This window comes from Opitutus sp. GAS368 (assembly GCF_900104925.1).
Taxonomy (GTDB): Bacteria; Verrucomicrobiota; Verrucomicrobiia; order Opitutales; family Opitutaceae; genus Lacunisphaera.
Genome location: NZ_LT629735.1, coordinates 1,991,429 through 2,047,845, shown reverse-complemented (window position 1 = coordinate 2,047,845; position 56,417 = coordinate 1,991,429). Strand labels below are relative to the sequence as shown.

Annotated in this window: 51 protein-coding genes (2 of these 51 running past the window's edge); 30 read left to right on the top strand and 21 right to left on the bottom strand. The window is 65.9% G+C overall.

Annotation, left to right across the window (positions count from 1 at the left end):
* Positions 1 to 695 carry the 5' portion of a 4-hydroxyphenylpyruvate dioxygenase gene (gene hppD / locus BLU29_RS08780; protein WP_091056807.1) on the bottom strand. It extends 421 nt beyond the left edge of the window, so only the first 695 of its 1,116 coding nucleotides appear in the window; it begins with the start codon at positions 693 to 695; its stop codon lies off the left edge, out of view.
* 141 nt (positions 696 to 836) lie between these two features.
* Here hppD and BLU29_RS08775 point away from each other — a divergent pair, with 141 nt between their 5' ends.
* The 3 genes from BLU29_RS08775 (at position 837) to BLU29_RS08765 (ending at position 3,403) form a co-directional block, all read left to right on the top strand.
* Positions 837 to 1,430, top strand: a complete 594-nt coding sequence (locus BLU29_RS08775; RefSeq protein ID WP_157693744.1) for a helix-turn-helix transcriptional regulator — start codon at positions 837 to 839, stop codon at positions 1,428 to 1,430.
* A gap of 114 nt (positions 1,431 to 1,544) precedes the next feature.
* Positions 1,545 to 2,525 carry a hypothetical protein gene (locus BLU29_RS08770; protein WP_091056804.1) on the top strand — a complete coding sequence of 327 codons (981 nt, stop codon included), beginning with the start codon at positions 1,545 to 1,547 and terminating at the stop codon, positions 2,523 to 2,525.
* 77 nt (positions 2,526 to 2,602) lie between these two features.
* Positions 2,603 to 3,403 carry a phenylalanine 4-monooxygenase gene (locus BLU29_RS08765; protein WP_091056803.1) on the top strand — a complete coding sequence of 267 codons (801 nt, stop codon included), beginning with the start codon at positions 2,603 to 2,605 and terminating at the stop codon, positions 3,401 to 3,403.
* 69 nt (positions 3,404 to 3,472) lie between these two features.
* On the opposite strand, the gene uxaC is transcribed toward BLU29_RS08765, so the two are convergent.
* From uxaC to kduI, 8 genes are all read right to left on the bottom strand, one after another.
* On the bottom strand, positions 3,473 to 4,894 hold the full coding sequence (gene uxaC, locus BLU29_RS08760) for a glucuronate isomerase (RefSeq protein ID WP_091056800.1): 1,422 nt from the start codon (positions 4,892 to 4,894) through the stop codon (positions 3,473 to 3,475).
* A 100-nt stretch (positions 4,895 to 4,994) separates the two neighbouring features.
* The gene (locus tag BLU29_RS08755; RefSeq protein ID WP_091056797.1) at positions 4,995 to 6,884 is read right to left on the bottom strand and encodes a tagaturonate epimerase family protein; all 1,890 of its coding nucleotides are present in this window, start codon (positions 6,882 to 6,884) and stop codon (positions 4,995 to 4,997) included.
* A 107-nt stretch (positions 6,885 to 6,991) separates the two neighbouring features.
* Complete coding sequence (locus BLU29_RS08750; protein WP_091056795.1) at positions 6,992 to 7,780, bottom strand: SDR family oxidoreductase; 789 nt, start codon at positions 7,778 to 7,780, stop codon at positions 6,992 to 6,994.
* A gap of 514 nt (positions 7,781 to 8,294) precedes the next feature.
* Entirely contained in the window at positions 8,295 to 9,590 is a 1,296-nt protein-coding gene (locus BLU29_RS08745) for an MFS transporter (RefSeq protein ID WP_091056793.1), read from the bottom strand.
* Positions 9,591 to 9,723: 133 nt separating this feature from the next.
* A complete protein-coding gene (locus tag BLU29_RS08740) occupies positions 9,724 to 10,839 on the bottom strand; it encodes a glycoside hydrolase family 88 protein (RefSeq protein WP_091056790.1) in 1,116 nt (371 codons plus the stop codon).
* Positions 10,836 to 12,047 carry a DUF4861 domain-containing protein gene (locus BLU29_RS08735; RefSeq protein ID WP_091056789.1) on the bottom strand — a complete coding sequence of 404 codons (1,212 nt, stop codon included), beginning with the start codon at positions 12,045 to 12,047 and terminating at the stop codon, positions 10,836 to 10,838. The genes BLU29_RS08740 and BLU29_RS08735 overlap by 4 nt, the downstream gene beginning before the upstream one ends.
* Before the next feature lie 13 nt (positions 12,048 to 12,060).
* Positions 12,061 to 12,828, bottom strand: a complete 768-nt coding sequence (kduD, locus tag BLU29_RS08730) for a 2-dehydro-3-deoxy-D-gluconate 5-dehydrogenase KduD (RefSeq protein WP_091056786.1) — start codon at positions 12,826 to 12,828, stop codon at positions 12,061 to 12,063.
* Between the two features lie 72 nt (positions 12,829 to 12,900).
* Positions 12,901 to 13,731: a 5-dehydro-4-deoxy-D-glucuronate isomerase gene (gene kduI / locus BLU29_RS08725; protein ID WP_091056784.1), complete on the bottom strand. Its 831-nt coding sequence runs from the start codon at positions 13,729 to 13,731 to the stop codon at positions 12,901 to 12,903.
* Between the two features lie 234 nt (positions 13,732 to 13,965).
* Between kduI and BLU29_RS08720 the strand changes: the two genes are divergently transcribed.
* The 6 genes from BLU29_RS08720 to BLU29_RS08695 all read left to right on the top strand — a co-directional run bounded on the left by BLU29_RS08720 (position 13,966) and on the right by BLU29_RS08695 (position 20,804).
* Entirely contained in the window at positions 13,966 to 14,769 is an 804-nt protein-coding gene (locus tag BLU29_RS08720; RefSeq protein WP_091056782.1) for an IclR family transcriptional regulator, read from the top strand.
* 19 nt (positions 14,770 to 14,788) lie between these two features.
* Positions 14,789 to 16,090, top strand: a complete 1,302-nt coding sequence (locus BLU29_RS08715) for a lactate racemase domain-containing protein (RefSeq protein ID WP_091061039.1) — start codon at positions 14,789 to 14,791, stop codon at positions 16,088 to 16,090.
* An 88-nt stretch (positions 16,091 to 16,178) separates the two neighbouring features.
* The gene (locus BLU29_RS08710) at positions 16,179 to 16,820 is read left to right on the top strand and encodes a bifunctional 4-hydroxy-2-oxoglutarate aldolase/2-dehydro-3-deoxy-phosphogluconate aldolase (RefSeq protein WP_091056780.1); all 642 of its coding nucleotides are present in this window, start codon (positions 16,179 to 16,181) and stop codon (positions 16,818 to 16,820) included.
* Positions 16,821 to 16,915: 95 nt separating this feature from the next.
* A complete protein-coding gene (locus tag BLU29_RS08705) occupies positions 16,916 to 18,010 on the top strand; it encodes a sugar kinase (RefSeq protein ID WP_091056778.1) in 1,095 nt (364 codons plus the stop codon).
* A gap of 323 nt (positions 18,011 to 18,333) precedes the next feature.
* On the top strand, positions 18,334 to 19,335 hold the full coding sequence (locus tag BLU29_RS08700; protein WP_231962229.1) for a DDE-type integrase/transposase/recombinase: 1,002 nt from the start codon (positions 18,334 to 18,336) through the stop codon (positions 19,333 to 19,335).
* Between the two features lie 305 nt (positions 19,336 to 19,640).
* On the top strand, positions 19,641 to 20,804 hold the full coding sequence (locus BLU29_RS08695) for an acyltransferase (RefSeq protein ID WP_157693743.1): 1,164 nt from the start codon (positions 19,641 to 19,643) through the stop codon (positions 20,802 to 20,804).
* Positions 20,805 to 21,032: 228 nt separating this feature from the next.
* Here BLU29_RS08695 and BLU29_RS08690 read toward each other — a convergent pair whose 3' ends face one another.
* Entirely contained in the window at positions 21,033 to 22,211 is a 1,179-nt protein-coding gene (locus tag BLU29_RS08690; RefSeq protein ID WP_091056774.1) for a M50 family metallopeptidase, read from the bottom strand.
* Between the two features lie 268 nt (positions 22,212 to 22,479).
* On the opposite strand from BLU29_RS08690, the gene BLU29_RS08685 reads away from it, so the two are divergent.
* The 3 genes from BLU29_RS08685 (at position 22,480) to BLU29_RS08675 (ending at position 24,066) form a co-directional block, all read left to right on the top strand.
* Positions 22,480 to 23,328: a S1-like domain-containing RNA-binding protein gene (locus tag BLU29_RS08685; protein WP_091056771.1), complete on the top strand. Its 849-nt coding sequence runs from the start codon at positions 22,480 to 22,482 to the stop codon at positions 23,326 to 23,328.
* An 87-nt stretch (positions 23,329 to 23,415) separates the two neighbouring features.
* The gene (locus BLU29_RS08680) at positions 23,416 to 23,649 is read left to right on the top strand and encodes an RNA-binding S4 domain-containing protein (RefSeq protein WP_091056768.1); all 234 of its coding nucleotides are present in this window, start codon (positions 23,416 to 23,418) and stop codon (positions 23,647 to 23,649) included.
* Between the two features lie 84 nt (positions 23,650 to 23,733).
* Positions 23,734 to 24,066: an FKBP-type peptidyl-prolyl cis-trans isomerase gene (locus BLU29_RS08675; protein WP_091056765.1), complete on the top strand. Its 333-nt coding sequence runs from the start codon at positions 23,734 to 23,736 to the stop codon at positions 24,064 to 24,066.
* Positions 24,067 to 24,155: 89 nt separating this feature from the next.
* Here the strand turns inward: BLU29_RS08675 and BLU29_RS08670 are convergent, their stop codons facing one another.
* From BLU29_RS08670 to BLU29_RS08660, 3 genes are all read right to left on the bottom strand, one after another.
* Positions 24,156 to 24,440, bottom strand: a complete 285-nt coding sequence (locus BLU29_RS08670) for a DUF1294 domain-containing protein (protein WP_091056762.1) — start codon at positions 24,438 to 24,440, stop codon at positions 24,156 to 24,158.
* A gap of 182 nt (positions 24,441 to 24,622) precedes the next feature.
* The gene (locus BLU29_RS08665) at positions 24,623 to 25,390 is read right to left on the bottom strand and encodes a tRNA-uridine aminocarboxypropyltransferase (RefSeq protein WP_255401280.1); all 768 of its coding nucleotides are present in this window, start codon (positions 25,388 to 25,390) and stop codon (positions 24,623 to 24,625) included.
* Positions 25,391 to 25,528: 138 nt separating this feature from the next.
* Positions 25,529 to 26,080, bottom strand: a complete 552-nt coding sequence (locus BLU29_RS08660; protein ID WP_091056758.1) for a hypothetical protein — start codon at positions 26,078 to 26,080, stop codon at positions 25,529 to 25,531.
* Between the two features lie 310 nt (positions 26,081 to 26,390).
* On the opposite strand from BLU29_RS08660, the gene BLU29_RS08655 reads away from it, so the two are divergent.
* From BLU29_RS08655 to BLU29_RS08615, 11 genes are all read left to right on the top strand, one after another.
* Positions 26,391 to 26,939 (top strand): type II secretion system protein, encoded by a 549-nt coding sequence (locus BLU29_RS08655; protein WP_157693742.1) that lies wholly within the window; start codon positions 26,391 to 26,393, stop codon positions 26,937 to 26,939.
* Positions 26,939 to 27,748, top strand: coding sequence for a hypothetical protein (locus BLU29_RS08650; protein ID WP_091056753.1), 810 nt, complete (start codon positions 26,939 to 26,941; stop codon positions 27,746 to 27,748). The genes BLU29_RS08655 and BLU29_RS08650 overlap by 1 nt, the downstream gene beginning before the upstream one ends.
* Before the next feature lie 144 nt (positions 27,749 to 27,892).
* Positions 27,893 to 28,387: a gluconokinase gene (locus BLU29_RS08645; RefSeq protein WP_197677785.1), complete on the top strand. Its 495-nt coding sequence runs from the start codon at positions 27,893 to 27,895 to the stop codon at positions 28,385 to 28,387.
* Positions 28,388 to 28,557: 170 nt separating this feature from the next.
* A complete protein-coding gene (locus BLU29_RS08640; RefSeq protein ID WP_091056750.1) occupies positions 28,558 to 29,532 on the top strand; it encodes a hypothetical protein in 975 nt (324 codons plus the stop codon).
* Between the two features lie 215 nt (positions 29,533 to 29,747).
* Positions 29,748 to 29,975 carry a hypothetical protein gene (locus BLU29_RS18005; RefSeq protein WP_157693741.1) on the top strand — a complete coding sequence of 76 codons (228 nt, stop codon included), beginning with the start codon at positions 29,748 to 29,750 and terminating at the stop codon, positions 29,973 to 29,975.
* A 1,029-nt stretch (positions 29,976 to 31,004) separates the two neighbouring features.
* Positions 31,005 to 31,568 (top strand): hypothetical protein, encoded by a 564-nt coding sequence (locus tag BLU29_RS18000; protein ID WP_157693740.1) that lies wholly within the window; start codon positions 31,005 to 31,007, stop codon positions 31,566 to 31,568.
* Positions 31,565 to 32,137, top strand: coding sequence for a prepilin-type N-terminal cleavage/methylation domain-containing protein (locus tag BLU29_RS08635; RefSeq protein ID WP_157693739.1), 573 nt, complete (start codon positions 31,565 to 31,567; stop codon positions 32,135 to 32,137). Before BLU29_RS18000 ends, BLU29_RS08635 begins: the two co-directional genes overlap by 4 nt.
* Complete coding sequence (locus BLU29_RS08630) at positions 32,137 to 33,927, top strand: carbohydrate-binding protein (protein WP_091056746.1); 1,791 nt, start codon at positions 32,137 to 32,139, stop codon at positions 33,925 to 33,927. Before BLU29_RS08635 ends, BLU29_RS08630 begins: the two co-directional genes overlap by 1 nt.
* A 68-nt stretch (positions 33,928 to 33,995) precedes the next feature.
* Positions 33,996 to 35,627, top strand: coding sequence for a hypothetical protein (locus tag BLU29_RS08625; protein ID WP_091056744.1), 1,632 nt, complete (start codon positions 33,996 to 33,998; stop codon positions 35,625 to 35,627).
* Entirely contained in the window at positions 35,624 to 36,205 is a 582-nt protein-coding gene (pilO, locus tag BLU29_RS08620; protein WP_091056742.1) for a type 4a pilus biogenesis protein PilO, read from the top strand. Before BLU29_RS08625 ends, pilO begins: the two co-directional genes overlap by 4 nt.
* The gene (locus BLU29_RS08615) at positions 36,202 to 36,762 is read left to right on the top strand and encodes a hypothetical protein (RefSeq protein ID WP_157693738.1); all 561 of its coding nucleotides are present in this window, start codon (positions 36,202 to 36,204) and stop codon (positions 36,760 to 36,762) included. The genes pilO and BLU29_RS08615 overlap by 4 nt, the downstream gene beginning before the upstream one ends.
* Before the next feature lie 78 nt (positions 36,763 to 36,840).
* Here BLU29_RS08615 and BLU29_RS08610 read toward each other — a convergent pair whose 3' ends face one another.
* Positions 36,841 to 37,515 carry an HD domain-containing protein gene (locus BLU29_RS08610; protein ID WP_172830238.1) on the bottom strand — a complete coding sequence of 225 codons (675 nt, stop codon included), beginning with the start codon at positions 37,513 to 37,515 and terminating at the stop codon, positions 36,841 to 36,843.
* A gap of 769 nt (positions 37,516 to 38,284) precedes the next feature.
* Here BLU29_RS08610 and BLU29_RS08605 point away from each other — a divergent pair.
* From BLU29_RS08605 to BLU29_RS08580, 6 genes are all read left to right on the top strand, one after another.
* Positions 38,285 to 38,818, top strand: a complete 534-nt coding sequence (locus tag BLU29_RS08605) for a prepilin-type N-terminal cleavage/methylation domain-containing protein (protein ID WP_091056737.1) — start codon at positions 38,285 to 38,287, stop codon at positions 38,816 to 38,818.
* A gap of 29 nt (positions 38,819 to 38,847) precedes the next feature.
* The gene (locus BLU29_RS08600) at positions 38,848 to 39,498 is read left to right on the top strand and encodes a prepilin-type N-terminal cleavage/methylation domain-containing protein (RefSeq protein WP_157693737.1); all 651 of its coding nucleotides are present in this window, start codon (positions 38,848 to 38,850) and stop codon (positions 39,496 to 39,498) included.
* A 3-nt stretch (positions 39,499 to 39,501) separates the two neighbouring features.
* Positions 39,502 to 40,899, top strand: coding sequence for a hypothetical protein (locus BLU29_RS08595; protein ID WP_091056733.1), 1,398 nt, complete (start codon positions 39,502 to 39,504; stop codon positions 40,897 to 40,899).
* 78 nt (positions 40,900 to 40,977) lie between these two features.
* Complete coding sequence (locus tag BLU29_RS08590) at positions 40,978 to 42,621, top strand: hypothetical protein (protein WP_157693736.1); 1,644 nt, start codon at positions 40,978 to 40,980, stop codon at positions 42,619 to 42,621.
* Positions 42,618 to 43,169, top strand: coding sequence for a type 4a pilus biogenesis protein PilO (locus BLU29_RS08585; protein ID WP_091056728.1), 552 nt, complete (start codon positions 42,618 to 42,620; stop codon positions 43,167 to 43,169). The genes BLU29_RS08590 and BLU29_RS08585 overlap by 4 nt, the downstream gene beginning before the upstream one ends.
* Entirely contained in the window at positions 43,166 to 43,831 is a 666-nt protein-coding gene (locus BLU29_RS08580; RefSeq protein ID WP_091056727.1) for a hypothetical protein, read from the top strand. The genes BLU29_RS08585 and BLU29_RS08580 overlap by 4 nt, the downstream gene beginning before the upstream one ends.
* Before the next feature lie 163 nt (positions 43,832 to 43,994).
* Here the strand turns inward: BLU29_RS08580 and BLU29_RS08575 are convergent, their stop codons facing one another.
* From BLU29_RS08575 to BLU29_RS08560, 4 genes are all read right to left on the bottom strand, one after another.
* Positions 43,995 to 45,197: an adenylate/guanylate cyclase domain-containing protein gene (locus BLU29_RS08575; RefSeq protein ID WP_157693735.1), complete on the bottom strand. Its 1,203-nt coding sequence runs from the start codon at positions 45,195 to 45,197 to the stop codon at positions 43,995 to 43,997.
* Between the two features lie 326 nt (positions 45,198 to 45,523).
* Positions 45,524 to 48,361, bottom strand: coding sequence for an insulinase family protein (locus BLU29_RS08570; RefSeq protein ID WP_091056721.1), 2,838 nt, complete (start codon positions 48,359 to 48,361; stop codon positions 45,524 to 45,526).
* A 260-nt stretch (positions 48,362 to 48,621) separates the two neighbouring features.
* Positions 48,622 to 48,954: a hypothetical protein gene (locus tag BLU29_RS08565; protein ID WP_091056718.1), complete on the bottom strand. Its 333-nt coding sequence runs from the start codon at positions 48,952 to 48,954 to the stop codon at positions 48,622 to 48,624.
* 966 nt (positions 48,955 to 49,920) lie between these two features.
* The gene (locus tag BLU29_RS08560; protein ID WP_091056715.1) at positions 49,921 to 50,547 is read right to left on the bottom strand and encodes an isochorismatase family protein; all 627 of its coding nucleotides are present in this window, start codon (positions 50,545 to 50,547) and stop codon (positions 49,921 to 49,923) included.
* Positions 50,548 to 50,816: 269 nt separating this feature from the next.
* Here BLU29_RS08560 and BLU29_RS08555 point away from each other — a divergent pair, with 269 nt between their 5' ends.
* On the top strand, positions 50,817 to 51,773 hold the full coding sequence (locus tag BLU29_RS08555; protein ID WP_157693734.1) for a LysR substrate-binding domain-containing protein: 957 nt from the start codon (positions 50,817 to 50,819) through the stop codon (positions 51,771 to 51,773).
* A gap of 39 nt (positions 51,774 to 51,812) precedes the next feature.
* Here BLU29_RS08555 and BLU29_RS18680 read toward each other — a convergent pair whose 3' ends face one another.
* From BLU29_RS18680 to BLU29_RS08540, 3 genes are all read right to left on the bottom strand, one after another.
* Entirely contained in the window at positions 51,813 to 52,061 is a 249-nt protein-coding gene (locus BLU29_RS18680; protein WP_091056711.1) for a LuxR C-terminal-related transcriptional regulator, read from the bottom strand.
* 250 nt (positions 52,062 to 52,311) lie between these two features.
* Positions 52,312 to 55,302, bottom strand: coding sequence for a redoxin domain-containing protein (locus tag BLU29_RS08545; RefSeq protein ID WP_091056708.1), 2,991 nt, complete (start codon positions 55,300 to 55,302; stop codon positions 52,312 to 52,314).
* Positions 55,303 to 55,392: 90 nt separating this feature from the next.
* Positions 55,393 to 56,417: the 3' portion of a TonB-dependent receptor gene (locus BLU29_RS08540; RefSeq protein ID WP_091056707.1), read on the bottom strand. It continues 2,113 nt past the right edge of the window; 1,025 of the gene's 3,138 nt are visible here — the last part of the coding sequence; its start codon lies beyond the right edge, outside the window; its stop codon occupies positions 55,393 to 55,395.

Sequence of the window (56,417 nt, the reverse complement as noted above, 5' to 3'; positions counted from 1 at the left end):
GGCAGCTTCACCCAGCCGTCGGTCGAGCTGACGACCTTGGACATCAGCGCGGACCGGCCGGTGTTGATGTCGAAGTGCATGAACAGGTCGAAGCCGAACACCTGCTCGTAGTAGGTCACCCACTCGTCCATCCGCTCGACGTTGGCCACGACGTGGTCGATCATGGCGAAGTTGATCTCGCGGTCGTCGATGCCGCCGGCGACGTTGACGAAACCCGGCATGAACTCGCCGTGGCCGCGCCGCTCGACGAAGCTGTGGATCGTGTCGCCGTAGGCGGCGATGGCGGCGTGGACGATGTTGGTGTCCGCGTAGAGCGCGCGCACGGCGTTCGCCCCGCGGCGCTGGGCCTCGGTGAAGGCGTGCGAGGCGTCCTTTACCTTGAAGGCCACGTCGCGCACGCCGCAGCCGTGCTTTTCGAGGTGCTGCCGGAGAAAGTCCGCCTCGGGGCCGGCGCCCTGCGGCTCGCTGACGACGAAGTTGACGCGGCCCTGGCCGACGACGTGCGCCCGGCGGCCGGCGAGGCCGGTGGAGCTGTCGCCGTAGGCGCGCGGCGACATGCCGTATTTCTGGACGAAGAAGTCGCGCCACTGGTCGGCGTTGTCGACGTAGAACTCGATATGGTCGAAGCCGCGCAGGCCGAGCGGGTTCACGCCGGTTTTGCGCTCGACGGGTTTTTCAAAAAAGGTGCGGCTCATGCGGGGAGGGTGGGGCCGGCGGAAACGCCTGCGCCCGGCCCCACTCTACCCCCTTGCCCTCCCCGCGGCCATACGCCGGACGGAGTAAACGGCCTTGCGCCCGCGGACCCGACGGCCATTTACTCCGTTCAGCCTATCCCCATGCCGCCACCCCCTGCCCACCTGCCCCTCCTGGACCACGTGCTCGCCATGCTCGAGGACGTGCCGGTCGGCCTGCTCCTGCTCGACGCCGGCGGCCGCCCGCTCTGGTTCAACGGCGAGGCGGCGCGGGCCTGCGCCGTGTGGAACCACGGCGAACGCCACGCCGCCGCGTTGCGCGCCCGCAACGCCTTCCAGGTGCCCGAGGCGCTGACCGAGGCCTGCCGCGAACTCTCGGCCGAGACCAGCCCCGCGCCGACCAAGGTCGTGAGCGACAACACCCGCGGGCTGCACGCCCGCATCAAGCTCCACCCCGCATCGGGCGAGGCCGCCCCGGCGTTTCACATCCAGCTCGACTACCGCCGCCCGCGGGGCGATCGCGACCGCCCGCTCTCCCCGGGCGCCGTGGCCCTGCTCGCCCGGCTGACCGAGCGCGAACGCGAGGTGGCCATGCGCGTGCGCGAGGGCCTGCGCACCGCCGAGATCGCCGCCGAGCTGCACCGCAGCCCCCTCACCATCAAAACCCAGCTCGCCGCCATCTTCGCCAAGCTCAGCGTGCGCGGCCGCACCCGCGTCGCCGCCCTGCTCAACCGGTAAGGTGGAACCTGCGCTCCGCGCAGGTCAAGCCCACGCGGAGCGCGGGCTCCATCCACAGCAACGCCCGGGCGTGACATCCGGCCCCGGGCCTGTCTTGCTCTCCCCCACACCCGCATGCGTTCGATCAAGTCGACAGGCATTTCCAACGAGAAATTCGCCCCCTGGCTCCGCCGGGAGCTGGCGCGGGCGCTCAAGCTCGGCCTCGTCCTGCTGGTCGCCGGCGGGGCCGTGATCTGGGGCCTCACCGCCGCGTCGCCGGCCTTCGAGGCGGGCTGGACCAATTTCAACTACCGGCTGTCCGGCGTGGCGCTCGACCAGCACCCCCTCGCCCTGGCCCGCACCTTCGCCAGCCGGCTGCGCGAGAGCGAATACGGCTGGACTCCGCTCAGCCTCGGCACGCCCTTCAACGTCACCGCCGCGCGGGAGGCCCTGCGCCGCGCCTATCCCGAGGTGACCGGCGTGTTCGACGGCGTGCCGCAGGTGCCGCGCGGCGCCCGGCTCCGGGCCGCCAACCCGGCGCGCTACGAGCTGCGCACGACGGCCTTCCTGCAACGTTACCGGCAGATCGAGGCGGGGCGTTTCTCCAGCCTCTACGACCGCGACGACCTGTTCTCCGCGCCCAACGCCAACGTGAAGCTCGGCCTCTTTGTGACCAAGATCTTCGGCCTGCCCGACGCCTTCCTGTTCACGGCGGGCACCATCCTGGACGGCGGCGGGGCCGGCGTGGTGCTGTTCGGCACCGTGCTGGCGCTCACCGCGATGCCGCTCTGGCGTTCCCGCCGGCCCGCCCGCACCTGGCTGAAGTTGCTCGCCTGGCCCGGCCTCGCCAGCGCGCTCGTCTGGGCCGCCATCCTCGTCATGGCGCTCTCGGCCGCCGCATTCGGCGGGCTGACCCCCAACACCTCCGCGCTCGCGCTGTTCGCGACCCTGCCCCTGCTGTCCGTCATCGCCCGGCTGCCGCTGCACCTGGCCGAGACGCTGGTGGCCACCCCGCCCAAGTGGGACGGCACCGACCGCCGCAAGCCCCGGCCGATCGTCCCGCCCGGGCCGCCGCCGAAGCCCGGCGAGACCATCCCGCCCTGGGGCGGCGCCTAGGTCCCGCCCGCTACTCCTTTCAGCCTAATTGGAGGCTTTGCCGTGGATTCCGCGGCGGAATCGGGCACATTGCCGGCATGCAGAATACTCCCGCCCCAACTCCGGCCGGCACCGGTGCGGACGACCCGCGGTGCATCCCCCACAAGCTGACGGCGCCGCTGCCCGTCGGCCCGGAATGCAAGTATCCGGCCTACACCGCCGACGAGCAGGACGTCTGGCGCACGCTCTACGCCCGCATGGAGACGCTCCTGCCCGGCCGCGCCGCCGACGCGTTCCTCACGGGGCTCGCCGCGCTCAAGCTGGAGCAGGACCGCATCCCGTCTCTCGCCGATGTGTCGCGCAAGCTGCAGGCCGCGACCAACTGGCAGATCGCCCGCACGCCCGGTTTGCTGGACGCGCACGATTTCTTCTCCTACCTCGCGCGCCGCATCTTCCCCTGCACCGATTACATCCGCGCCCGCTCCGAGCTCGATTACACGCCGGCGCCCGATTGCTTCCACGACATCTTCGGCCACACGCCGATGATCATGCACCCGCGCTTCGCCAACTTCTACCAGAAGATCGGCCAGGCCGCGCTGGCGTGCCAGGACCCCGCCGTCGAGGAGGGCCTGACGCGCATCTACTGGTTCACCGTCGAGTTCGGCCTGATCCAGAACGCCGCCGGTCCGCGCATCTACGGCAACGGCATCATCTCCTCCTCCGGCGAGACGCAGCACAGCCTCACCGCCAAGGTGAAGAAGGTGCCCTACCGGCCCGAGACGCTCGCAGCGCAGCCCTACGACATCTGGCACTTCCAGGACACGCTGTTCGTCATCGAGTCCTTCGACCAGCTCGAGGCGGAGTTTGTCCGCTGGGCGAGGGCCCACCGGCTGCTGTAGGGTCGGCGCTTGCGCCGACCTAATGCGCGAGGTCGCCGCAAGCGGCGACCTCTTGGCGCTCGCGACCGCTCAGCTCGCGTAAGCGGGATCGAGCCCGAGGCGGAAGTAGGCGCGGGCGTTGGCGAAGCAGATGTTTTTGACCATGCCGCCGACGTGCTCCCGGTCCGCCGGGAGCTCGCCGCGCTCGATCTGGCCGCCCAGCATGTTGCACAGCACGCGGCGGAAATACTCGTGGCGCGTGTAGCTGAGGAAACTGCGCGAGTCCGTGAGCATGCCGACGAAGCGGCTGAGCAGGCCGAGGTTGGCGAGCGCGTTCATCTGCCATTCCATCGCCTCCTTCTGGTCGAGGAACCACCAACCGGAACCAAACTGCACCTTGCCGGCAACGGAACCGTCCTGGAAGCTGCCGGCCATCGCCGCAAAGACGTAGTTGTCGGCCGGGTTCAGGTTGTAGAGCACGGTGCGCGGCAGCTCGTTGGTCGAGTCGAGCGCATCGAGGTAGCGGCTCAGGCCGTGGGCCTGCGGGTAATCACCGATCGAATCAAACCCGGTGTCGGGACCGAGCTGCTTGAGCAAACGCGTGTTGGCGCTGCGCAGCGCACCGAGGTGGAGCTGCTTGGTCCAACCGCGCCTGGCATCCCATCGGCCAAACTCGAGCATCAGATAAACGACGAATTTCGCCCGTTCTTCGGTCGACGCCGGCCGGCCGGCACGAGCTGCCTCAAAAATCTTCTCCGCCTCTTCCGGTGTGCATGTCGTTGAGGGCAGCGAAATCAAACCATGATCGGATAGCCGGCATCCCGCATCGTGAAAGGTATCATGCCGTCGCTTCAGTGCTGATAAGAAATCGTTGAAATTCACGACGTATACATCCGCAGCGGCCGCCAGCTTCTCCACCCATGATTTGAAAAACTCCGGCTGATCCACTCGCAGCGCATTGTCGGGGCGGAACGTCGGATAGACCTTCGTCTTGATCCCGAGCCGGGCGATACGGGCGTGGTCGGCGAGCCGGTCGGCCGGATCGTCGGTCGTGCAGATGACGGCGACCTTGTTGGCCGCGAGGATGTCGTGGACGCGCATGCCGGCCAGTTTCTCGTTGGCGCGCTGCCAGATGCGGTCGGCCGACTTCGGGCTGATGATGTCGTCGATGCCGAAGTAGCGCTTCAGCTCGAGGTGCGACCAGTGGTAGAGCGGGTTGCCGAGGGTGTTCGGCACGGCCGCGCACCAGGCGTCGAACTTCTCGCGCGGCGAGGCGTCGCCGGTGCAGACGCGTTCCGCCACGCCGTTGGCCCGCATGGCGCGCCACTTGTAATGGTCGCCGCCGAGCCAGATCTCGGACAGGTCGGCGAACCGGTGGTTGTCGGCGATGAGTGCCGGCGGCAGGTGGCAGTGGTAGTCGAAGATCGGCTCGGCCTTGGCGAAGTTGTGATACAAATCGCGGGCGGCGTCGGTCTGCAGCAGGAAGTCGTCGTGAATGAAGGAGCGGTTCATGGGAAAAAGGAATTAACCACGAATGGACACGAAGAGACACGAATGAAAAACAATCCTCCCTGATTCGTGTCCATTGGTGTCCATTCGTGGTTTCAGGTTCTCAACGGCTGATGTCGCCGAGCATGGCGTCGAGCGTGGTGTAGCTGGCCAGCAGCTTGCTGGTGGCGGCGCAGCGTTCCTTGGTCGCGAGGCCGGTGTTCTCGGCGAGGAAGATGAGGTAGGCGGCGATGCGCTGCGCGAACCGCAGGCGCGTCTCGGCGCTGACGGCGTAGAAGCGGGCGCGCTGCCGGTAACCGGCCGGCGTGTGGTCGCCGAGGGCGGACTTCTCCGGCTTGCCGCCGGCGGCGAGCACGTAGAGGAAGTTGTATTCGAAGAAGATCATGTGCTCGGCCGAGGGCGGCAGCGCCTCGAGCGCGGCGCGACAGGCGGCGGGCGACGCGAAAACGTCCTGTCGGGGCGCGCCTTGCGCGCGCCCGCGGGCGCCGTCAAGCGCCGCCCCTGCATGATTTTCAAGCGAGGTCGTGATGAAGATGCGGGCCAGCCTCTGCTCGGTGGCGTCGGTGCTGAACGCGCCGGCGACGGACATGTCGACGGTGAACTTATACCAGTCGCGCCAGAGGGCGGCGTCGGCCGGGTTCTTCGACTGCGAAATCGCGACGCCCATCTCGTAGGTATAGCGGCCGCTGGTCTTGATCTCGAGCGCACTGCCCGTGACCTGGCCCATGACCCGGTAGTTCTCGGCCGACTTGCCGGAACCCGAGTGGAAGCCGATGCTGACGCCGAACTGCTGGCACACGCTCCACTGGGCCTCGATGAGCTGCTGGAGGGCGGCGTTGTCCGGGTAAGGCGTGTTCTTCTGGAACCCGAAAGCCGGGGCCACGAAGTTGACCGGCATGCCGAGCACCTCGCAAAGCGCGAGCATGATGGCGGTCGTCCCGGGGGTGGTCAGGCCGGGCAGCTCGTCGATGGAGAGCTCGCGGAGATACTTGCGGCCCACGTCAGTGGTGAACGCGGCGGCGCGGGCGGCGGCGTATTTCTCATCGCGACGCTTCATCTTCTGCAGTGAAGGCCAGACCGAACAGAGCAGCTTGATGAAATCCGCTTCCGATAGGGGCGTCCCTGGCGGACGCCCGCGGGCGGCGTCAAGCGCCGCCCCTACCCGATCCCTCACCTTCGTGACGACACCGGCCGGGAGGTCGGCGAGCCTCGCCGGCTGGTTGCGCGCGAGCTCGGGCGAAAGATCGAAGGTGATGTAGCTGGCGAGCAGGCAGCCCTTGACCAGCGCGTCCTCGCGGACGTCGAACTTGCCGCCGATCGGCTGGTGGTCGGCGTTGAACGACCAGGCGATTTTCCGGTGGTGGAAGCCGGTCTTGACCTTGGAGAGCACGCAGCCGTGGCTCATGCCCTCGACGCTCTGGCCCTGGTGGCCTTCGGGCACGTTGGTGCCGATGAAGGGGAACGGCACGGTGTCGAGGCGGTGGCCGAGCATGGCGTCCACGTCGTAGACGAGCTCGCGCGGGATGGAGTTCTGGTTCGCCGTCAGGCCGACCTCGAGGGCGCTCATCGCCCACTCGACGGCCGGCCAGTGCAGCGTGGTGAAACGCGCGCCGACGCCGAGGGTGCTGCGGCCGAGCCTGGCCGCGCCGGTCGGGAAGATGGTCGAGGCCGCGTCGTGCTCCTGGATCAGGTTCTTCAGCTTGAGCAGGTTGGCCCACGAGGCCGGGAAGAAGGTCGCGCCCGCATGGGCGACCCCGTCGGCCAGCGGCGAGGCGGCGCCGTGGAGCTTCCAGGCACAGTCGCCCGCGGCGTTCTCGACGAGGGTGAACTCGCCGGCCTGGGTGGCGAAGCGGCTCTTCCTGTACTCGGTGACCTTGCCGGCCTTGACGTCGGCCGACAGCGCCGGCCAGTCGAGGCAGAAGTCGGGGCTGACGCAGGGATTCTCCGCGATGCGCAGACCGTTCTTCAGGAGGAACTGGTTGATGGCGGACACGGGGCGGAGAATAAACGGTTAACCACGAATGGGCACGAATTCACACGAATGGAGAACCGGCCTTTGCCTTAATTCGTGTCTCTTCGTGTCCATTCGTGGTTGAAAATTCAGATCGTCATCGCGTGGTAGCCGCCGTCGACGATCAGCTCCTCGCCGGTGATGAACGAACCCGCGCCGTCGCTCGCGAGCAGCAGGGTGGCCCCGATGAGTTCGCGGGCTTCGCCGAAGCGCTTCATCGGCGTATGGCCCATGATGCTGGCGACGCGGTCGGGCGTGAGGACCTTCTGGTTCTGCTCGGCCGGGAAGAAACCCGGGACGAGGACGTTGACCCGCACCCTGTGCGGCGCCCATTCGCGGGCGAGGTTGAGCGAGAGATTGTGCACGGCGCCCTTGGTCGCCGAGTAGGTGAACACGCGCGACAGCGGCACGACGCCCGACATCGAGCCGAGGTTGATGATGGAGCCGCCCTGTCCCCGCTCGACGAGGTAGCGGCCGAAAACCTGGCAGCCGAGAAACACGCCCTTGAGGTTCACGCGCACGATGCGGTCGAACTCCTCCTCGGTGATGTCGAAGAACGGCGTGGCGGAATTGATGCCCGCGCCGTTGATCACGATGTCGATGCGGCCGCTGCGCCTGAGCACGGCGTCGCGCAAGCCCTCGACCTCCGCCTTGCTGGTGGCCTCGGCGGCATGGAACCAGGCCTTGCCGCCCGCGGCGGCGATCTTCTTGAGGCGCGCCTCGGCCTTCTCGAGGCTGCGGCCGACGAGGACGACCTCGGCGCCGACGCCGGCCAGGCCCTCGGCCATCGCGCCGCAGAGTTCGCCGGTGCCGCCGATGACGACGGCCACCTTGCCAGTTAGTCCGAACAGTTGATTGAGATAATCAGGATTATTCATCGCGGATAAAGGGTTCAGGCGCCGCCGGGGCGGAGCCTTGTTCACTTATGAAACAAGCGGGTGATCATGGAATTATCTTCCCTCCCTCACGGCAAGCCCCGACACCGGCTGGCGCGGGAAAAGTCTCATTTCGTCACGGGGTCGACCTGGAACGCGTCAAAATCCGCCGCGGCCCCGGCCGTGCCGGCGGCGAACCCTTGATCTGCTTCAGGCCGATCCACCCATGGCGGGGGAACATCTCATACCAATCGCCTCAAGCTACTACACTCTACACCAGGGTCGCCAAGACCGCGAAGCAGATCCTGCGAGGGGAAATATCTCTGCGTTCTTTGCGGCCTTCGTGTAAAAGCTTTGGGCGTTTGGTATCAGCCGGACTCATGCAGTTGAAGTTCACTCCATTCGCCAGCGGCCCTGGGCAAGGTGGAGCGCGCTGACCCAGCGCACTTCAGGATGTTCGCTCCCAAACCAGCGTGTTGGGGTCAACCCGCTCCACCACCGATAGCATGATCCCGGCTCAGGCCTTGAGCTCCACCATCTCGAACTTGGGAGCGAGCAGATGCTGCAGGATGAAGGTCGCGATGTAGGCGCCCGCACAAATCGAGAAGAGCAGGGCATAGCCGGCCGAGACGTTGTCCTGCGCCTTGAAAGTGTCGAGCAGCCGGCCCGCGAGCACCGGGAAGAAGATGCCCAGCCCCGAACCCGCCATGCCGCCGAGGCCGACGACCGAGGCGACGGCGCGCTTGGGAAACATGTCGGAGGCCGTCGTGAAGAGGTTGGCCGACCAGGCCTGGTGGGCGGCGCAGGCCAGACCGATGAGCAGCACGGCCGTCCAGTCACCGACGTCCTTCACGAGGATGATCGGCACCACGCAAAGGGCGGAGGTGAACATGGCCGTCTTGCGCGCGCGGGTGACCGTCCAGCCGGATTTCACCAGCCGGCCGACCACGACGCCCGCGCCGATGCTGAGCACCGTCGCCACGCCGTAGATGGTCGCAAGCATCGGGCCGCTCGTCTTGATGTCGAGATGGCGCGTCTGCTTGAAAAAGTCGGGCAGCCACGTGAGGAAGAACCACCACACCGGGTCGGTCAGGCCCTTGGCGAGGACGAACGCCCAGGTCTGCCGGTAGCCGAGCAGGCTGAGCCAGGAGACCTTCTCGCCGTCGCGGCTGGTGTCGTCGCGGTCGCTGGCGATGTGATCGAGTTCGGCGGCGTTGGCCGCCTTGATCTTCTCGGGCACGTTGTAGAACGGGAACCAGAGGAAGAGCCAGAGGAAGCCGGCCAGGCCCGCACAGATGAAGGCCCAGTGCCAGCCCAGCGAGAGGGCGACGGCGGGCACGATGAGCGGGGCGATGATGGCGCCGACATTCGTGCCGGAGTTGAAGATGGCGGTGGCGGTGGCGCGCTCGCGCTTGGGGAACCAGAGGGCGACGGCCTTGATGGCCGAGGGGAAGTTGCCGCCCTCGCCGAGGCCGAGCGCCACCCGGGCGAACAGGAAGCCGCTGATGCTGTAGACCAGCGCATGGCCGATGGCCGCGACACTCCAGGCGGCGATGGAAACGGCATAGCCGATCTTCGTGCCGAAGCGGTCCACGAACCACCCGAAGACCAGCAGGCCCAGCGCATAGGCGCCCTGGAAGGCGCCGTTGACCATGCCGAACTGCTCGTTGGTCCAGTGCAGCTGCTCGTCGAGGATCGGCTTGATCAGCGCGAGGATCTGCCGGTCGATGTAGTTGATGGTCGTGGCGAAGAACAGGAGGGCGCAGACGACCCAGCGGTAATTGGTGGCGGGAGCGGGGGCAGATTGGCTCATGGTTTCACGGGGGGCAGGGGCCCACTCGGGCGGCGTGGCGCCGCCGACCTTGGGCATGAGGGATTGTGCGCGGCGGAGGCCGGCAGCACGCCGGCGACGGCCGTGGCGCGCGCCAGAAACTGGAACGGGGCCTTCATGGCATCAAGGGGTGCGGGAGGCGGCGAACCTCGCTGCCCGCGAGCAGGAAGGCGCCGGTGCCGAAGGGCTCGTTCCACTGGGGATCAAAGGTGACCGGGGTGGCGCCGACCGGCTGCACATGGGTGAGCTTGCCGTCGGCGTTGACGCAGCCGGCCAGAGCCGCCCAGGCGCGGCGCACCGGAGTCTCGAACTTCGCGCGGTCAAGCAGCCCGTGGTTGATGCCCCAGGCGAAGGCGTAGCAGTAGAAACCCGTGCCGCTGGTCTCGGGCGAGGGATAGCTCGCCGGATCCAGCAGGCTGGAGCGCCAGAAGCCGTCGGCCTGCTGCAGGGTCACGACCTTGTCCGCCATCTCGCGGAACTGCCGCTCAAAGCGCGGCCGCGCGGGGTGGTCCGCCGGCAGCAGCTCGAGCATGCGCGCCAGGCCGGCCAGCACCCAGCCGTTGCCGCGGCTCCAGAAGACCTTGCGCCCGTTCTTCTCACGTTTGCCGAAATAGCCGCTGTCGCGGAAATAGAGGTGCTCCTCCTGGTCGTAGAGATAATCCGAGGTGACCCACCACTTGGTCACGGCGAAGTCGAGGTAGGCGGCGTTGCCCGTCGCCTTCCACAGCCGCGCCCACGCGGGCGGCGCCATGAAGAGGGAATCGCACCATGACCAGTGGTCGAGCCGGTCGGGATTCTTCGCCCCGTCGAAGTCGAGATTGTCGTCCTTCGGGTGCGCGAGGATGTAATCAAACCGCTCCCGGGTCGGCGCCAGCATGCGCGGATCGCGGTGCTGCAGGTAAAGATCGAGGTAGGTCTGCGTGACGACCTGGTCGTCGGCGTGATAAACGCGGGCGGCCGGCTTCCATTGGTTGCCCTCGGCCATTTTCATCATCGCGTCGTGGAAACGCGGGCTGGCCGAGTCGCGCGCAAGGGCCATCACGCCGGTGTAGAACGCGCCGTTGATCCAGCCGTCCGCCTTGTCCTCCCCCTTGTCCGGCCGGGGATGGGCGAGCTGCCAGTCGGCGACGCGCTCCATCAGCGCCAGCACGGTGCTGTCGTCCGCCGCCACGGCCCGGGTCCAACCGGCCAACAGGACGAGCGCGGAGAGGAGAAGGCGGCGCAATCTCATGGGATCAGCGTGACCTTGAGGGGGGCCCTGAGCCGGGCGGCGAAGGCGGCGACGTAGGCTTCCCACGCCTCCTTGGTGGTGAACTCGCCGGCCTTGGACCAGCCGGCACCGACGTAATAGCGGAGCGGCTGGCCGGAAACCGCCTTGGCCAGCACCAGCCGGTTGGCGGAATCCTCGGCGAAACCCGCGACGTCCGCGGGCACGATGATGCCTTCGCCGATCGCGCCGTTGGTCTTCTCGACCTCCCACTGGCTGAGCCAGCCTTCGGCCTGGTTCTGGCTGACCGTCGCCACGGTGTCCTGCCCCTTGTCGCCGCTGTCCTTGTTCAGGCCGATGCCGATCGTGAGATTCTTCGGCCCGACCTCCGCGGTGAAAGTGCTGTCGATGCGGTCCAGGTTCTGGCCGGCGTCGATCGTGAACCGCTTTACTTCCGACACGGTGGAGCCGCCGGCGCTCCAGGTCTCGTAACCCAGCTCGAAGATCGCGCGGATGGGGCCGTTGGCGATGACCTTCCAGGTCTTGTAATTGCGGCTGACGTAAAGCTGCCGGCCGTCCCAGATCCCGGTGCCGCCGCAGCCGCGGGAGGCGCCGGTCTGATACATGTCCATGCCCTCGCCCTCGTCGTGGTGGTAGTGGTCGTGGCCCTTGTTATACCAGCGGTCGACGATCAGGTAGTTGACGCGCTTGCACCAGACGTCGAGGCCGCTGCTGACCAGCACCTCCTTGTTGGCGCCGGCGGGGCGGGCCTCGGCCAGCGCCGGGCCGTAGGTGCGATGGGCGATCCTGTCGTTCTCCCACGCGAAGTCATCAAGGCGTTCCGGCACATAACGGGCAAAAACCTTGCTCGGGAAAACCGGCGCGACGGCCTCGGTCTTCTCGATCGTGAAGGTGGCGGATTTCTCGCCGGCGGCGAAGTCGTGCTGGAAGATCAGCTCGCCATAGGCGATGCCCTGCCCCTTCGGGTCCCTGGCCTCGGGCGCGACATTGGTGACCTGGTAGGGCAGCATGCCGCCCTTGGCGTCCCTGACCGCGATATGCTGCAGCATCGCGCCGGGCAGGGCCTGGTTGATGTCGGACCACGGGATCGTGATGGTCTCGGCGGGGCGCGCCCCGGCGTAGTCGTGGGACACGGTGACGGTCACCTTGTCGGCGGCGACGGCGGCGAGCACCGACGCGAGGAACAGCGGAAGCAAACGCAGGGATTTCATGAAGCAGCGGGGTTCAGCGCACGAGCCAGCCACCGTCGACCGCGAGGATGTGGCCGTGCATGTAGTCAGACGCCGGGGCGGCAAGGAAGATTACGGCGCCCGCCAGGTCGGCCGGGGTGCCCCAGCGGCCGGCGGGAATGCGATCGAGGATCGACTGGTTGCGCGCGGCGTCGGCGCGGAGCTGCTCGGTGTTGTCGGTCGCCATGTAGCCCGGCGCGATGGCGTTGACGTTGATGCCCGACGGCGCGAGCTCGTTGGCCATGGCGCGGGTGACACCGGCCAGCGCGCTCTTGGCCGCGGTGTAGGAGACCACGCGGATGCCGCCCTGGAAGGAGAGCATCGACGCGATGTTGATGATCTTGCCCGGCGACTTGCGCGCGACCAGCTCGGCGGCAAAGCGCTGGCTGAGGCGGAAGGCGCCGGTGAGGTTGACGTTGAGCACGTCGGTCCAGTCGGTCTCGGTGAACTCAAGGAGGTTGGCGCGGCGGATGATGCCGGCATTGTTGACGAGGATGTCGGCGCGGCCGAACACCTCGTAGGCCGCGGCCACGATCTTCGCGGCGGCGGCGGGCGTGCCGACATCGGCCGCCACGACCACGCTGCGACGGCCGGTGGCGGCGATGGATTTCTGCAGGGCGGCCATGTCGCCGCGGGCGACGAGCACGAGGTCCGCGCCGGCCTCGGCCAGGGCCCGGGCCATGGCGGCGCCGAGGCCGCGCGAGGCGCCGGTGACGATGGCGACCTTTCCGTCGAGGCGAAAACTGTCGAGGATGCTAGACATAGGGCAGGGGCGCCGCTTGATGGCGCCCGCGGGCGTCCCCGAGGGACGCCCCTACCAATTGGGTGGAAACGTTCATCGCAGCTGCGCGACCGGCGCGGGATCCATGTCGGCGAACTCCTGGTTCTCGCCGCCCATGCCCCAGACGAAGGCGTAGGCCGCGGTGCCGACGCCGCTATGGATGGACCACGGCGGCGAAAGGACGGCCTCGAGATCATGCACCACCAGGTGACGGGTGGCCGCCGGCTCGCCCATGAAGTGGAAGACTGCGGCGGTCGGCGCGACATGGAAGTAGCAGTAAACCTCGGAACGGCGCAGGTGCGTGTGCGGCGGCATGGTGTTCCAGACGCTGCCCGGCTCCATGCGGGTGAAGCCCATCACGAGCTGGCAGGTGGGAAACGCGGCGGGATGGATGAGCTTGAAGAGCGTGCGCTCGTTGGCGGTCTCGCGGGCGCCGAGCCGGTCGCCCTTGGCCTCCTTGATCGGGATGTGCCGCCCCGGGTAGACGGCGTGGGCCGGGTAGGACAGGAAATAGAACCGCGCCGGCGTGTCGGCCGAGTGCGAGGCGAACGTGACGGCCTTGGTCCCGCGGCCGAGGTAGAGCGCGTCGAGCGGCTCCAGGGCATGCACGGTGCCGTCCACGGTGACGGTGCCGGCGCCGCCGAGGTTGATCACGCCGGCTTCGCGGCGCTCGAGAAAGAAGGCGCTGCGCACCTCCGGGGGATTCGGCAGCGGCACGGCGGTGGCGCCGGGCGTGATGCCGCCCATGATCGTGCGGTCCGTCTCCCAGTAGCGGAAGTTCGCCGCGCCGGGAGAAAAAAGGCCGGGCACGAGAAACTCCGCGCGGAGTTGCTCGGTCGTCAGGGTGACGGCGGTGCGCGGGTTGCTGGTTTCGTGAATGTGCATGGAAAGGATTCCGGGGCTGAACGGAGGCAACGCCTCCGGCGAGGGAATCGTTGCTTATCCAGATAAGGCTGCCCGGGGGCAGGTGGGGTTGGCCAAGGGCGGGATATTCACTAATGAACTTGCAATCCATATCTGAACATCCACGTTGGGTGGCAACAATATTTTTCGCCGCCGTTTTTATTTAGCCCGGCCGCTCCCCGCCAAGGCTGGCCCTTCGGCCCCCGCCCGCACCCCATGCCTGCCCCCGTCCTCCCCGCCTCCAGTCAGGAACGCTACGTCATCCCGAATCTGCGCAATGCCTGCCGGATCCTCAAGCTGCTCGGCAGCCGCCCCGACGGCTTCAAGATTGCCGACCTCGGCCGGACGCTGGACATCCCCACGACCACCACCTTGCGCATCATGACCACGCTGCACCTCGAGGGGCTGGTCCGTAAGAACGGCACGCTCTATGAATTGGGGCCGGTGCTCATCCAGCTCGGCAACGCATCCCTCGCCGGCACCGAGATCCGCACCACCGCCATCCCGGTCCTCGAGAAGCTCACGGGCCAGACCGACGAGACCGCCCACCTCGCGATCTCCTGTGACGACCGCGCACTGATCGTGGCCGTGCAGGACAGCCCCCATCCGCTGCGCGCCGCCTCGCGCCCGGGCTTCCTCGCCGAACTGCATTGCTCCTCCACGGGCAAGACCCTGCTGGCCTTCCTTCATTACCCGCGCCTGGCCGAGTTTTATGGCAAAGGCGCCGCGCGCCCTGCCAAACGCACGCCCCACACCCTCACCACCCTCGGGGAAATCAAGCGGGAGATCGAACTCACGCGCAAACGCGGCTACAGCGTCGACGACGAGGAATTCGCTCCGGGCATCCGCTGCCTCGCCGCCCCTGTCTATGCCTCCGACGGCACCCTGGCCGCCGCCATCGGCATCACGGCCTCGACCGTGCGCTTCACCAAGGACCGCATCCCCGAGATGGCGGGCAAGGTGCAAGCCGCCGCGAGCGAGTTGTCCCGTCTCCTCGGCTACAGTGCGCCGCGCGGCTGATCCGGCGCGGGAGTTTCCCATGGCCCAGGCCCCGCACCGGCTGCTCGCCGCCGCCCACCAGTCCCTCGACCCGGCGCAGGTCCGCGCCTTGGTGGCCGCGGCCTGCCCCGCCGCCGATTACCGCGACCGCCGCGTGCTGCTCATCATTCCCGACGGCACGCGCACGGCGCCCGTCGGCCTGATGTTCCAAGCGCTCTTCGCGCAGATCGGCGGGGTCGCAAAGAAATTCGACGTCATGATCGCCCTCGGCACGCATCCCGCGATGCCGGCTGACGCCATCAACCAGCGCGTCGGCATCACGGCGGATGAACGCACCTCCACCTACCAGGCTGTCGAGTTCATCAACCACGAGTGGGACAATCCCGCGGCGCTCCGCGACCTCGGCCAGATCCCGGCCGACGAGATCCGCGCGCTTTCCGGCGGCCGGTTCGCGATGGACGTGCCGGTGCACATCAACAAGCGGCTCTTCGATTACGACCAGCTCATTATCGTCGGCCCGGTCTTCCCGCACGAGGTCGTCGGCTTTTCCGGCGGCAACAAATACCTTTTCCCCGGTGTGGCCGGCCCCGGCATCCTGAATTTCTTCCACTGGCTCGGCGCCGTCGTGACCAATCCGATGATCATCGGCAACAAGTGGACGCCCGTCCGCCAGGTCGTGGACCGCGCCGGCGCGATGGTCACTGTGCCCAAGCTCTGCTTCTGCCTGGTCGTCCACGGCCAGGGCGAGCTCGCCGGCCTTTTCGCGGGCACGCCCGAGGTGGCGTGGGACGACGCCAGCGAACTTTCGCGCGAACTCCACATCACTTACAAGGACCGGCCGTTCCACTCCGTGCTCTCCTGCGCGCCGGCGATGTATGACGAGCTCTGGGTTGGCGGGAAGTGCATGTATAAGCTCGAGCCGATCGTTGCCGACGGCGGCGAGCTCATCATCTACGCCCCGCACCTCCATGAGGTGTCCGTCGTCCATGGTCCGATGATCGAACGCATCGGCTACCACTGCGTGCAGTATTTCCTGAAGCAGTGGGACCGGTTCAAGCACGAGCCCTGGGGCACCCTCGCCCACTCCACCCACGTCCACGGCATCGGCACCTACGACGAAAAGACCGGCATCGAGACGCCCCGCGTCCGCGTGACCCTCGCCACCGGCATCTCCGAGGCCACCTGCCGGAAGATCAACCTCGGCTACCGCGACTGGCGGACCATCCGGAAGGAGGATTTTGCGAACCGCGAGGCCGAGGGCATCTTCCTCGAACCCAAGGCCGGCGAGCGCCTCTACCATCTGCGCGAAAAACCGGCTTGGGCCGGCGGCGGTGCGTCTTAAACCACCCCCGGCTTGCCTCAGCCGCGCTGTTTCCACTTAGATTTAACCCCTGTCTTCTGTTCTCCGTCCTCTGTCCTCCGCTTTTTCCATGTCCAAATCCGACGTCCTGAACCGCATCAAGTCCGAGAAGGTCATCGCGCTCATCCGCGCCGACAGCTCGGCCAGCCTGCTCGACTGCGCCCGCGCCCTGGCCGCCGGCGGCCTCAGCTGCATCGAGCTCACGATGACCACGCCCAATGCCATCGAGTGCTGCGCCCAGGTCGCCAAGGAGCTGCCCAACGTCCTCCTCGGTCTCGGCACCGTCCTCGACGCCGAGACCGCGAAGCGCGGCATCGCCGCCGGCGCGAAGTTCATCGTCACTCCCGCCGTCCGCCCCGAGGTCATCAAGGCCTGCAAGGAGGCCGGCGTGGCGATCCTCTCCGGCGCGCTGACGCCGACCGAGGCCTGCAACGCCTGGGACGCCGGCGCCGATGTCATCAAGATCTTCCCCGCCGAGTTCTTCGGCCCCGCCTACATCAAGTCCCTCAAGGCGCCGTTCCCCAAGATGGAGTTCCTCCCGACCGGTGGCGTCACGCCCGAGACCGTCGGTGACTTCCTCAAGGCCGGCGCCTTCGCCACTGCGGCCGGTTCCGCGCTCGTCGCGCCCGCCGCGCTGAAGTCCGGCGACTGGGCCGCCATCACCGCCCGCGCCAAACAGTTCGTCGCCGCCGCAAACGCCGCCAAAGCCTGACCTTTCTTGTAGGGTCGGCGCTTGCGCCGACCTGATCCGCGAGGTCGCCGCAAGCAGCGACCCTACAAACCAAACAATCCCTCTCCTTCCATTCCATGAGCCTCCAAATCAAACCCGCTTCCGCCTGCACCTACGACCAGATCTCGCTCGGCGAGGTCATGCTCCGCCTCGACCCCGGCGAGGGCCGCATCCGCACCGCCCGCGAGTTCAAGGTCTGGGAGGGCGGCGGCGAATACAACACCTCCCGCGGTCTCCGCAAATGCTTCGGCCTGAAGACCGCCGTCGTCACCGCCTTCGTCGACAACGAGGTCGGCCACCTCGTCGAGGACTTCATCATGCAGGGCGGCGTCGCCACCGACTTCATCAAGTGGCGCGAGGACGATGGCATCGGCCGCACCGTCCGCAACGGCCTCAACTTCACCGAGCGCGGCTTCGGCGTGCGTGGCGCCGTCGGCAACCCCGACCGCGGCAACACCGCCGCCTCGCAGCTCAAGCCCGGCGACATCGACTGGGATCATATCTTCGGCAAGCTCGGCGTCCGCTGGTTCCACACCGGCGGCATCTTCGCCGCCCTCTCCGCCTCCACCGCGGAACTGACCGTCGAGGCCGTCAAGGCCGCCCACAAGCACGGCACCATCGTCTCCTACGACCTCAACTACCGTCCCTCGCTCTGGAAGACCATCGGCGGCCTCAAGAAGGCCCAGGAGGTCAACCGCGAGATCGCCCGGTATGTCGACGTGATGATCGGCAACGAGGAGGACTTCACCGCCTCGCTCGGTTTCGCCGTCCAGGGCGCCGAGGATCTCAAGCACATCGAGACCGGCGCCTTCAAAGCCATGATCGAGACCGCCGTGCAGGAGTTCAAAAACTTCAAGGTCGCCGCGACCACGCTGCGCCACGTCATCACCGCCACGAAGAACGACTGGAGCGCCATCCTCTGGCACGACGGCAGGTTTCACGAAAGCCGCCCGTATCCGGGCCTCGAGATCCTCGATCGCGTCGGCGGCGGCGACTCGTTCGCCTCCGGCGTGCAGTTCGGCTTCATGGAGTTCAACGACCCTCAGAAGGCCGTCGACTACGGCGCCGCTCACGGTGCGCTCGCCTCGACCACCCCCGGTGATACCTCGATGGCCACGCGCAAGGAGGTCGAGAAGCAGATTTCCGGCGGCGGCGCCCGCGTCGTGCGGTGATTGGTGGAGGGCCCGCGTCCGGCTCGGTGACAGACATCGAGGACACTTTGAAGGACAGACATCGGTGACACTCTCGGGGCACTATGCCCTGGAAGACATCGGTCACGGAACAAGCACGGCGTCGGTTTATCGATGAGTGGATCAAGCGGCCGGGTTCCGGCCGCAGTATCACATCATTGTGTCGGTTGCATGGTATCAGCCGGAGTTGCGGATACCGTTGGTGGGAACGGTTTCGGGCCGGGGGAGGCCGGGCGCTCACCGAGCGCGCCCGGACGCCCCAGGCGGCCGTCCGGCTGCGCGAGCGCTGGGAGGCACGTTTGCGCGTGGCCCGCCTGCAGGAGCGGAGCTTCGGGCCGAAGAAGCTGTGGTGGAAGCTGCACCGCGAGTATCCCCGCTCGCAGTTGCCGTGCGTGCGCACGCTGTCGCGTTGGCTGCAGACGCACGGCCTGGTGCGCCGGCAAACCCGGCGCGCCAGACCGGGACCGATCCTGCGCCTGCGCGGACGCCTGGCGGGGCGTTGTGCGAACGATGTCTGGTCGCTCGACTTCAAGGGCCAGTTCCGCACCGCCGACGGCCGGAAGGTTCATGCCCTCACCGTGCGCGATGTGGCGAGTCGCTATGTGCTGTGTGTGCAGCATGTGTCCAAGCCCGGCGAAGCGGAGGTCGCTCGGGTGATGCGCAGGTTGTTCCGCCGTTACGGCCTGCCCAAGGCCCTCCGCACGGACAATGGGGCCCCGTTTGGCGCCGGGGGCCCGCGCGGCTGGACCCGCCTGAGCGCGGGTTGGGTCAAACTGGGCATCCGGATGGAGTATGGCCGTCCCCGCTGCCCGCAGGATAACGCGGCGCACGAGCAGATGCATGGCGTGCTGAAGCGGTTCGCCGCCACCCCGGTTTCAGCCCACCCGCCGGCCCAGCAGCGCCGCTTCGGGCGCTGGCGCCACCATTACAACCAGCTCCGCCCCCATGAGGCACGCGGACTGCGCACGCCGGCGGAACTCTACCGCGCCAGCCGGCGCGTTCTGCCGGCCACTGTCCCTCGCTGGACCTATCCGAAAACCTGGCTGCGCGTGCGCCTCGACGCCAAGGGGCGCTACCGCTGGCGCAAACGCCAGCGGCTCATCGGCAAGGCCTTCATCGCGGAGGAACTCGGCGCCCGCCTGGTCCGCCCTGATGTCCTCGCCGTCTATTTCGGACCCCATCTGCTCGGCCACCTCCACGCCCACGATCCGGCCGGACTCCGGCACGCCCGTTGGCGTCAACCCCTGCAATCCAAAGCGGGAGGGGCGCAGCCCCTCCCGCGCCCACCCCGATCGATCAAGATCTGATCCGATCTAACTGTCTCCGATGTCTGTCACCTCAACTGTCCTCGATGTCTGTCACTCCGCCTCCCTGCGGGCCGTTCCGCCGATTGAAAGGTGGGAGGGGCTTTATGCCCCGACACGCCTGTTTCAGCGCGTTCGAGTCGGGGCATAAAGCCCCTCCTACCCGGCTCCACTGGAGGATCGGTCCCCTGACTACCCGCGGGCCTGCGCCACCTAGAAGGCGAAACCCGCCAAATCGTAGTGCGGGCGGAACTCGGCCCCTATCCCGAGACTCGCCAGTCCGGGATTGTTGGAGTAAGCACAGCGCCATGCTGGGCAATCCGCCAAACCGCAACCGCGCCCTGGACGGTTTGCGCGGCGTGGCGATCCTGTGGGTGATCGGCTACCATTTGTTCGGATGCCCGCCGGTGCATCCCGCCATCGAGGCCGTGCCGGGGCTCGGGCCCCTCCTGTCCTTCGGCTGGCTGGGCGTGGTGATCTTCTTTGTGCTTTCCGGCTACCTGATCACATCCCAGCTCGTGCAGGCCCGCGGGCGGCCCGGCTACTGGCGGCACTTCCTCGTGAAGCGGGCGGCGCGCATCCTTCCGGCCTACGCCCTGCTGCTGTTGAGCCTGCCGGTCGCCGCGGCGGTCTGGCCGGCGGACCGCGCGGGCATCGTGTTCAACGACCAGGTGCCTTGGGCGAGCCACTTCATGCTGGTGCAGAATTTCTTCATGACCGGATCGGGCTATCTCGGCAACGAGTGGCTGCGCCCCACCTGGTCGCTGGCCGTCGAGGTGCAATACTACGTCTTCATCGCCCTGTTCGTTGCCCTGTGCCCGCCCCGTCTTTTGCGCCCGGGCCTGGCCCTGCTCGCCCTCGGGGCGGTGGTCATTCGCTTTTGGATGGCCGCCTATCTCGCCAACCCCGAGGCCTCCATGATGGTGCTGGCCGTGGCCCGCATGGACAGCTTTGCCCTTGGCGGCCTGGTCGCCCTGCTCCCGGCCGGAGCGTGGTCGCGACGGCGGGCGGCCGCCTGGGCTGGAATCGCCGGCGCGGGTGGAGCCCTGTTCGTGCTGTATGCCCTGGGTGGCTTCGGCTCGTTCACCCACGCAATGCAGCCGGTGTATTATACCTTTGTGAGCGTGGCGGTCGCGGCGCTGGCCGGGCTGCTCGGCCGGGGCACCTGGCCGTCCTCGTGGTTGGGCGGAAGCTGGCTGGTGGCGGCGGGCAGGTATAGTTACTTCCTGTATCTCTTTCATATGCCCCTGGTCTGGATTTGCCACGAATGGCTGCACCAGGCGGCCCCGCGCGCCGACACCAACGCCGGCTTGCTGACCAGCGCCGCTTCCGTCGCGGTCACCTGGCTCCTGGCCTGGGCCGCGTGGCGATGGATGGAAGCCCCGGCCATCGCCGCCGGGCACCGCTGGGCGACCGGCGGGAAAGGTGCGGCGACTTCCGGTGGGCGCGACGCGCCGGGCACCGCGGATTGAGGGCCCGCGCCAATCAATGGGGCGCATCGGATTTATCGATTAACGGGACGCGGGCGTTCGCGGGTAGACTGCGCGCCATGAACCTCCTGAAGAAATACCGCTGCCGTCTGATCGCCGGCGTTCTGCTGCTCGCCGTCCTGCTGCTCATCCCGCTGCTCGTGCGCTGAATTCCCTGTAGCGGCGGTCTATGACCGCCGTCGAAGGTCCCTCGGCGGTCATAGACCGCCGCTACAAGGCTTCCTCCGTCTTGCTGAACCGGCCGGCCACGCGGTCCGCGACCTTGTTCAACCCCAGCGCGAAGATCGCCCACATGAGGCCCAGCGCGGCCCAGCACCCGTAGCCCAGGAGCAGGTAGTTGCGCCGGATGGTGAATTTCTTCCACCCAAAGCCGTCCATCAGCTTGTTCATGTCGCCGCCCTGGTCGTCCTCGCCGTTGATCATCGAGCCGAACGGGATCTCCTCCACGCCATGGTAGATGTCGCGCCACCGCAGCCAGATGTTGAGAAACGCCGTGGCGCCGATGAAGAAGAAGACATAGCGGCAGGCGCCCCACTTGAATTTTTCCGGCAGCTGCACCCAGAAGAACATCATGAACAGCGTGCTGAGGTAGAACTCCCCGCCGACGCCGCCAAACGCGCTCCACCAGAATTCCTGCGTGAGCGGCGGCATCCGCCACGTCATGTAGTATTGCACGCCGGCCAGCGCGATCGCCGCGACCATGGCCCAGGCCTTGCGCTCCGTCCAGCCCGCCAGGAACAGGATCACGAACATCAGCAGCAGCCCCCAGTAGACAAACGGCGAATAGACCGGCTCTACCGGCGTCCAGCCGAACGGCAGCGGCGTCGCGCGGAAGCCGCACAGCCACGCCGCTGTCGCGTGGCCGAACTCGTGCATCCACACGTGGAAGCCTTGCAGGAAAAAGCCGAGCGGGCTGACATTCACCAGCAGCACGAAGGCGAGCAGCAGCGGCGGCACGAGCACGTTGATCTTCCAGTTGTCGAAGCGGAACAGGATGAACTCGTCGTCGGCCGGGTCGCGCGGCGTCACGACCGGTGGCGTGATCAGGGTCTTGGGCCCCAGCGGGGACGCGGTGAGCGGTGTCATCGGCGGGCGCGTCCGCAGCGCCTTGGCCGCGATGGGCGGGTCCGTCAGCGTCGGCCGCTTGCGCGGCGCGGCCGCCTCGGCCTGCCGCTGCTTCTCGCGCAGGTGCCCCGCCAGCTTTTCGTAGGCGGTGCGCAGGGCCGACCGCTGCGCATCGAGCGCGGGGTTCGGTTCGTCCGCCGCGCCGGCCTTGCCCTTGATCAGCGCGAAGTTCTTTTTCATGAACACGCGCTCGAGTTCCTCCAGCGTCACCCCGGCCGCTACGCCCAGCGCCGTGTGGCATTCCGCGAGTTCGGCCTCGTTCATGGGCACAGATGCTGACAGTCGGAGGTCCGTGTGTCCAGCCGACGGCGGCCGGGGTGGGCCTTCGGCCACAAATTTACGGGACCCCGCCTCGCCTTCCTCTTTGTAGGGTCGTCGCTTGCGACGACCTCGTGCCCGCCATCCCAAGGTCGTCGCAAGCGACGACCTTACAGATCACTGGCTTCGCCCGCTCATTCCCATTGCCTTGGCCTGTCACGTGCCGTCTGCTGAATAACCCACGCATCACACTTTTCCGTCCTCCGTCCCACCCATGGCCCAACTCGGCAAACGCAACCTCCTCCCCATTGTCCGCGCCGCGTCGCCCGGCCTGTATCTGGACGGCGGGGCGCACGGCGAGATCCTGTTGCCCGCCCGCTACATCCCGGCGGGCGCCGTGCCGGGTGGAAAGCTCGAGGTGTTCGTCTACCGCGACTCCGAGGACCGTCTCGTCGCCACCACCGAACGGCCCTACGCCGTCGTCGACGAGTTCGCCTGTCTCAAGGTCGTCGGCGTCAACCCGCGCATCGGCGTCTTCCTCGACTGGGGCCTCGGCAAGGACCTGCTCCTGCCCGCCCGCGAGCAGGATGGTCCGCTCAATCCCGGTGACTGGGTCGTCGTGCAGGTCGTGCTCGACGACAAGACCGACCGGCTCATTGCCAGCGCCCGGCTCAACCGCCGGCTCGACCTCACGCCCCCGCCCTACCACGAGGGCGAATCCGTCCACCTGCTCGTCGCCAGCAAGAGTCCGCTGGGCTACAACCTCATCATCAACCACGCCCACCGCGGTCTCGTCTACCACACCGACCTCGCCGCGCCGCTCAAGGTCGGCGCGGTCGTCGAGGGCTACGTGCGCAACGTCCGGCCCGACGGCAAGGTGGACCTCGCGCTCGGCCGCGCCGGCTACCGCCGCGTCGCCACGGTGGCGGAGCAGGTCCTGGAAAAACTCCGCGCCGCCGGCGGCCGCCTGCCCTTTCACGACGGCAGCCTGCCCGAGGAAATCCGCGATGCCTTCGGCGTGAGCAAGAAGGCCTTCAAGCAGGCCATCGGCGCCCTCTACAAGGACCGGCTCATCCGTATCGAGCCCGACAGCATCCACCTGGTGGCGCCGGACACGCAATAATGCCTTTCTTGTAGGAGCCTGCTTGCAGGCGATTCCGGAAATCTATCGCCTGCAAGCAGGCTCCTACACCTTACAGCTCTCCCTCCCATGCCTCCGCGCTCTCCCATTCCCCAACCCGTCATCGTCCGCGCCGTCCCGATCGAGCTCTGCCAGTTCCTCAAGTTCGGCGGACTGACCGGGACCGGCGGCGAGGCCAAGCAGGTGATCAGCCAGGGCCTGGTGACGCTCAACGGCACGGTCGAAACCCAGAAGCGCAAGAAGCTGCTCGCCGGCGACCAGGTCACCTATGACGGCAAGACGCTCGTGGTCGCCCTTGCCTGATATACTGGAGGGCCGGTCTCCTGACCGGCCGCGGTCGGTCGGGAGACCGACCCTCCAACCAAACCTCTTTCAACTCTGCCCCCCATGAGCACACCCACCCTTAAGGTCGAGCACCTCGCCACCGGCGCCGGCCGTTCGCCAAAAAAGGGCGAGCTGGTCACCGTGCATTACACCGGCTGGCTCACGAGCGGCGAAAAATTCGACAGCTCCGTCGACCGCGACGAACCGTTTCAATTCGTGCTGGGCGAAGGCCAGGTCATCGGTGGCTGGGATCTCGGAGTCGCGCAGATGAAGCTCGGCGACAAGGTGAAGCTCACGATTCCGCCCCACCTCGGCTACGGTGCCGGCGGCTACCCCGGCGCCATCCCGCCGAACGCCACCCTCGTCTTCGACGTCGAGCTGCTCGCCATCGGGTGAGAGGGTTTTGTTGTGTAGGGCGGGATCGCCGTATCCCGCCTTCTTCCGAAAGTGGTGTCGCCCTCGCGGCGGGATACGGCGATCCCACCCTACATCAACCGCACCGCTGCGTAGACCAGCGCCGCCCAGATAAAGAACGCCGCCGCGAATTTCAGCTGGAAGGACCCCTTCGCCGATTTGTGCCGGAAAACCAGGATGCCGAGCAGGCCGCCCGGCCAGCCACCGAGCGCACTCGCCCAGAACAGCGACGCCTCCGCCACGCGTCCGCCGCCGCGCCGCGCCCGCCACTTGTCGAAGCCGAACAGGACGAACGTCCACGCGCTGGCCGCGATAATCCAACCACTGAGAATCTGCCGCACCTCGGCTTCACTCATACCCAATCCTCCTGATGGTATAGCCACAAAAAGGCACAAATACCCGGTGGCAAATGAAGCTCTCAAGGCGCCTATAGGCGCGCGGTGGATTCACGACTGCACTCTCAATGCGTTTTTGCGCCTTTTTGCGGCAAAAAAATGTTTGGCGGCCCTGAATCCGCCCCAAGGAAAGGCCCGTGGCTTCACTCCGCTCCCCCATTCCCCGGCACCAGCGGCGCCCGCAGGTAGCCCAACCGGCGCGACCACGCGGGGCTCAGCGTGCGCTCGCCGGGGGCGCTGTAGGGCCGCCGCCGGTAGCCGCCGCGGTTCGGGTCGGCCGCGCACTTGATCTGGAAATCCTGCATGCGCTGGAAAACCCCCAGCAGCTGCGCCGGCTCCGGGTAACGGTCGAGCCCCGTCCGTTCCAGCACCCCGAGCAGCTCGTGCACCGCCTCGAGCGTGGACAGGCAGCCTTCCGCCGGCTGCTGCTTGATGACATAACGGCTCGGGGCCGACGGCGTGAACATGATGCGCGGCAGCCGCTGCAGGCTCGGGCTGGCCCGCAGCATCTTCCGCGCGCCACCCCACGTGGCGTCGAGGAGGAAGACGGTGAGCTGACGCTCGGAAACCTGAGACCTGACGGAGCCCTCCGGGCGTAGATGGCGAAGCAAACCTGAGACCAGAGGCTCATCTGCGGTGCTTAGATTGAGCGCCTCGCGCCCCGGATAGAGCAGCACGGGAAAATTCTTCGGATCGGCGATCAGCGCCTGCACCGTCTCGTCGCCGTCGAAGCCCTTGCCCATGCGCAGCTCGCTGTTGGGCAGGCAGAGGTGCGTCAGCCGGCCGGTGCCGGCCTTCTCCTCCTTGAATTCCTTCGGGTGCATCAGGAACACGAAGCGCGTGCGCGTCGGCATCGGCCGCAGCGACGCGCACCAGCACAGGGACTGGGGCCAGAAACAACGATAACACATCACTCTCATTGGCTGGAAATCCCAAAGGCCAAGGGACCAAACGCCAAATAAATCCGCCCTGCCGGCCGGCGACTTTGGCCTTTTTCGGTTTCCATCAGACTTGGCCCGCTCCGCATTTGGCCTTTGTCATTTTCCGGATCACGCCCGCTCGCCTGTATCTGTCTGCGGGTAAAACACCACGAGCAGCCCATTGATGACGGCCAGCACGCCGAGACCGGCGAGGCCGTTTTCCGCGGAACGCGCCAGGTGGACCAGCGGATTGTCGGCCGGACCGGCGGCCGGCAGGAACAACAACACGCCGATCGCCAGGGCCTTGGCGGCGATCCACGCCAGCGGCGCGGAGAACCAAAAGCCCGGCCAGCGGCCGGCCAGCAGCGCGGCTCCCACCGCAAAGAATCCGACCTCCAGGCTCATGCTGCCGACCATCGGCAGCGCCGGCAGACCCGTCAGCGCGAGGTTCACCAGCGGGGTGACCAGCCCGACCGCGAGCCCCGGCAAGGCCCCATAAAAATACCCGGCCACAAACGTCGTCCAGAAAACCGGCAGCAAGTAGACCCCGAGCACCCGCGGCCCGGCCCACGGGACGAGGTGGACCAGGAACGGAACCAACCAAGCCACGACGACCAGCACGGCGGTTTCGCGCCAGCCGGCGGTCTTGGGGAGGAGCAGTTTGCGGACGGCGGTCGACATAGGCAGAGGACGGAGGACGGATTACAGAGGACAGACAGGCAGTAGCACCCGGCTTCCTCAATCTTTTTGGTCGGATCATTTCCCGTTGTAGGAGCTTGTTTACAAGCGACTCGGGGCGCTTTCCGATGGCGGAGGCCTTGAATCGCCTGCCGGCAGGCTCCTACATGTCGGTCCTGTTCCTGCCTTCCGCCTCCCGTCCTCCGTCTTCCGTCGTCCGCCCTCTGTCTCCCCCAGCCGCCTCCCGGCCCGCCTAGGGTGAAATGCCGATTCCCCCTTGCCTAGTGGCCCGCGCTCCGCCGAAATACCGGCAATGCGAGTGTGCTCCAATTCCAGCCGCCGGCTGGGCCGGCGGGATATTCCCCGGTCGACCGCCGGCGTGGGCCTGGTGGAGCTGATGGTCGTGGTGACCATCATCAGCATGATCATGCTCGCCGTGACCCCCACCTACACCCGCATCCAGCGGAAGGCCCGTGCGGCCGCGGTGGTGAACAATTTCCGGGTGTTTGCCGCCGTGTTCCAGGCCCATGCCCACGAGACCGGTTCCTGGCCTCCCACGGCCGCCGTCGGCGTCGTCCCGGCCGGCATGACCGAGGCCGAGCTCAAGTCCGCGTCTTGGCTGCAGGTCACGCCCATGGGCGGCCAGTTCCAATGGGAAAACAATCAGGTGGAGCCGGGCGGCACCAGCCCCGGCGGGCGCTGGACCGCCGCCATCTCCATCAACAGCAGCGCCGCCAGCCCGATCCTGTTCGACATGGACCTGCTGGAGGAAATCGACCGCGAAATCGATGATGGCGATCTCACCACGGGGAGCTTCCGGCTCAATGGCGACGGTGGTCCGATCTACATTCTCGAACCCTGATGGCCCTCGCCAGCCCCACCTACAGCGTGACCCTGCACCATCTCGCCCCCGGCGCGGTGGCGGCCGGCCTGGCCTATCCCGACGAGCAGCTGTCCGCGGTGTCGCTCCCCCAGCTGCGTGAAATGCTCTATGCGCTCGGCGAGGTGTCGTCGCGCCTGACCATCTACGAGCCCTCCACGCCGGAGATCCGGATCAAGACGGACCGGGAAATCTTTGTCGTCCGCACGCGTTACCGCCGGCTGTGCTTTGTGGGCTACGAGGCCGCCCTCCGGGGCGAGGAGCACTCGGTCGCCTACATTCTCACCACGATCACCGGCACCACGGAGGTCGCCAAGGCCCCCGAACCCCGCGTGGAGCGCCCCTCGGCCGCCAGCATCGCGGCCAGCGCCGCGCCCGAGGACACCGGCCGGATCCCGCGGTGGCTGAAGATCGCCGTGATGGCGGCCATCATCGTCGGGTGCAACGGCACGGCGGCGTGGCTCCTCTTGCGTCCGCCCCGCAGCCCGGCGCCCGCTTACACCCTCATGGTGCCGGACGAATCGGCCGCCCTGCTGGGCAAGGTGGCCGGGGAATACCGCACCGGCTCCCAGGAAGGCGACCGCCGCCTGATCATCGACCCGGACGGCACCCTGCGTCTCGCCCGGTTCGGTCAGAACCAGGCGGTCACGCAACCCACGACCAAGACCGCCCGGGGCGCGCTGGTGGACAACCGGCCGGCCCTGATCACCAGCGATCCCGCCGCGATCACGCTCAAGGACGCGGACACGCTGGTGTTCTTCGGCGTCACCTACAAACGGCACAACCCCTGAGGATTTGCACAGGAGCCAACAGAGGGCACCGAGAAAAGTTGGTTCGGGCGGATGCGGTCCGATGAATCTTTCTGATCCAAACCAGCGTTGATTCAGAATCCAACCAGCCAACCTCTGTTTACTCCGTTTCCTCCTGTAAGATCAATGTCTGCCAGAATCCTCCTCCTCATGGGCGTCGCGGGTTCGGGCAAGACCACCATCGGGCGGCGCCTCGCCGCCCAGCTCGGCTGGCCCTACCACGAGGCCGACGATTTCCACAGCGCCGCGAACAAGGACAAGATGGGCCGCGGCATTCCGCTCGATGACTACGACCGCGCGCCCTGGCTTGCGTCAATCCGCGCCGCCATGGACGACTGCCTGGCCGACCGCCGCAGCGCGGTGTTCACCTGCTCCGGCCTGAAGGACCAATACCGCCGCGTGCTGATGGACGGCGCCCCGGGCGTCACGCTCGTCTACCTCGCCTGCGACCTCGAAACCAGTCTCGCCCGCGTCGGCCGGCGCCGGGGCCACTACATGAAGGCCGACATGGTGCAGAGCCAGTTCGAGGCGCTCGAGGTGCCGGCGGACGCCCTCACGCTCGACACCCGCCTGCCGCCCGAAAAAATCATCGCGGAGATCCGGCGGACCCTCGTCCTGTAGGGCGGGATCACCGTATCCCGCCTTCGTTCGAACAGGATATCACGTTCAAGGCGGGATACGGTGATCCCGCCCTACAATTTCAAATCAAACCGCCGCCCGTCCGCCCATTGAACGCTGAACAATGAACATTGGACAATGAACGGTGAATTTTATGTCCTGACACCCGGCACATGAGCGACGAATCCAAACCCGCCACCCCGCCCGCCCCGCCGCCCGCCGCTGAGGCGAAAGCCTCACCCCCTGTAGCCTTGGCGAAAGGAGGCATCGAATACGCGCTGCCGGCGCAGAAGTCCTGGGTGCCGTCCCCGACGCTCATCAAAAACCTGGGCGGCCTGATCAAGCTGCTCTTCGGGTTCACCGTCGTGCTGGGCATGGGCTACTTCGCCCTCATGGCGCTGAACCCGAAGGCCCGTGCATGGGCGACCAAGGGCCCCAAGGACGGCAGCGGCGGCCCCACGCCCATCAATTTCGTCAACCAGATCCTGGCCATCCCCGCCCAGGCCCTCGGCAAGACCGACGATGTCGTGAAGGCCAACAACGCCCGCGCCGGCTTGGTTGACAATCTCGTGGCCGAGGAAGAGGCCAAGGCCAAGGGCGCCAAAAGCGGCGGCGCGTTCGCGCCCGTCACCGATCCGTTCGCCAGTCCGGCCGCGCCCGACAAGAAAGCCGGCGTCGCCGCCACGGAAACGACCGACAGCCAGGCCGTTTCCCGCGCCACCCTGCTCGCCCTCGCGGAAAAAAACGCCGCGACCGACTCCGGCCCGCCGGCACCACCACCCGCTGAGGCGAAAGCTTCACCCTCCGTCTTGTCCGCTGAAGCCTCGGCGAAGGCGGAAGCTTCAGCGAAGGGGAGCGCTCCCGACACGCCCGAGCAGATCCAACTGGCCGGCAATATCACCATCGCGCACGCCTCGCCTGCCGGGACTCCCCGGGCCAGCGCCGCGTTTTTCTTCTGGGCGGTGAACCTCAACGTCAGCGGCGTCACCCAGAGCAAACTCGCCCGCATGTTGCTCAACAACCGCCTGGTCTATGAAGGGGATGTCGTCAACCGGTCGCTCGGCATCACCTTCGCGCGCCTGGACGCCGCCGCGCAGCTCCTCGTTTTCCGTGATCAATCCGGTGCAATCGTCACCCGCAGTTACTAAGTAAGAACGCTCCAAGCGACGCGCCACCCCACGTGATAGAGGGGAATCAATCACACTACCGCGAAATCCCCTCTGGAGAGGGGTGCCCGTCAGGGTGGGGTGTGTCGGGACAAGCCGCTCATTCGTAGCTAAAACCCAAACCTGCGGAAGTTTTTGACCACGGATGACACTGATGGTCACGGATGGATGGCCACAGGCTTGATTTCTCGCCCAGGGTGGGCCACTTTGCCGACGTGAGCGTAACTGAGCTGCAAAATAGGATCAAGAAGCTGAGTCCCGGTGAGCGCCGGTCCGTGGGGAAATACGTTTCGTATGTGACCCGGCGCAATTCGACCGCCCGGCAACGGCAACTGGCTCGCATCAATCGGGCCATGTCGGCCGGGAAAAAATATTCGCAGGCCCAGATCGACGCAATCCTTGCCCGCAATCCGCCGAAGTCCTGACCCTGATGCGCGCCTACGAGCCAGCCTTTTCACACGAAGAACGCAAAGAGAGCAAAGGCTCGGAGTGGGTCGGTTTGATGTAGGTCGGGCTCTTTATGCCCGACATTCTACGCAAGCTGTCGGGCATAATACCAATCGCCTCAAGCTACTACACTCTACACCAAGGTCGCCAAGACCGCGAAGCAGATCCTGCGATGGGAAATATCTCTGCGTTCTTTGCGGTCTTCGTGTAAAAGCTTTGGGTGTTTGGTATAAGGCCCGATCTACATCAGCGAAGCAACCAAGCTGACCCACTAGCAAAGGCTCCGTCCGAGTCGGAACCATGCAGGTGCAGTCCATTTCAATCGTCCGTCGCCGCGCAAAAAAGGTGGAGCGCGTTGACCCCAACGCGCTTCAGCATGTTCGCTCGCAAACCAGCGTGTTGAGGTCAACCCGCTCCACCTCGAACTACCTGAGCCCATCTTGGCTGGCTTTGCTTCCTTGGTGTGAAATCTTTTCTGAAACTCTAAGGTGTGTTTTCAAAAATGATGGAACCAGGTGGCAAGAGACGAGTCGGAGCCGGGGCCTGGACTTGGCTGATTGACTAGCTACCCCCAGGCTTTCTTCGCCATCTCCGCGTAACGCTCCGGTCAGGTCTCAAGTTTCAGCCTTCTTCTCCGAAGATTCCCCGAAGGCACCCCCAAGGATAGCGCAAAGATAGCCCATGGATATTCGAAGGATACACGAAGTATGCCCGAAGGATGATCGACGGAAGTGTGGCCAATGTAAGGCGGAAGTAAGGCAGAACTAAGAAGGAAGAACGACACGCCCTCGAAGGATGAAGTAAGGATCCGCCTCAATGCCGCCCTTGGCACGGAATTCAGGCAGCGATGATTTTACGCCAAGGAAGCAAAGTCAGCTAAGGCTCTCTTGGCGTTATTCGTGTGAAATCCTCAGGTCTCAGGTTTCAAGTTTCAGGTTTCTGTATGCTCGCTGAAAGCGCACTTGGCACCCCGCTCTTGGGTGTTACACCCTAGGTTCCCACCCGCCATGTTTCCACCCCGCCAGCAGGTTCACCCGATCGCCCCGTCGCCCTTGCCGCGCCGAAGCCTTGGCGCAGGCGGGTTCACCCTCGTCGAGGTGATGATGGCCTCGTTGATCCTGGTGGTGGGCTTCATCGGCATGATCGACGCAATGGCTCTTAGTTCGAACATGCTGAATCACGCCCGGCGCCAAAACCTGGCGTCGCAGATGATCAATCACGAGATTGAGAAGTTGAGATTCGCTCCTTGGACCACAACCAATGGCATCACCGGCATTAGTAACCTGCCGACGGCCAGCACTGCCGTAATCATCGACAGCCAATTTGATCAGGCCCGCGCGGCCCTGGGTGACAACAATACGGCCGGCTCCACGGTTTCATTCTCGATGGCTCGCACAGTGACAAACCCGGACCCGGTCACCAACATTCGCGAGGTCAACTTCACCGTGACCTGGGTGGTGCGCACCATCCGCCTAGACAGCCTCGGCAACGTGCTGACGTTCACCTACAGCCGCAGCAACTCGGCTTGGTTTGGGAAATATGGCCTGAACCTCACTTACCAACGCTCGTGACCACCCCTTCGTTCAACAAGACCGCCGGGTTCACGTTGGTTGAGCTTTTGATTGGCATGTCCCTCGCCCTGATAGTCCTGACGGCGGTTCTTTCGAGCTATGTTCTGATCGGTCGTAATTTCACGCGCTCGCTCGCGGTCACTTCCTCGAACCAACCCAACCTCGAAAGCCAGGGCCGGCGGACCTTGGCGGTCTTTGCCCAGGACGTGGAAGTGGCTACGGCCATTTCCGGCACCCCGAGCGCCAGCAGTCTCGCCCTGACGCTGCCGACCAGCTCGGGGAGCATGACTGTGATCTACACCTACGACAGCGCCGCCGGCACACTGACCCGCACTCCGTCTGTCGGCTCGGCTCAGATTCTGCACTCCAGCCTGCTTACCTGCGTCTTCTCTTACTACGACAACTCCGGCAATCCATATACGACCTATGTCAACTACCTGCCCGGCATAAAGCAGGTGTCGTTTACGCTCACTGCCCAAGCTGGCAACACCACGAACAACACGCTTTCTGCAGTCTACAAACTTGGCTCCCCCCGGTTGTTGTTCCGCAACAAGACCCTCCTCTATTGATGAGACGTCGTTCGCAAAATGGCTCTGTCGCCCTTGTCGCCCTTTGTTGCGTGGCGGTGCTGGGCATCGCGCTGGCCAGCTACCTGGCGGTAAGCAACCAGTCGATGAAGCTCAGCAACCGCACCTATGCCAAGGACGTCAGCCGGCATTTGGCCGAGATGGGCTTGGAGCGGGCCCTGCGGGCCTTCAGTTTTAATACTTTCAGCGGCAGTTGGACCGTCTCTGGCATCACAGCCACCCGGACCCTGTCAATCAATAGCTCAAATTACGGCACCAGCGGTATCACCACGGCAATCTACCTCCGGGTTGACCATTACCTGACGGGAAACAAGGCCGTTCCTTGGAGCGGGCTCACCAGTTATGCCGCCAATGATTATGTCAGCTATTTGGGTGTCTGGTATAACTGCATTCTCGCCCCGCCGTCCAACCAAGCGCCGTCCAACATCACTTACTGGCAAGCCGCGCCCCAACCCTGGAAGGCGGACTCTACCTACCAGATCGGTAACATCGCCTTGTCCGGCGGCAGCGCCTACCGGTGCATCGCGGCCAATACGAACCAAGCCCCGCCCAGCGCGACCTATTGGACCGCCTACACGGCGGCGGCCTGGAGTTCCGGCACCACTTATGCGGTGGATGACGTCGTCACGTTTGGTGGCATGGCCTATCGCTGCATCCTCGGCCACATCAACCAGAGTCCGCCCAACACCACTTACTGGCTCAGCGCCCCGGTCATATACTCGCAGGGGGTCGCCACCCTGTCCGACGGGTCCGCGCCTATAACGACCCAGCTCCGGGCGCTCATTGCCCCGGCTCCGCTTTTCCCGAATGCGGCGGCCGCCACTTCCGTCTTGTTGATCAATCCCTCCTCTGGCACCTGCATGATCGACAGCTACAATTCCGCACTGGGCACCTACGCTTCACAGGTGGGAAACGCCGCCACCAATTATTCCGCCGTGCTTGCCGGCGGCAGCACCTCCACCACCCCCAGTGCCACGGTCTCCCGCAGCACGGTGAAAGGTTATGTCGCGGCAGCCTCAGCCTCCACCGCACCGTATGCGCCTCGCACGTCGTTCGGCGGAACCACTACAGTCAAGAGCGCTACCAGTCCGGTTTCTCCCAACGTCGATCTCACTCGCGTAAGCCGCAGTCCCTATATTCCGCAGTTTGATGTTCAATCCGTCACCGGCGCCACCACGCTGGTTCTGAACGTTGGGTCCAATACGGACATCGGCACCGCCGGCGCCACCACTCCCAGCAAATATGTTATCAACGGAGACCTGCTGCTCAATCAGACCGGTTCGACCCTCACCATTCATGGTCCAGTCATTCTCGATGTGCAGGGCCAGATCTACATTTATAATGGCTCCGGCTCCGGCGGATGCCGTATCATCATCAAACCCACTGGTTCGGCGGAAATACACTTCAGTGGTCGACTGTATATTGGAAGTTACCTCGGATCATTGGACGGCATCGACAACCAGACCTTGGACCCCAAGAAACTCATAATCATTGGCACCAACACGACCAACACCACCGGCTACCACTACTTCTGGTCCACGCTACCTTTTTACGGCGTCATCTATATGCCAAATGCCTACCTTTGTCTTTGGGGTAACGTAAATATCTATGGTGCTGTTTCGGCGAGCAACATCGGCTATCCGAACACTTCGACTAACATCCACTATGACACAACTCTTCGCACCGCGGCCTTTGGAGGCGTTGATGCCCCGTATATGATCTGGGAGTTGCGCGAACTAACCAATCCTTCTGAAACGGTGACTCTCCCCTAGCGCACACGGCGGACGCCTTGACGCCTCCACTATACCCTGATTAACCCGGACTTAGCGCGCCCCACTACTTGATCTTCTCCAACCGCAACACCCGGCACAGCCTGCTGATAGAGATCAATCCCTATCAGATCCTTGCCGCGGCCATCGACCGGCCGGACGACGGGCCGACCGTCATCGAATCGACCGCGGAGTTCGATGCCGACGACGATGCCGGGTTGCGCCAGTGGCTCGACGTCAACTTCGACAAGGCCAAGTCCTGGGTGCCGGTCATCGGCGGTTTTGTGCCGCCCGAGGCCCTCCTCCAGCGCGAGAGCATCCAGGCCCGCCGGCTCTCCGAGGCCGGCTACCTCACCGAGCTCGTCAAGGAGCAGTATAAGGTCGAGAACCCCGCGGGCTGGAAGTTCGCCCCGCTGAGCCCGCTCGAGGGCGCGCAGGTGCCGGCCGAGGGGATGGCCCGCCCGGCGTTGATCTGCGGCGTTTCCAACACCGATGTGCACCAGGTCCAGCAACGCATGCTCGACCACCGACTGTTGCCCTACCGGCTGGAAATGAGCCTGCTGCCGTTGCTCGGCGCGATCATGGATCACAAGACGCGCAACAATGACAAGCGCGCCGCCGTCGTGGTCGTCATCGAGCAGGAGCACACCACCGCCTACATCCTCGGCAAGGAGGGCGTGCATACGCCCGGGCCGGTGCGTCACGGCTTCTCCTCCATCGCCCAGGCCGCATGCAAGGAATTCGGCCTCAAGGAGGCGGCCGAGGTGCGCGAGCGCCTGCAGCACGCCGACGACGAGCTGCTGCTGCGCGCCAGCAAGTTTGTCCGCGCCATCGGCCGCGATCTCAAACCGCTCGTCGATTCCTACGAGATGACCACCGGCCAGCCGGTGGGGGAGATCTACTGCGCCTACCTGCCCGCCTCGCTCTCCTGGATTGCCGAGCCGCTGGCCCAAGTGGTCGGCCGCACGCCGTTCACCATCGACTGCCCCGTCTGGCTCCCCACCGTCAATATCCAGCTGGGCGAGGGCGTCACCGCCCCCGGCCAGCACTGGCTCGGCGCCCTCAGCCTCGTCGCCGAACTCCCCGGCCCGAAGCCCGCCAAGGATCCCAAGGACAACGATGTCTACCAGGGCCCCTGGCACCTCGACTGCCGCCTCTCGGGCAACCTGCCCAGCAACGACCTCGTCCGCAGCCGCTTCATGGCCAACGCCGTTGCCGCCACGCTGGCCGTCTGCGCCCTGATGATCCTGTTCTGGCAGCTCTACCTCAACCGATCGCTCCAGACGGAAATCTCCTTCTGGAACCAGCGCATCAGTGAAAACCAAAAGCAGGCCAACGAGCTGAAAGTCCTGACCCGCACCCTCGGCGACCAGACCGCCAAGCTCGACCAGGCCTACACGCTCACCGCGGCGCCCTATGTCCTGTCCGACCTGGTCATGGCCGTCGGTCGCACCCGGTTGGAGCGGATGAGCCTCGAGAGCATCAACGGTTTCACCGGCGGGGTGGTGCTCCGCGGCACGCTGCGCGCCGCTTCCTCCGAGCAGGCCACCCAGCAGCTCCGCGCCTATGTGGAGACCCTGCGCCACGAGCGCGAATTCGCCGCCTTGTTCGGCACCATCGCGCTCACTTCGCTCGAACGGATCGACGGCGACCAGGGCATGCACTTCGAGGTGGCCCTCAAGCTCAAGGAGGCCAAGCCGTGAACGCGTTCCTTCAGCAATTGCTCGGCTTTTTCCGGCGCAATCCCTTCGCCATCGGCTTCAGCCTGCTGGCCGTGCTGCTGTGGATCGCCAACTACTTCATCTGGACCCGGCACCAGGAACTCGCGGCCGGCCACCAAACCCTGCAGCGCAACGGCGAGGACATGATGCAGGCGCTCACCAACCACGGGCGGGTCACCACCGAGCTGGCCTCCGTGAAAGAGGCTTTGGCCTTCATCGACCAGCACCTCGTCAACGAGGGGGACCTGCCCGAAAACATGGGCTATTTCTACCAGCTCGAAACCTCCAGCCGGCTCCGACTCGAGGCGCTGAACCAGCTCAGCTCCATGCCTCCGCCCCCGGATCAGCTTTACAAGACCGTGCCCTTTACCCTCCGCACCACCGGGTCCTACCGGCAGGTGCTTCGTTTCCTGCGCGAACTCGAATCCAGTCCGCGTCTCTACAAAGTCCAGACTTACTCCCTCGCCCAGGCAGGTGCCGGCAAGGCGCCGGGTGGCGTCGACAGCGACGTCAGTCTGATCACGCTGGACCTCACCATCGAAGTGCTCGCCCGCCCATGAGCTCCGCCAGCCGCCACCTTCTCCCCGCCCGGCGCCCGGCCGCCATAGCCTTGGCGACGGCGGCTCTTCTGTCGTCCGTCCTCTGTCCTCCGCCGATGCGGGCGGCCGAATCCACCAACCCCGCGGAGGTCAAGCGCATCGCCGACCGCTATGCTCTGACCAAGGCCCGCATCAGCGCCATGCTGGATCAGCGCCTGCGTCCGGTGCCCCTCCCGGCCAACCCGCCCAATCCCTTCTACCAACCCCCGAAGGAAGTGGCGGGCACCCCGCTGACGCCCGGTGGAGAATCACCCGATACCGCCCTGATCCCGGAAGCGGCGGATCTCAGCGACATCGACACGCTCAGGAAATACGCCCCCACGCTCAAGATCGGCGGCGTGCTCAACCGCAACGGCGCGCTTTACCTGACCCTCAATAACACGACCTGCAAGGTCGGTGACATCATCACCGTCGGCAAACGGGACCACCCGATCTACCTCAAGATGCTCAGCCTCTCGGCATCCGAGTTCTCGCTCGGGCTGAACGACGCCGTGCTCGCCGTGCCGCTGAAGAAGTAGGAAGCGGAATTCTCCGCGGATAACGCGGACTGGCGCGGATTTTCAAACCAGCCCAATCCCGCTCTCTCCTCATTGGATCTATCCGCGTTTATCCGCGCAATCCGCGGGAAAATCATTCCGAGTGATCTCACGCTTCAACTCCGCCAGAAACTGTCGCAGGAACTCCGTGCGTCGCCCGGCTTCAGCCTTACCGCCCGCGGTCTGCATCGTGTCCCCGAGCTTCAGCAGTTTCGTATAAAAGTGGTCGACGCACGCGGCGGAGTCGTCCGCCGGGCGTCGCTCGCAAAAAGGATCGCCGGCCACATACAGCGGCCGGCCCAGCGCCCCGCCGAGCAGCAGGCAGCGCGCCAGACCCACCGCCCCAAGCGCGTCCAGCCGGTCGGCGTCCTGCACCACCTTCGCCTCGACGGTCCGCGGCGGGATGCCCGCGCTGAAACTGTGCGCCTCGATGGCGTGGGCGATCTCCGGCAACAAGTCCTCCGGCCAGCCCCAAGCGCGCAACCACCGGCCGGCCTGCGCGGCCGCGAGCCGCGAGGCTTGCGCCCGCTGCGGCGAGTCCTTCGGCACGGTCACGCAATCGTGCAGCCAGGCCGCCGGCAGCACGATTTCCAGGTTCGCGCCCTCCGCCGCGGCCAGCTCCTGGGCGTTGCGCACCACCCGCCGCACATGCTCCAGGTCGTGCGCCGCATCGCCGCCCATGGCGGTCAGTTCCTCCACGCAGTGTCGCTCCAGTCCGGCAAAATCCATCGGCATGGCTTGGAGCAAAACAACTGATTACGGTTGGTCAATGACCCGAACCGAATAACCAGGCGGTTTGACCACGGATTTCACGGATGAGCACGAATAAATACCAAGCCAGGTTTTCACAGGAGGCCGCGGAGGAAAGGCAGGAGCCAGGGATTCCAGTCTCTGTTAACTCTGTTACCTCCTGTGCAATTCATAATCCGTGTCCATCCGTGCAATGGTTAAAGGATTCGAAAGCTTGGAGCGGCCATGATGAGTGAACCATTAGTGCGGATTAGGGAGTGTTTTCAAAGCCGGTTTGTCATCCTGAGCGAAGCGAAGGATCCACGGCAACGAAGGCCATATCGCGAGCGAACGCATGGATGAGGATGTCGCTGCGCTCGGAACTTCACTTCGTTCAGAATGACAGGAAACGGGTATTGGTTGGGTTTGAAGACACTCCCTGGTGGTTAACCGGCCTCGCACTGCGTCAATGGCCGCCACCGTTTGGTAAACGATGGCGGCCAGTCACACCCACACTGAACTACCCGGCCAAGGGTTTGTTACTTCGCGGCTGGCACGATGGCCACTCGTGAGGCGTGCTCGGCACCGAGGTAGCTTGCTGCGAGGGCGCTCAGCTCCGCCGCCCAAGCCCACCCATGTGGCGGCTACCTGCCTGTGTAAGGGACTAAATGGCCCGGCCACGCTATCTCCGCATGGAAGTGGTAGGTCTTCACCCCATACTGGAATTTCCCCAACCTTATAGGGTGAAAGGGCGATACTCTAGAATCAGCTTCCCATGCACACGCGCAGTCTTGCCGGCCGCCCCTCCACCGGGTTCACGTTGGTTGAAGTGATGATGGCCTCGACCATTCTGGTCGTTGGCTTTACCGGCCTGATTCAGGGGATCACCATCGGGTCGGAAGCCCTCGACACGGCCCGCAAGCAGCAGGTGGCAACCCAGATCATGGATGCAGAGATCGAGCGCCTGCGTTCCGGCCCCTGGAGCACCATCGCCGGTCTCGCGGCCAGTGCCTCGCTCACGATCGGCCCCGCGGGCGCCATCTCCGGCGACACCACCGGCTTCGCCCTGACCAATTACACCGCCACAACCAGCGACGACAACCAGGCGCTCGCCGCCCTCGCGCCGGGTTTCACCTGTTCGTATGTCCGCACCTGGCTGCGCCCGGCATCCGCCACGTCCGGCACGGTCACCTACCTGCGCATCGACTACACCGTGAGCTGGACCAGCAACACCGGCCGGGTCTACAGCCGCAGCACATCGGCGTTCTTCGGCCAGAACGGCCTGCACCTCTCCTACCAAAAATCGTGAGGATAAATCCTTCCCGGCCTGAATCCGTGGTGGAGCGCGTTGCCCCCAACGCGCTTCGTCCGTCGCGCACCCCGATCAACGCGCTGGGGGCAGCGCGTTCCACCCACCGGGCGAATCCCGCCGGCTTCACCCTGGTCGAGGTGCTCGTCAGCACGTCGCTGGCCGCCATGGTCCTGGCCGCGGTTCTCTCCAGCTTCGTATTCCTCGGCCGCAACCTGGCCCGCCTGGCCAACTACCACACGCTGGAGACGAAGGGGCGCGAAGCCCTGGCCTACCTCCAGCGCGACCTGGCCATCGCCGAGACCGTGAAATCCGGCACAACACCCACCGCGAGTTCCGTGACCCTGGTGTTGCCGGCCGGCGAGGTCACCTACACCTACGACGGCACCGCCGGCAGCCTGCGCCGGCAGGCGGCCGCGGGCGCGAACCCGGATTTCCAGCTGCTGAAAAACGACCGCTGCACCTGCACGACGTTCGCCTTCGATTACCAGACCGTGACCGGCGGCGCCCCGACCAGCCAGCTGGACGCCAGCAGCAACGTGCCTTACGGGATCAAGCAGATCCGGGTCCGTTTCGTCCTCGCCACCCCCGGCACCGAGGCCGACGCCACCCGCACCACCTACTCGGCCGTTTCCGCGCGGTTCCTCCTCCGGAACACCCAGCTCGCCGCCGGCAGTTGAATCATGCGCCACCGCTTCCATGACCAGACGGGTTCCGTGACGCTGGTGGCGCTTTGCCTCACCACGGTGCTCGCGATCGCCTTGGGCAGCTACATCGCCCTCTGCCAGCGCTCCTATGACCTCAGCACCCAATTGCTGCACGAGGACAAGGTCCGGCAGCTCGCCCAGACCGGTCTCGAGGAAGCGCTCTGGGCGTTGAATCAAAACTCCTGGACGGGCAGCGGTCCGGCCGGTGACGTCGCGTGGACCACGCGCGGGGCCAACCGCACGATCGTGCTGGCCTACGGTTCGCTCGGCCAGGGCGCCACCGGCCAGATCGCGCTCACCGTCGCCAACTTCGCCGGCACCGGCCCGGTCTGGCCCGCCATTACCTCGACGGCCACCCTCACCCTGGGCGACGGGCGCGTTTTCACGAAAACCCTGCAGGCCACGACCGGCCCGGCGCCGCTCTTCGGCAACGCCATCGCCTCCGTCAACAGCTACGTTTCCTTCACCAGCCAGGGGACGGTGGACAGTTGGAACTCGAACCCCGACGGCAACCCGGCCACGCCGGTCGTGGCCTATTCGTTCACCGCCGGGAACGCCGCCAACTACGCCGCGGTCATCGCCGCCAACGACAGCGGCACCACCAGCATCGCCCTTAACCAGGCCCTCGTCTACGGTTACCTCGCCACAAACGGGCAGCCCGTCTCCTATTCCACCTCGGGCAGTCCGCCCGGGAGCGTCAAGGGCCCCGGCACCGCGGCGACCGTGGCGGTCGAGCCCGGCCGGCTCGGCAAAAGCGCCTTCATCCCCGCCTCGGCGGTCTTCACCGTCAACACCCCGGCGCTGGTCCCCGGCAGTTTCACGCTGTTCTCCTGGCTCGCCGCGCTCCTGACCATCGGTCCCGCCGACAACGCGATCTACAGCGCACCCGCCGGCTTCGCCATGCCCACCGGCCTGCTCGGCTACACCCTCAACATCGCCCGGCCCGTGAAAATGGTGGTGAACGGCGACTTCGTAATCGGCAGCGGTCTGCTGGGACCGGCCCAGATTGTGGTCCAGTCCCCCAACGGTTCGCTGGCGGTCTTCGTCTCGGGCAATGTCGCCATCGGTGGCGGCGGCGTGGTCAACCAGACGAACGATCCCCGGAAGGTCGCGTTCTTCTGCACCAACGGTTCGACCACGGGTTCGGTCCAATACACCAGCACGGCCGACTTCTGCGGCGTGATTTACAGCGAGAACATGCCGATCGACATCCAGCAGAACGCCACCTTCTACGGGGCGCTCCTCAGCGGGCAATACGTCAGCTTTTCCGCGGGTGCCACCAACCCGCAGTTCCACTACGATACCGCCCTGCGCCACGCGCTCTTTGCCGACGTGACCACCCCCTATGTCATCCTTTTGCTCACCGAATCATGACGCCGGCGCGGCCAGGTCCGCGCAACCGAAGCCTCCGCCCTCACCCCGCCCGGAATGATTGCGAACCGCCTCTCCCCCATGCCTTCCTTTTCGCCCTTCCGGCGCAAAGTCCGGCGCAGCCTGCTGATCGAGATCAACCCGTTCCAGGTTCTCGCCGCCGGCCTCCGCCAGAACAACGGGGGACCCACGCTCATCGACTGCGCGGCGGAGTTTGCGGTCGAGGACGACGCCGGTCTCGGGGCCTGGCTGGATGAAAAATTCGGCGCCCAGCGGGCCTGGGTGCCCGCCATCGGCAGCATCGCCCCGGCGGAAGCCGTGCTGCGCCGCGAAAACCTGCAGCTGCGCAAGCTGGCCGAGGCCGGCTACCTGGGCGGCCTGCTCAAGGAACTGCGCCGGATTCCGCAGCCCGAGGCCTGGACCCTGGCGGCGCTTGATCCTTTGGCCGGCACGCCGCTGGCTCCGGGCGGCACGGCCCACCCCGGCCTGCTCCTCGGCCTGGCGAACAACGACATCCGGAGTTTTCAGCAGCGCCTGCTCGACCATCGTCTGCTGCCCCACCGGATCGAGCTGGGCATCCTGCCGCTGCTCGGCGCCATCTCCGGCCTGACGGACTGGCGCCAGGAGCGCCGTGCCACCGTCGTGGTCGTCATCGAGCAGGAGCACACCACCGCCTACATCATCGGCAAGGAAGGTCTGCATACGCCCGCCGCCGTGCCCCACGGCTTTGCCTCGATCGTGCAGGCGGTGCGCAAGGAATTTGGGCTCGGTGACGCCGGCGAGGTGCGCGAACGCCTGCACCAGGCCGACGATGAACTGCTGCTGCGCGCGACCAAATTTGTCCGCGCCATCGGCCGTGACCTCAAGCCCCTCGTCGATTCCTACGAGATGACCACCGGCCAGCCGGTGGGGGAGATCTACTGCGCCTACCTGCCGCCGGCGCTGCAGTGGATCGCCGAGCCGCTGGCCCAGACCATGCAACGTCCCGCCCTGCAGCTGGACTGCCCGGCCTGGCTGCCCACCGTGGGCCTGCAACCCGCGGATGACCTGCCCCCGCTCGGGCCGCACTGGCTCGGCGCCCTCGGCCTGGTCTCCACCCCGGCCGGGCCGGAAGAACCACCGGCCGGAGCGGCCGCCGGCCCGGTCCCCTGGCGCGTCGATTGCCGGCTCCCGGCCCAGCTGCCCAACAGCCGGCTGGCCGGCCGCCGGTTCGCGGCCTTCGCCCTCTGCGGCGCGCTGGCCGCCTTCGCCCTGACCCTCACCCTGTGGCAGTGGTACGTCATCCGCTCGCTCGATGCCGACACCGGCTTCTGGAACGGAAAAATCGCCTCGAATCAAAAACTGTTCAACGAACTCATCCGGGCGACCAGCTCCCTGCGTTCGCAGTCCGCCCGTTTTGACGACGCTTACGCGCTGATGCAAAAACCGCCCCCGGCCACGGACTTCATCCTGGACCTCGGTCGTTCGCTGCCGCCCAACATGCAGGTCGACCGGATCGAGTCCACGGGCGGCCGGATGGCGATGCGCGGCAGCCTGCGCGAGCCGCCGGACCAGTCCAGCCGCACCCTGGGCCGCTACCTGGAGGAATTGCGCCGCACCCCCGCCATCGGGCCGCTTTTCTCCAGCATCGCGCTGACCGCGCTCCAACGCGCGAATGACTCCGATGATTCCCTGGCCTTCGAGATCACCTTCACGCTGGCGGAGCCGGGAGGAGCCCGGCCATGAGCTTCCTCCTTCCGCTGCGCGCGTTCCTCCGGCGCCGGCCCTACGGGTCGGCCCTCACGATCCTGCTCGTCCTGCTGGCCGCCGCCAACTACCTGCTCTGGCAGGAACGCGCGGCGGCCAATGCCCGGCACGAAAAGGCCCGGCAGAAGGGCGATCAGATGCTGCATGCGCTGGCCGACTATCGCCGCATCACGGCCGATCTGGCCGCGGTCGATGACGCGCTCCAGGTGATCGACCGCAGCCTCCTCGCCGAGCGGGCCCTCGAGGTGAACCTCGGCTATTTCTATCAGATGGAGGTGCTCAGCCGGGTGCGCCTCCGCCAGCTCAACCAGCTGGTCGCACCGCCCTCGCCCGAGGGCAATCCGTTCAAGGTGCTCCCCTTCTCCCTTCAGGCCACCGGCTCTTATTCGCAACTCATGAACTTCCTGCGCGATCTCGAGACCGGTCCGCGGCTCCTGCGGATCAGGAGCTACAGCCTCGAGCGCGGCGAGGCGAAAACCGGCAATATGCGCCTCGACCTCACCGCCGAATGCCTGGGCCGCCCATGAAACCCTGTCTGTCGCTTTCCGTCCTCCTTGCCGCCGGCCTTTTTCCGGCCGTGGCCCTCCTGCGCGCGGCGGATCCGTCCCCTGTCCCGCCGGACGGGAAAACCCGCCTCACCGGACGCATCGACGCGTTGCTGCGCCCGCACCTCAAACCCGCGCCCCTCCCGGTCGTGCTGCCCAACCCCTTCATTGTCGTTCGCGGCACGGCGGATCTGGCGGAAACGCACGATCCCGCCGCTCCCGGGGCGGCCAACCCAGCGCCGCCGGCGGACGATTCCCCCCTGCTCACCGACGCGGAGACGCTCGCCCGCGGCGTGGCCCGCCTGAAGATCGGCGGCACGATGCAGGTGAACGATGCCACGCAGCTCATCATCAACCAGGAACCCCACAAGGAGGGCGATTATGTCATCCTCGAGAACAAGGGGGCCCTGCTCTATGTGCAGATCAGCCGGCTCACCCCGGCCGAGCTTACCCTCCGCTTCAGGGAAGCCACGCGGTCATCCGGCTCAAAAACCCCGCCAAGCCGAAGGATGCGGAGCCGTGAAACGACGGCTTGCCGCCGGCTATGGCGGTTTAAGCAACAGGAGCCGCATGGCCGCAAAAGAAGGCAGGGTGGAGCGGCCCGCTCCGCCGTGTGTGTGCCAACCCGGTCCCGGCTTGAATGAGAAGACCACGGCGGGGTCGCCGTGGCTCCAGAAGGTGAAAAGCTGGAGTGCGGGCGACCTCGCCCGCGCGGGATCGGACCAATGCCCCCGGTTGCCTGCCTGGAGGGCATTCTTTTCGTGTGTTTCGTGTATTTAGTGGTGACCTCCGACTGCATGCTCCCGGCTAAGGCCGGGGCCGGCCGGCCGGGCCGCTCAGTGCCTCCATCATTTCCGGCAGGCCGTTGGCTTTCGCAAATGCCTCGGCTCCCTGCCTCACTTCCTTGGACGGAGGCTCGGGCGTGTCGAGCAGGACGCTGAGAATCACCGCCCCGAGCGCGTCCGGTTTCAGCTCGGCCAGGTTCCGCTGACGCACCGCGCCGCCTTCCGCAAAGTAGAGCCGGTGATCGGTGTCGGTGAACAGTTTGGCATCGCGCGAGAAAGTCCCCGGTAGCGCGCGCAGCTGCAGGGGGCGGTCCTTTGTGTAACGCGGCAGGACGCCGGTCACCCAGTCAAGCAGCTCACGGATGTGTCTGTCGGGCGACCCCTCCTCCGGAGGCGTGGTTGCGGCCGGGGCCGTTTTTTCCGAAATCCGGCTGCCCGAGGGGTCCTTTCCCTTCGCCGCCACGAGCGCATCGAATTCGGCCTGCGCGGCGCGGCTGCGCGCCAGTTCGGCCCCGTGTTGCAGCTGTGATTGCAGCGCCAGGTCGGCCACCCCGGCGAGGACCAGTACCACGACGCCGAGGGCCGCCAGTTTTTGGGCGCGACTCAGCGGCGCGGGCGGCGGCTTCGGCGGCGGGGTGTAGACCGGTGGCGGGACGGCGGGTGCCGGCCGGACCGCGGCTGGCTCCAAGAGAACGCGATAAATCGTCACGGTCTCCGCGATGCTCTTGGGCCCGTGCGGGGTCAGCCGGGCCACCTCCAGTTCCAGCTTGTTCTTCACCACATCGTAGACCGTCTGCGAGATGCAGATGCCGCCCGGATCCGCCTCCGCCTGCAGGCGGGCCGCCGTGTTGACGCCGTCGCCCATGACGTCCTGGTCCTTCACGAACACGTCGCCCAGATGAATGCCGACCCGGTGGACCAGGGTCCCCCCTGCCGGACCGGAGCGGGCCCGCCGGGCAAACTGCCGTTGTAATATCAGCGCATAGCCGACGGCCTGCACGGCGCTGCTGAAATAAAGCAGCAACCCGTCACCGGTCGTCTTGAGCACGGTGCCGGCGTGTTTCTCCGCCAGCTGCCGCATCACCTCAAAGTCCCGCTCGAGCAGTTCCAGCGTCCCCACCTCTTCCCGGTGCATGCGGCGGCTGAAGCTCACCACGTCGGTGAAAACGATCGCCGCCAGCGCGCGCTGGCCGGGACCAATCGGATACGGCGGGGCGGAATCCATGCGAGGCCACCGTGCTAGGCCCCCGCGGCGTCGTGTGCAACGCCTTTGCTCAAGTGCGACGCCCCTGCTTCCCCGCACCCGGCACCCACCGCCGGTAAGCCGTCTGAGCGAAGGTCTGCGAAGGCAGAGCGAAGGCGGAGCGAAGGCACAGTGAAGGCGGAGCGAAGGAGCTGGGGCCGGCCACCCACGTTTCATCCGTAAAATCCTCGCCCGCTTCTGGCGGGAATCCCCCAAGCAAAGCGCCCGCCGGGTGGCCGGCGGGCGCTCGCTACACACACTTGATCGGACTATGACTGGGTCATCCGCGGGGCGGCCCGCGGAAAGATTCACGGCGCGGCGGGCTTGGTTGGGGGCGCTGCCGCCGGCAGGATCGTGACGCGGGAAGCGTGCTCGCTGCCGAGATAGGTTTTTGCGAGTGCGCTCAGCTCCGCGGCGCTGATGGCCTCGAGGTCGGGCAGCCGCGTGCGGGCCCAGTCGAGCACCTCGGGCTTCTCCTGCGCGCGGGCCAGCACGCCGCCGCCCCAGTAATTGTTCGTGCGGAGCGATTCCCGCGCCGCGGTCAGCGCGGGCTGGCGCGCGCGGGTCAGCTCGTCGTCCGTCACGCCATTCTTCGCCAGGTCGTCGCCGATCGCCACAATCAAGTCGGAGATCTTGGCGGCCTGGGCCGGATCGACCACGCAAGCGGCCTGCAGGTAGCCGTAGCCGGGGAACGTATCGCTGGCGTTGCTGCCGGCGTTCGGGCTGTAGGTGCCGCCGATTTCCTCGCGAATCTTCACGCGGAGGCGGTCGTTGAGCACGCTGGCGAGCAGGTTCAACCGGCGGCCGCGCTTCACGTCCAGGCCGTCGGTGGTCGGCCAGTAGACCACGACGTTCCCCTTCGGGATCTCCGAGGCGATGGTGTAGTTTTGGGTGAAGGGTGCCGTTGGGAAGGAGACCTTCTTCAACGCGTCCAGCGCGGGCTTCGCCTCGCGCGGCGGCAGCGCGCCGAGCGTCTTCGCCACGGCGTCGATCGCCGCCTCGATGTCCAGGTCACCCACCAGGGAGACCTCGAGCGCGCCGTGCGCGAGCTGCGGGGCCAGCCAGGCTTTCGCCTCGTCGAGCGTGCGGGCCATCAGCACGTCCTTGGGCGGCACGCCGAAGCGCGGGTCGCCGCCGGCGATGAGGTTGGCCACCTCGGTGGCCATCGGGCCGTTGGCGGTGTGTTCAAAGCCGAGATACATCTGCTCCAGACCCTTGTGCGCCTGGCGCAGCGCCTCGGGCCGCCAGCCGGCGTCGGTCAGCTCCGCCGCAAACAGCTGCAGCTCGAGCGGGAGGTCCTCGCGCGTGGTGCCGCCGGTGAAATCAAAGGCGTCCGGCGCCGGCTGAAACCTCGCCCCCACGTTCCGGCCGGCGAGGATGCGGCGGAGATCGTCCACGCTGTGCCGGCCGAGACCGCCGGCGCCGAAGGTGCCGCTCGCCAACGCGGTGAGGCCGCGCTCCCCGGCGGGCTCGGTGATCGCGCCGTTGCCGACGCGCACGCCGACGCGGATGCGGCCGGCCTCGAAGTCGGTTTTCTTGAGGTTGAGCTTCACGCCATTGGCGAAGCTCACGAGCTCGATATCGAGGTCGGCGACATGTTCGCGCTTCACGACCTGCCCCGGCGCGCCCCAGTCGGCGTAGGCCCAGACGGCCTCGGCCTGCGCCGCGGGTGCGGCGACCGCCGTGGCGCGGGATTTTTCATAAGCGGCCAGGATGGCACCATCGGCGTCACCGGGAATGGCGGCATTGCCGGACACCATCACGAAACGGCCGGGCGCGGCAAACGCGCTGCGCAACGCCGCCTGGCAGTCGGCGAGGGTGACCTGGTCGAGCGCCGGCTGGAAAAGCGCCCGGTCGGCGGTCGGATGGGTGAAGACCTCGCGGGCGATGATGCCGCCCGCGATCTCGTCGGCCAGCGCGCCGGAGCGCCGCGTGGCCGCGGTCTTCACGGCCTGATCGAGGCCGTTGGTGAAGGTGGCGACGACCTCCTTCAGTTCGCCGGGTTGGAAGCCGTGTTCGAGGGCGCGGCGCAACTCCTGCTCGCCGACGGCCAGGGCCTCGGCCCACTGCCCCGGCTTGCAAGTGAGACTGACGCTGGCTTCGCGCATGAAATGAAACTGATCCTCGACACTGGCGCCGGCGCCGCTGAACGGCGCGCCCTCCTTCTTTGCCAGCTCGCTGAAGCGGCGGTTAAGCATGCTGAGCGCCAGCTGGCGCGGCAGCTCCTTGAGCCGGTTGGCCGCGGTGTCGGGCAGGTCGGGGTCCGCGGTGATGCTGGTGAGGTCGACGCTGGTGGCGGGCGCCTCGGGCTCGGCGTGGAAGTGCGCGCGCACACCCTCGAACTTCGGCAGCGGGCCGAGCACGGGGTCGGGCCGGGCGGGCGCGCGGGCCTTGATCGCACCGAAGCTCGCGGTGACCAGCTTCTCGATCAACGCCGGGTCGAAGTCGCCCACGGCGATGACCGTGAACTTCTCCGGGCGATACCAGGTGTCCCAGAAATCGGCGAAGCGGTCGCGCCCGGCCTGCTCGATCACCCCGGGCAGGCCGATCGGAACGCGTTTGGGCAGGAGCGTGTCGCCGAGCATGAACTCGAACTGCGCGATGAAAGTGCGGTAGGCCACGTTGTCGCGGGTGCGCTTCTCGCTCAGGATGATGCCGCGCTCCTTCTCGATCTTGTCGGCCGGCAGCAGCAGGCCGCCTGCGTCATCCGCAAACACGTTCAGGCCCTCGGTCAGCGTGGCCTCGTCGGTGTGGGGCAGTTCGATCATATACTGCGTGCGGTCGAAGGACGTGAAGGCGTTGGTGTCGCCCCCGAAGCTCATGCCCATGCGCTGGAAGAACTCGACGAGCGTGCCGGGCGCGTAGTGCGCGCCGCCGTTGAACGCCATGTGCTCGAGGAAGTGCGCGAGACCGCGCTGGTCCTCCGTCTCGTTGAGTGCGCCCGCCGCCACGAGGAGGCGGAGCGAGACGCGGCCCTGCGGCTCCTTGTTGGGGTAGATGACGTAGCGCACGCCGTTGGGCAGTGTGCCGAAGCGCGCGGCCGGGTCCGGCGCGAGGTCGCTGCCCGCCTGCGGAAAGGCCGGGACGGCGGCCGCCGACCGGGGCAGCAGGAGCAACGCAGCGAGAAGGAAGAGTCGGGAATACATAGGGAAAGAGGATTATACCAATAGGAATCGGATTTTTCACACGAAGACCTCGAAGGACACAAAGCATCCAATTATTTGAGCATGAATCTGCTCTGCGTTCTTTGCGATCTTAGTGTAAAGTCTCATCTCAAATCGGGTATTATAGGGAAATACCGGGCCCGCGCCTATGGGCCATATGTCCTAAACGGGGCGGTTTCAAGAGAAGGGGGGCGGCCTTGGTCGCCTTTGGCGAGTCAACACGCTCCACCATGGAACATCCTCTACCGCAGCGCCGCGTTCAGGCGCATGCGGGAGGACACGCCAAATCTCCTCAGGCGCGCGCTGGCCGAGAGGTCCACCGATCGCATGCAGACCAGGTTTCGCAGCCGCGCCGCAACGAGACGCGCCCGTTCCGGCCGGGCGACAAAGGCCAGTACCACCTGGGCTTCGCCCCCAGGTCCGCCGGTTTCAAAGTGAACGGCGCGCAGCCCGATCTCCGGTACGGCGAGTTTCTGCAGGACGCGGGCCAGCAGGAGCGGCTCATCAGTGGCCACGGCGTGCAAGCGCCAGCAAGTGGGATCGGGGGGCGACGGGATCGGGTCGGATGGTTTCATGGGAAAACAAAAAAGCCCCGGGCGGAAAACCGCTCGGGGCTGGGCAAAGGGACGGATGTTGCTTGGTCAGACGCCGCCGCTTCCCCACCTCGAACGGAGGTGGCAAAGAGTAATCAGGCTGGCGGCGAGAAGTTTCACTGGCCGCAGGTTTGGCGACTCTGCGCGCTTTGTCACCTCCGTGCGCATAGTCCTTCCGGCCTAAACTGTAGCGGCGGTCTGCGACCGCCGGACGGCGCTCATAGAGCGCCGCTACAGAGACTCTTACCGCAGCGCCGCCATCAAAGGTGGAGCGGCTTGACCCCAAGACGCTGGTTTGAAGCAATGGAGGGCCCATCTCCTGATGGGCCGCGGTTCAGCTGGAGCTGAGTCCTCCACAAGGCCAGCGCGTTGGTGCGCCAAAGGCGCACAAGGGCTTGCTCGCCTTTGGCGAGTCAACGCGCTCCACTCTGTGGGAGGGGCTTTATGCCCCGACTCAGCCGAATAATCGGTCGGGGCATAAAGCCCCTCCCACAAAGATTCCACCTCACCGCAGCGCCGCCATGAGCCGCATGCGCGAGGACAAACCAAACTTCCGCAAGCAGGCGCTGACCTGATGCTTCACCGTCGGTTCCGGTAAACTGAGCCGCCGTGCAGGAGGTTGGGGGCACAGGTTTGAAGTTAAGAAGGCCGTTTAATCCGGACACCCTGAAAACGAGTCCTGGGAAAACGCGGGAGATGACGGTTAACGCTTTCCTGAATGGAAGAGTTTCGGTGCCGCTAGGGTGTGTTTGCAAAATACCTTAACCGCCCAATCTGGCGCTCAATCCGTCACTTTCGCTACCGGTCATCCTGAGCCGCGCGAAGGATCCAGCAGGACTCGCGCGTGCCTCTGGATCCTTCGCCCGGCTCAGGATGACAATCAGAGGATTTTGCCAACACGCCCTAGAATGCAGTCCACTGGTCAGACTGCCCCGCACCTGAGATCGCTTAGTGTTGCTTGGAAAAATACTGGCCGAGACCGAGGACCAAGCCGGCGAAAGGCATGCCAAGGGCGCCATATACCGCCTCCGCCTCGGGTGCCGCGTTATCGCCCAAAATCTCGATGGCCGCGTTGGAATAAGCCACGGGGATCACGCCGGCCTGCACCATCCGAATCACGCCAAGCTCCCCCTGCCTCCTGGTAAACGAGCCGGACGCGTCGACCACGGCAAATGTCTGATAACCGTCGGCCAGCGCCGAAATCGCAGGGAACGCCAGGCACACATCGGTGGAGACTCCGGCTACCAACAATTGTTTGCGGCCGGTCGCCTTAACGGCTTCCACGACCCGTTTTTCCTCCCAGGCGTTGACCGTGGTTCTCTCAATCTTGGGTCCGCCACGGAGTGCTTCAGCCAGCTCCGGAATCATGGGGCCCCACATGCTCTCCGTCGTGGTGGTCGCCACAACGGGAATCTTCAAGGCGAGCAGCGCCTTGGCCATGCCCACGACATTGTGCTTAAGTTCGAGCGTGTCGATGTCGCGAACGCCGGTGAACAGGCCGACTTGATGGTCAACGAGCAGGAGCGCGGCGTTCTCGCGCGTGAGAAATTGTGAGGGCGAGGTTTTTGCGGGCATGGTGTTGCTTGGATCAGAGGTTGAGGTTGATGAACGAGAAAAGGGAAGAGCTGCTGCGCCCAAAACCGACGTTACGGCGACTGCACTGGAGTAAATGAATCCACGTCGGTTCATTATGGGATATGAGCGGTCAAAAGTTTCATGTGGGCGGTTTCGTTGGTTCGATAAAGCGACATCCCTGCCTCGGGTCAGAATATGCCACACGCGCAGCCGGTTTGAGAAAGACAATGTTCCTTGTCTCAGTATAACCACTGCTTATGGTGGCGGCGATGGAACTGCGCCACCTCCGCTACTTCGTTGCGGTCGCCGAGGGAGAGAATGTCTCCCGCGCGGCGCTAAGGCTTCACGTTTCGCAGCCGGCATTGAGCCAGCAAATCCGCGATTTGGAGAACGAACTCGGATTTCTGCTGCTGGAGCGGACGGCGAAGTCGGTGCGCTTAACGGAAGCCGGGCGCACGTTTCATTCGGAAGCCCGGGCCCTGTTGCTCCGGGCCGAAAATGCGGTGAAGTCGGCGCGCGCGGTGGCGGTGGGCGAACGGGGCAATCTTCACATTGGCTACTCGGCGACACCGACGGTGCGCTTCCTATCGACCGCCTTACGTGCGTTCCATGCCATAACACCTGCGGTGCGGGTGAAGCTGCATGATCTGTCTACAGAAGAGATGATCGCCGGCGTTCGCAACGGCGCGCTGCAGATCGCTTTTCAATTCCGGCCGCAGCGTGACCTGCTGCGGGGGTTGCGCTTTGAGGAGGTGATGAAAGAGCCTCTCTGCTTCGCGGTGCCCCGGCGGCATGCGTTTGCCCGGCTCCGGTCTGTCCGTTTGGAGGAGGTTGCGCGCGAGCCACTGGTCGCCTTTTCGAAAAGGGAATATCCGGAATACCATGACATGCTCGTGGACGTGTTCGCCACGATCAAGTCTCGGCCTCATATCGTGGAAGAACACGAAGATGCCGCCAACTTGGTTACAGCGATCGACTCGGGCTTTGGCTTCGCCGTGATCGCGCAATCGATCGAAATGGCAAGTGAGCGATCTTTAAAGCTCATCCCTCTACGGCCCGCTTTGTCCCTGCGACTGGGTGCGATTTGTCCTGCTTCCGAGATGACCGCAGCCGCTGAGCGGTTCTTGCAGTGTGCACGGGCAGAGTCCAAGCGATCATCACGGCACCTAGACGACACGACCCTTTCGTGGCCTTGGCATCCGCGTTCTCGTGCTCATCGCCGGTAGCGCAACGATCAAGAGCCGTGGGCCAAAGGTTCTAGGGGCTCAGCGCAGTGCGGCCATGAGCCGCATGCGGGAGGAGAGCCCGAACTTCCGCAGGCAGGCGCTGACCTGGTGCTTGATGGTCGGCTCGGCCTTGTTGAGGAAGCTGGCTATTTCCTTGTTGCTGTAGCCGGCGCAAAGGTAGGAGAGCACCCGCTGCTCCGCCGGGGTGAGCGGTGTAGCGCCAGGTGGAACCCGGCCTTCAGACGCGTTTTCAGCGCACAATGCAAACCCGTCCGGCCTGTCCGCCATAGGCTTGGCAACGGCAGAAGGCCGCGTTCCACCTTGAAGTGACGCCACCGGTCGCGGCAGCAGGCAGTAGCGTTCAGCAACCACGGGAGGAGTATTTTTTAACCACTAATGGACACTAATCCCTCACTGATCCGAACCGGTCGGACTGGAGTCATTTTCTGAATTAGTGACCAATGAGTGGAAATTAGTGGTTAACGGATTTGGGCGGTTGGTGGTTTCTCTACTCTCAACTGCGGCGTGGGCGCCGCCATCATCCCCGTTTCTTCAGGTCCTCAGCCGCCTTCGCCACGAGGGCGGGGTCGACCTTGACGCCGGCCTTGGCCAGCGCGCCGTCAAGGATGGCCTCGCCCTTCAGGTAGCCGATGACGATGTCCACGACCTTGCCGTCGCGGTCGATAATGAACTGCGTCGGAATGCCCGATACGCCGTAAAGGTTGCGGGAGACGCGCTCGGGCTTTTTCTCGGCCGGGTCGTGCGTCCAGACGATGTCGGGATATTCGGCCTGGTGAGCCTTCACCCAGGCCTCGAACTTGGCGCGCGTGTCGCTGGTGCAGTTGCCGAAGACGACGACACCCTGGTCCTTGTATTTGGCGGAAACCTCCTGCGTGTGCGGCATCGAGGCCATGCACGGCCCGCACCACGTCGCCCAGAAGTCGAGGATGACGACCTTGCCCCGGAAATCGGAGAGCTTCACGTTCCCGCCGGCCAGATCCCGCGCGGTGAAGTCGGGCGCCATCGCGCCGACCTTGAGCTGCGCCACCGCGGCCTCGGGCGCCGGGGGTTTGGTTTCCTCGGCGGTGAAGACCTTGCGCGGCATGTCCTCGGGGGCGAGCTTGATGCCCGCGCGCAGGAGAAGGTTGGCGAGCGAGTCCTTGGTGCCCGCGCCGGCTCCGACGTAGAGGCCGAGCATGCGGCCCTGGGCGTCGACCACGGTGTTGTTCGGCACGGGTGCCATCGCGCCGCCGGTGAAGAGCAGCGGTCCGTTCTTCTTGAAGAAGGCGCGCGATTTTTCCTGGAAGTCCTTCTTTTCGGCGTCGGTCAGCTCGTCCATCGGCTTGCCGGGGTTCGGCGACTTGCCGGCGGGATCCCACACGACCGGGAAGGTGAACTTGCCCGCGTTGGCCGTGCGCCATTGTTCGAAGTCCTCATGCGACGCGTAGGAGGCCATGCCCAGGAACATCACGCCCTGGTCGGCATACTTGCGCGACCACGCCTCCGCGAAGACCAGCGCCTCGCCGCTGGGGCCGTTGGCACCAGCCCAGACGCTGAACACGACGGTCTTGCCCTTGGTCACGGCGGCGAAGGTTGTGTCGCGGCCGTCGGCGTCCTGCACCGGGATGTCCCCCACCGGCTCGCCCTCCTTGAGCTTGCCGTAGTTCACCATGAAGGCGGGTTTCGGGTGGATGGCCTCGTCGGCGAGTTCGGCCTCGCGCGCCTTGGCCTCGGCGGCCGACGCGGCGAGCGCCTCGCGGCCCTTGGCGGCCACGACCGCGTCAACCTTCACGCCGGCCAGCGTCAGTGCGCCCTCGGTGCGCGCGTCCTCCTCGCCGCCGTTGCCGACGATGGTGGCGACGATCTTGCCGTCGCGGCCGATGACAAACTGCGTCGGGATGCCCTCGACATGGTAAAGGACCGACGAGGCGCGCTGCTCGAACGTGGCGGAGCCGCGCTCATGCGGGTCGAAATAGAACTGCAGGTCGGGATACTTCGGCTGGTTCTTCGGGATCCATTCCTTGAACTTCGCGCCGGTGTCGCTCGTGCCCGAGGCGACGACCACGACGTCCTGGTCCTTGTATTGCGCCGCGATCCTTTGGGTGTGCGGCATCGAGGCGATGCACGGCCCGCACCACGTGGCCCAGAAATCCAGGATCACGACCTTGCCCTTGAAATCGGCCAGGTGGAATTCCCTGCCCTGGATATCGTGCATCACGAAGTCCGGCGCGACCGCGCCGGCGCCGAGCAGGCCGACACGCTTCGCGGGGGGCATGCCGCCGGCCGTCTGGTTCTTCGCCGCAGCGTCATGGGCCGCGACGGCCTTGGCCACGGCCGTCTCATCCTCGGCGGAAAGCTTCACTACCTTGCCCTTGGCGAGCATGGCCTTGATGAGCACGCCGGTGGCGTCGCCCATGCCGATGGCGCCGCTCACGAGCTTGCCCGCGGCGTCCACAACGATCGTCGCCGGAAACATGCCGACACCGAAGCCGGTGTTGGTCACGCCCTCGGCCCACGCCTTGCCGGCGGGATCCCAGGCAACGGCATAGCCGGGGGCGGGATTCTTCGCCACCCAAGAGTCGAAGTCCGCGCGCTCGGTCGCGGAGAAAATCACGAGCGTCGCAAAGTCCTGGTCTTTGTAACCCACAATGGCGTTCGTGAACCACGGCTGCGGGCCCATTCCGCTGGACACAAAGTGCACCAGCACGGGCTTGCCGCGAAAAGAGGAGAGCGCCACCGGTTTGCCGTCGGGGCCGGTGAGCGTGAAATCCGTGATCAACTCGCCCGCCGACACGCTGCCGAATTTCTCCGGCACATAGCCGCTGCTGCGCGGGCCACCCATGCCCACCATGCCGGCGGATTTCATGGCGGGGGTCTTCATCGCCGCCGGGATCGACTTCGGGGCGTTCGGATCCTTCTTCGGCTCGGGCGGGAGCGACGCGAGGTCGACCTTGATGCCCATGCGGGCCAGCGCGTATTCGAGGCGGTAGTCCTCGCCCGGGCCGCCGCCGCCGACAACCTCGCTGATCTTCCCGTCCCGGCCGATGACAAACATCGTCGGGAAACCGGTGATGTGATACTGCGTGGCGAAGACGGAATCCTTCCAGCCCTCCTTGCCCGCCGGATCGAACAGCATCGTGAACCGGTATTTCGGGGCGTTGCGCTCGATCCAGCCGTCGTAGGCGGCCTTGGTGTCGTCGGCCGTGACGCCGAGCAGCACGACGCCCTGGTCCGCGTATTTGCGGTAGACGCGGTCGTTGTTCGGCATGGCCGCCTGACACGGGCCGCACCACGTGGCGGACACGTCGACGATGACGACCTTGCCGCGATAGTCGGACAGCCGGACTGTCGCGCCCTTCGCATCCGTGACGGCGAATTCAGGAGCCGGGTCGCTCGCATGCAGGAAGCGCGCGATCTTGTCCGTCGGAGACTCAACGGGAACGGAAGCGGGAGCCTGCGCCGGCAGCACGGGCGCGGACGCCAGGAGCAAGGCCAGGCCAAGGGTGAACGGAGCGGAGGAACGGATCATAGGGGACGGGGATGGGAGTTTGATGAAAAACAAGCGATGCCGGCGAACCGGCACCGCAAGGAGGGAGCTGGTCCGGCCGGACCGGGAGGGTCAGAATGGCATCACGAAGGAGAACTCATACGCGCGGCCGAGCGCGAGCTGGCTGTGCAGGCCGCCGTTGTAGCCGAACACGGTGTCGGAGAACGGCGGCTTCTTGTCGAAAACGTTGTTGATGCCCAGCTGGACGCGCAGGTTCTTGCCGTAACCGCGCCACACGCCGTGCTTGAACTCGTAACCGGCGTGGACGTCGACCTTGTAGACCGACGGCACCGGATAGGTGAAGGTGAGGGAGTTGCCCGCCTGGTTGGTGTCGAAGCCGCCGGTGTAGCTCACGAAGGAGGACGCGTTCCACGAGCCGCGGTTCCAGAAGAGCGATCCGATGAACTTCCACTTGGGCGGCGCAAACGTGTCACCGTCATCCACCACCGGCGGCTTGCCCGGGGCGAGCTCGCGGGTGGAGGCGAGGGTCTGCGTGGCGTCGAAGCTGATCCGCCAGCGGCCCAGGTGCTCCGCGGGCAGCGCGTAGTCGACCATGTAATCCACGCTCTCGTTCACGACCTTGCCAAAGTTGATGAAGGTCTGGTCGATCGCCGTGATTTGTCCGGGCTGATTGAGTGCCAGATCCGCCGCCGTCGGCGCGGCGCGGGTGATGCGGTTGGCGAAGAGCGCCTCGTTGTTGACCAGGGTCTGGGGCGACAGCGTCTGGATGACGTTGTGCTGGGTGGTGCGGTAATAATTGACCTGGAAGTTCAGCCCCTTGATGACCGGCGGCTCGAACACGAGGCCGTAGAATTCGGTCTTCGAGGTCTCCGAGTTCATCACCGGGTCCGTGCCCGTCGTGACGAGGATGCCGGTCGTGGTGGCCGGGGTGCGGCGCGGATCGGTGACCGAGCCGGAGGCGGAAGTGGAGGGTGCCACCAGGTGCTCGGTCAGGCCCGGCGGGCGGAAACCCTCCGAATAGCCCGCGCGCAGGAGCAGCGGCTTGACCGGCACCCAGGAGATGCCGAGCTTCGGCACGGCCTCCCCGTTCGCCGTCGAGTAGCTTTCGTAGCGGCCGGCCAGATCGAGATCGAGCC

Coding starts and splice junctions, on each gene's coding strand:
- BLU29_RS08775 (WP_157693744.1), top strand. CDS start 837: ATGCCGCCACCCCCTGCCCACCTGCCCCTCCTGGACCACGTGCTCGCC.
- BLU29_RS08770 (WP_091056804.1), top strand. CDS start 1,545: ATGCGTTCGATCAAGTCGACAGGCATTTCCAACGAGAAATTCGCCCCC.
- BLU29_RS08765 (WP_091056803.1), top strand. CDS start 2,603: ATGCAGAATACTCCCGCCCCAACTCCGGCCGGCACCGGTGCGGACGAC.
- uxaC (WP_091056800.1), bottom strand. CDS start 4,894: ATGAACCGCTCCTTCATTCACGACGACTTCCTGCTGCAGACCGACGCC.
- BLU29_RS08750 (WP_091056795.1), bottom strand. CDS start 7,780: ATGAATAATCCTGATTATCTCAATCAACTGTTCGGACTAACTGGCAAG.
- BLU29_RS08745 (WP_091056793.1), bottom strand. CDS start 9,590: ATGAGCCAATCTGCCCCCGCTCCCGCCACCAATTACCGCTGGGTCGTC.
- BLU29_RS08740 (WP_091056790.1), bottom strand. CDS start 10,839: ATGAGATTGCGCCGCCTTCTCCTCTCCGCGCTCGTCCTGTTGGCCGGT.
- BLU29_RS08735 (WP_091056789.1), bottom strand. CDS start 12,047: ATGAAATCCCTGCGTTTGCTTCCGCTGTTCCTCGCGTCGGTGCTCGCC.
- kduD (WP_091056786.1), bottom strand. CDS start 12,828: ATGTCTAGCATCCTCGACAGTTTTCGCCTCGACGGAAAGGTCGCCATC.
- kduI (WP_091056784.1), bottom strand. CDS start 13,731: ATGCACATTCACGAAACCAGCAACCCGCGCACCGCCGTCACCCTGACG.
- BLU29_RS08720 (WP_091056782.1), top strand. CDS start 13,966: ATGCCTGCCCCCGTCCTCCCCGCCTCCAGTCAGGAACGCTACGTCATC.
- BLU29_RS08715 (WP_091061039.1), top strand. CDS start 14,789: ATGGCCCAGGCCCCGCACCGGCTGCTCGCCGCCGCCCACCAGTCCCTC.
- BLU29_RS08710 (WP_091056780.1), top strand. CDS start 16,179: ATGTCCAAATCCGACGTCCTGAACCGCATCAAGTCCGAGAAGGTCATC.
- BLU29_RS08705 (WP_091056778.1), top strand. CDS start 16,916: ATGAGCCTCCAAATCAAACCCGCTTCCGCCTGCACCTACGACCAGATC.
- BLU29_RS08695 (WP_157693743.1), top strand. CDS start 19,641: ATGCTGGGCAATCCGCCAAACCGCAACCGCGCCCTGGACGGTTTGCGC.
- BLU29_RS08690 (WP_091056774.1), bottom strand. CDS start 22,211: ATGAACGAGGCCGAACTCGCGGAATGCCACACGGCGCTGGGCGTAGCG.
- BLU29_RS08685 (WP_091056771.1), top strand. CDS start 22,480: ATGGCCCAACTCGGCAAACGCAACCTCCTCCCCATTGTCCGCGCCGCG.
- BLU29_RS08680 (WP_091056768.1), top strand. CDS start 23,416: ATGCCTCCGCGCTCTCCCATTCCCCAACCCGTCATCGTCCGCGCCGTC.
- BLU29_RS08675 (WP_091056765.1), top strand. CDS start 23,734: ATGAGCACACCCACCCTTAAGGTCGAGCACCTCGCCACCGGCGCCGGC.
- BLU29_RS08670 (WP_091056762.1), bottom strand. CDS start 24,440: ATGAGTGAAGCCGAGGTGCGGCAGATTCTCAGTGGTTGGATTATCGCG.
- BLU29_RS08665 (WP_255401280.1), bottom strand. CDS start 25,390: ATGTGTTATCGTTGTTTCTGGCCCCAGTCCCTGTGCTGGTGCGCGTCG.
- BLU29_RS08660 (WP_091056758.1), bottom strand. CDS start 26,080: ATGTCGACCGCCGTCCGCAAACTGCTCCTCCCCAAGACCGCCGGCTGG.
- BLU29_RS08655 (WP_157693742.1), top strand. CDS start 26,391: ATGCGAGTGTGCTCCAATTCCAGCCGCCGGCTGGGCCGGCGGGATATT.
- BLU29_RS08650 (WP_091056753.1), top strand. CDS start 26,939: ATGGCCCTCGCCAGCCCCACCTACAGCGTGACCCTGCACCATCTCGCC.
- BLU29_RS08645 (WP_197677785.1), top strand. CDS start 27,893: ATGTCTGCCAGAATCCTCCTCCTCATGGGCGTCGCGGGTTCGGGCAAG.
- BLU29_RS08640 (WP_091056750.1), top strand. CDS start 28,558: ATGAGCGACGAATCCAAACCCGCCACCCCGCCCGCCCCGCCGCCCGCC.
- BLU29_RS18000 (WP_157693740.1), top strand. CDS start 31,005: ATGTTTCCACCCCGCCAGCAGGTTCACCCGATCGCCCCGTCGCCCTTG.
- BLU29_RS08630 (WP_091056746.1), top strand. CDS start 32,137: ATGAGACGTCGTTCGCAAAATGGCTCTGTCGCCCTTGTCGCCCTTTGT.
- BLU29_RS08615 (WP_157693738.1), top strand. CDS start 36,202: ATGAGCTCCGCCAGCCGCCACCTTCTCCCCGCCCGGCGCCCGGCCGCC.
- BLU29_RS08610 (WP_172830238.1), bottom strand. CDS start 37,515: ATGCCGATGGATTTTGCCGGACTGGAGCGACACTGCGTGGAGGAACTG.
- BLU29_RS08605 (WP_091056737.1), top strand. CDS start 38,285: ATGCACACGCGCAGTCTTGCCGGCCGCCCCTCCACCGGGTTCACGTTG.
- BLU29_RS08595 (WP_091056733.1), top strand. CDS start 39,502: ATGCGCCACCGCTTCCATGACCAGACGGGTTCCGTGACGCTGGTGGCG.
- BLU29_RS08590 (WP_157693736.1), top strand. CDS start 40,978: ATGCCTTCCTTTTCGCCCTTCCGGCGCAAAGTCCGGCGCAGCCTGCTG.
- BLU29_RS08585 (WP_091056728.1), top strand. CDS start 42,618: ATGAGCTTCCTCCTTCCGCTGCGCGCGTTCCTCCGGCGCCGGCCCTAC.
- BLU29_RS08580 (WP_091056727.1), top strand. CDS start 43,166: ATGAAACCCTGTCTGTCGCTTTCCGTCCTCCTTGCCGCCGGCCTTTTT.
- BLU29_RS08575 (WP_157693735.1), bottom strand. CDS start 45,197: ATGGATTCCGCCCCGCCGTATCCGATTGGTCCCGGCCAGCGCGCGCTG.
- BLU29_RS08570 (WP_091056721.1), bottom strand. CDS start 48,361: ATGTATTCCCGACTCTTCCTTCTCGCTGCGTTGCTCCTGCTGCCCCGG.
- BLU29_RS08565 (WP_091056718.1), bottom strand. CDS start 48,954: ATGAAACCATCCGACCCGATCCCGTCGCCCCCCGATCCCACTTGCTGG.
- BLU29_RS08560 (WP_091056715.1), bottom strand. CDS start 50,547: ATGCCCGCAAAAACCTCGCCCTCACAATTTCTCACGCGCGAGAACGCC.
- BLU29_RS08555 (WP_157693734.1), top strand. CDS start 50,817: ATGGAACTGCGCCACCTCCGCTACTTCGTTGCGGTCGCCGAGGGAGAG.
- BLU29_RS18680 (WP_091056711.1), bottom strand. CDS start 52,061: ATGGCGGACAGGCCGGACGGGTTTGCATTGTGCGCTGAAAACGCGTCT.
- BLU29_RS08545 (WP_091056708.1), bottom strand. CDS start 55,302: ATGATCCGTTCCTCCGCTCCGTTCACCCTTGGCCTGGCCTTGCTCCTG.